Annotated in this window: 56 protein-coding genes (1 of these 56 cut by a window edge); 26 read left to right on the forward strand and 30 right to left on the reverse strand. The window is 64.8% G+C overall.

Annotated features, from left to right (window positions below; all coding sequences use genetic code 11):
- On the forward strand, positions 1-367 hold a 367-nt coding region (locus tag AC13EK_RS17160), incomplete at its 5' end, for an IS5 family transposase (RefSeq protein WP_483022286.1).
- Positions 368-418: 51 nt separating this feature from the next.
- Here AC13EK_RS17160 and AC13EK_RS17165 read toward each other — a convergent pair.
- From AC13EK_RS17165 to AC13EK_RS17180, 4 genes are all read right to left on the reverse strand, one after another.
- Positions 419-799, reverse strand: coding sequence for a hypothetical protein (locus AC13EK_RS17165; RefSeq protein ID WP_069337797.1), 381 nt, complete (start codon positions 797-799; stop codon positions 419-421).
- A gap of 60 nt (positions 800-859) precedes the next feature.
- A complete protein-coding gene (locus AC13EK_RS17170; RefSeq protein WP_069337796.1) occupies positions 860-1,996 on the reverse strand; it encodes a glutathionylspermidine synthase family protein in 1,137 nt (378 codons plus the stop codon).
- Complete coding sequence (locus AC13EK_RS17175) at positions 1,996-2,340, reverse strand: hypothetical protein (RefSeq protein ID WP_069337795.1); 345 nt, start codon at positions 2,338-2,340, stop codon at positions 1,996-1,998. The genes AC13EK_RS17170 and AC13EK_RS17175 overlap by 1 nt, the downstream gene beginning before the upstream one ends.
- Positions 2,341-2,412: 72 nt before the next feature.
- Positions 2,413-4,086 carry a M28 family peptidase gene (locus AC13EK_RS17180; protein ID WP_069337794.1) on the reverse strand — a complete coding sequence of 558 codons (1,674 nt, stop codon included), beginning with the start codon at positions 4,084-4,086 and terminating at the stop codon, positions 2,413-2,415.
- Positions 4,087-4,218: 132 nt separating this feature from the next.
- Between AC13EK_RS17180 and AC13EK_RS17185 the strand changes: the two genes are divergently transcribed.
- Together AC13EK_RS17185 and AC13EK_RS17190 are read left to right on the forward strand one after the other, a co-directional pair.
- On the forward strand, positions 4,219-5,022 hold the full coding sequence (locus tag AC13EK_RS17185; protein ID WP_327197993.1) for a hypothetical protein: 804 nt from the start codon (positions 4,219-4,221) through the stop codon (positions 5,020-5,022).
- Complete coding sequence (locus AC13EK_RS17190; protein ID WP_483022287.1) at positions 4,926-6,140, forward strand: alpha/beta hydrolase family protein; 1,215 nt, start codon at positions 4,926-4,928, stop codon at positions 6,138-6,140. The genes AC13EK_RS17185 and AC13EK_RS17190 overlap by 97 nt, the downstream gene beginning before the upstream one ends.
- Positions 6,141-6,257: 117 nt before the next feature.
- On the opposite strand, the gene rpsD is transcribed toward AC13EK_RS17190, so the two are convergent.
- Positions 6,258-6,872, reverse strand: coding sequence for a 30S ribosomal protein S4 (gene rpsD, locus AC13EK_RS17195; protein WP_004211980.1), 615 nt, complete (start codon positions 6,870-6,872; stop codon positions 6,258-6,260).
- 244 nt (positions 6,873-7,116) lie between these two features.
- Here rpsD and AC13EK_RS17200 point away from each other — a divergent pair, with 244 nt between their 5' ends.
- Positions 7,117-7,413, forward strand: coding sequence for a chorismate mutase (locus AC13EK_RS17200; RefSeq protein WP_017501829.1), 297 nt, complete (start codon positions 7,117-7,119; stop codon positions 7,411-7,413).
- Here the strand turns inward: AC13EK_RS17200 and AC13EK_RS17205 are convergent.
- From AC13EK_RS17205 to rpiB, 4 genes are all read right to left on the reverse strand, one after another.
- Entirely contained in the window at positions 7,410-8,498 is a 1,089-nt protein-coding gene (locus AC13EK_RS17205) for a TrmJ/YjtD family RNA methyltransferase (RefSeq protein WP_081331741.1), read from the reverse strand. The genes AC13EK_RS17200 and AC13EK_RS17205 overlap by 4 nt on opposite strands.
- Before the next feature lie 63 nt (positions 8,499-8,561).
- Positions 8,562-9,023 carry a transcriptional regulator NrdR gene (nrdR, locus tag AC13EK_RS17210; protein ID WP_010337343.1) on the reverse strand — a complete coding sequence of 154 codons (462 nt, stop codon included), beginning with the start codon at positions 9,021-9,023 and terminating at the stop codon, positions 8,562-8,564.
- Between the two features lie 6 nt (positions 9,024-9,029).
- On the reverse strand, positions 9,030-10,361 hold the full coding sequence (gene glyA, locus AC13EK_RS17215; RefSeq protein WP_069337793.1) for a serine hydroxymethyltransferase: 1,332 nt from the start codon (positions 10,359-10,361) through the stop codon (positions 9,030-9,032).
- An 11-nt stretch (positions 10,362-10,372) separates the two neighbouring features.
- Entirely contained in the window at positions 10,373-10,810 is a 438-nt protein-coding gene (rpiB, locus tag AC13EK_RS17220) for a ribose 5-phosphate isomerase B (protein WP_069337792.1), read from the reverse strand.
- Between the two features lie 102 nt (positions 10,811-10,912).
- Between rpiB and AC13EK_RS17225 the strand changes: the two genes are divergently transcribed.
- Positions 10,913-11,098, forward strand: a complete 186-nt coding sequence (locus AC13EK_RS17225) for a hypothetical protein (RefSeq protein WP_069337799.1) — start codon at positions 10,913-10,915, stop codon at positions 11,096-11,098.
- Between the two features lie 64 nt (positions 11,099-11,162).
- Here AC13EK_RS17225 and AC13EK_RS17230 read toward each other — a convergent pair whose 3' ends face one another.
- Positions 11,163-11,630 carry an Hsp20 family protein gene (locus tag AC13EK_RS17230; protein ID WP_010337347.1) on the reverse strand — a complete coding sequence of 156 codons (468 nt, stop codon included), beginning with the start codon at positions 11,628-11,630 and terminating at the stop codon, positions 11,163-11,165.
- 618 nt (positions 11,631-12,248) lie between these two features.
- Here AC13EK_RS17230 and AC13EK_RS17235 point away from each other — a divergent pair.
- Together AC13EK_RS17235 and AC13EK_RS17240 are read left to right on the forward strand one after the other, a co-directional pair.
- Positions 12,249-13,499, forward strand: a complete 1,251-nt coding sequence (locus AC13EK_RS17235) for a lipoprotein-releasing ABC transporter permease subunit (RefSeq protein WP_069337791.1) — start codon at positions 12,249-12,251, stop codon at positions 13,497-13,499.
- Positions 13,492-14,178: an ABC transporter ATP-binding protein gene (locus AC13EK_RS17240; protein ID WP_004211993.1), complete on the forward strand. Its 687-nt coding sequence runs from the start codon at positions 13,492-13,494 to the stop codon at positions 14,176-14,178. Before AC13EK_RS17235 ends, AC13EK_RS17240 begins: the two co-directional genes overlap by 8 nt.
- Here the strand turns inward: AC13EK_RS17240 and AC13EK_RS17245 are convergent.
- Positions 14,167-15,972: a diguanylate cyclase gene (locus AC13EK_RS17245; protein WP_069337789.1), complete on the reverse strand. Its 1,806-nt coding sequence runs from the start codon at positions 15,970-15,972 to the stop codon at positions 14,167-14,169. The genes AC13EK_RS17240 and AC13EK_RS17245 overlap by 12 nt on opposite strands.
- A 64-nt stretch (positions 15,973-16,036) precedes the next feature.
- Positions 16,037-17,209 carry a Yip1 family protein gene (locus AC13EK_RS17250; protein WP_069337788.1) on the reverse strand — a complete coding sequence of 391 codons (1,173 nt, stop codon included), beginning with the start codon at positions 17,207-17,209 and terminating at the stop codon, positions 16,037-16,039.
- Positions 17,210-17,368: 159 nt separating this feature from the next.
- On the opposite strand from AC13EK_RS17250, the gene dnaE reads away from it, so the two are divergent.
- The 5 genes from dnaE (at position 17,369) to AC13EK_RS17275 (ending at position 23,282) form a co-directional block, all read left to right on the forward strand.
- A complete protein-coding gene (gene dnaE / locus AC13EK_RS17255) occupies positions 17,369-20,911 on the forward strand; it encodes a DNA polymerase III subunit alpha (protein WP_069337787.1) in 3,543 nt (1,180 codons plus the stop codon).
- Positions 20,912-20,944: 33 nt separating this feature from the next.
- Complete coding sequence (locus tag AC13EK_RS17260; protein ID WP_069337786.1) at positions 20,945-21,355, forward strand: ketosteroid isomerase-related protein; 411 nt, start codon at positions 20,945-20,947, stop codon at positions 21,353-21,355.
- A gap of 41 nt (positions 21,356-21,396) precedes the next feature.
- Positions 21,397-22,371 carry a carbon-nitrogen hydrolase family protein gene (locus AC13EK_RS17265; protein ID WP_483022288.1) on the forward strand — a complete coding sequence of 325 codons (975 nt, stop codon included), beginning with the start codon at positions 21,397-21,399 and terminating at the stop codon, positions 22,369-22,371.
- Positions 22,368-22,958 (forward strand): GNAT family N-acetyltransferase, encoded by a 591-nt coding sequence (locus AC13EK_RS17270; protein ID WP_069337784.1) that lies wholly within the window; start codon positions 22,368-22,370, stop codon positions 22,956-22,958. Before AC13EK_RS17265 ends, AC13EK_RS17270 begins: the two co-directional genes overlap by 4 nt.
- A gap of 78 nt (positions 22,959-23,036) precedes the next feature.
- Positions 23,037-23,282, forward strand: coding sequence for a hypothetical protein (locus AC13EK_RS17275; RefSeq protein WP_010337356.1), 246 nt, complete (start codon positions 23,037-23,039; stop codon positions 23,280-23,282).
- A gap of 1 nt (position 23,283) precedes the next feature.
- On the opposite strand, the gene AC13EK_RS17280 is transcribed toward AC13EK_RS17275, so the two are convergent.
- From AC13EK_RS17280 to AC13EK_RS17295, 4 genes are all read right to left on the reverse strand, one after another.
- Positions 23,284-23,460: a hypothetical protein gene (locus AC13EK_RS17280; protein ID WP_164522443.1), complete on the reverse strand. Its 177-nt coding sequence runs from the start codon at positions 23,458-23,460 to the stop codon at positions 23,284-23,286.
- Position 23,461: 1 nt separating this feature from the next.
- Positions 23,462-24,784 carry a chloride channel protein gene (locus tag AC13EK_RS17285; protein ID WP_483022289.1) on the reverse strand — a complete coding sequence of 441 codons (1,323 nt, stop codon included), beginning with the start codon at positions 24,782-24,784 and terminating at the stop codon, positions 23,462-23,464.
- Between the two features lie 180 nt (positions 24,785-24,964).
- Positions 24,965-26,734, reverse strand: a complete 1,770-nt coding sequence (locus tag AC13EK_RS17290; protein ID WP_139150037.1) for a tetratricopeptide repeat protein — start codon at positions 26,732-26,734, stop codon at positions 24,965-24,967.
- Positions 26,735-26,813: 79 nt separating this feature from the next.
- Entirely contained in the window at positions 26,814-27,830 is a 1,017-nt protein-coding gene (locus AC13EK_RS17295; protein WP_069337782.1) for an adenosine deaminase, read from the reverse strand.
- Positions 27,831-28,131: 301 nt separating this feature from the next.
- Here AC13EK_RS17295 and paoA point away from each other — a divergent pair, with 301 nt between their 5' ends.
- The 7 genes from paoA to AC13EK_RS17330 all read left to right on the forward strand — a co-directional run bounded on the left by paoA (position 28,132) and on the right by AC13EK_RS17330 (position 36,940).
- The gene (gene paoA, locus AC13EK_RS17300) at positions 28,132-28,767 is read left to right on the forward strand and encodes an aldehyde dehydrogenase iron-sulfur subunit PaoA (protein ID WP_483022290.1); all 636 of its coding nucleotides are present in this window, start codon (positions 28,132-28,134) and stop codon (positions 28,765-28,767) included.
- The gene (locus AC13EK_RS17305) at positions 28,764-29,714 is read left to right on the forward strand and encodes an FAD binding domain-containing protein (protein WP_069337780.1); all 951 of its coding nucleotides are present in this window, start codon (positions 28,764-28,766) and stop codon (positions 29,712-29,714) included. The genes paoA and AC13EK_RS17305 overlap by 4 nt, the downstream gene beginning before the upstream one ends.
- A gap of 4 nt (positions 29,715-29,718) precedes the next feature.
- Positions 29,719-31,920, forward strand: coding sequence for an aldehyde oxidoreductase molybdenum-binding subunit PaoC (paoC, locus tag AC13EK_RS17310; RefSeq protein ID WP_069337779.1), 2,202 nt, complete (start codon positions 29,719-29,721; stop codon positions 31,918-31,920).
- Between the two features lie 20 nt (positions 31,921-31,940).
- The gene (locus AC13EK_RS17315; RefSeq protein ID WP_069337778.1) at positions 31,941-32,540 is read left to right on the forward strand and encodes a cysteine hydrolase family protein; all 600 of its coding nucleotides are present in this window, start codon (positions 31,941-31,943) and stop codon (positions 32,538-32,540) included.
- A gap of 184 nt (positions 32,541-32,724) precedes the next feature.
- Positions 32,725-34,407: an ATP-binding cassette domain-containing protein gene (locus AC13EK_RS17320; protein ID WP_004207613.1), complete on the forward strand. Its 1,683-nt coding sequence runs from the start codon at positions 32,725-32,727 to the stop codon at positions 34,405-34,407.
- On the forward strand, positions 34,404-35,474 hold the full coding sequence (locus tag AC13EK_RS17325; RefSeq protein WP_037521586.1) for an efflux RND transporter periplasmic adaptor subunit: 1,071 nt from the start codon (positions 34,404-34,406) through the stop codon (positions 35,472-35,474). The genes AC13EK_RS17320 and AC13EK_RS17325 overlap by 4 nt, the downstream gene beginning before the upstream one ends.
- A 2-nt stretch (positions 35,475-35,476) precedes the next feature.
- Positions 35,477-36,940: a TolC family protein gene (locus tag AC13EK_RS17330; RefSeq protein ID WP_483022296.1), complete on the forward strand. Its 1,464-nt coding sequence runs from the start codon at positions 35,477-35,479 to the stop codon at positions 36,938-36,940.
- Positions 36,941-36,965: 25 nt separating this feature from the next.
- Here the strand turns inward: AC13EK_RS17330 and AC13EK_RS17335 are convergent, their stop codons facing one another.
- The 3 genes from AC13EK_RS17335 to AC13EK_RS17345 form a co-directional block, all read right to left on the reverse strand.
- Complete coding sequence (locus AC13EK_RS17335) at positions 36,966-38,153, reverse strand: GNAT family N-acetyltransferase (RefSeq protein ID WP_069337776.1); 1,188 nt, start codon at positions 38,151-38,153, stop codon at positions 36,966-36,968.
- Complete coding sequence (locus tag AC13EK_RS17340; protein WP_069337775.1) at positions 38,150-38,986, reverse strand: cupin domain-containing protein; 837 nt, start codon at positions 38,984-38,986, stop codon at positions 38,150-38,152. The genes AC13EK_RS17335 and AC13EK_RS17340 overlap by 4 nt, the downstream gene beginning before the upstream one ends.
- A 418-nt stretch (positions 38,987-39,404) precedes the next feature.
- On the reverse strand, positions 39,405-39,860 hold the full coding sequence (locus AC13EK_RS17345; RefSeq protein WP_004207608.1) for a universal stress protein: 456 nt from the start codon (positions 39,858-39,860) through the stop codon (positions 39,405-39,407).
- Between the two features lie 189 nt (positions 39,861-40,049).
- On the opposite strand from AC13EK_RS17345, the gene AC13EK_RS17350 reads away from it, so the two are divergent.
- The 4 genes from AC13EK_RS17350 to AC13EK_RS17365 are packed head-to-tail and all read left to right on the forward strand — an operon-like array spanning position 40,050 to position 43,830.
- Positions 40,050-41,354, forward strand: a complete 1,305-nt coding sequence (locus AC13EK_RS17350; RefSeq protein ID WP_010336021.1) for a pyruvate dehydrogenase complex dihydrolipoamide acetyltransferase — start codon at positions 40,050-40,052, stop codon at positions 41,352-41,354.
- Positions 41,354-41,755, forward strand: a complete 402-nt coding sequence (locus AC13EK_RS17355; protein ID WP_017503271.1) for an acyl-CoA thioesterase — start codon at positions 41,354-41,356, stop codon at positions 41,753-41,755. The genes AC13EK_RS17350 and AC13EK_RS17355 overlap by 1 nt, the downstream gene beginning before the upstream one ends.
- Before the next feature lie 40 nt (positions 41,756-41,795).
- On the forward strand, positions 41,796-43,211 hold the full coding sequence (lpdA, locus tag AC13EK_RS17360; protein WP_069337774.1) for a dihydrolipoyl dehydrogenase: 1,416 nt from the start codon (positions 41,796-41,798) through the stop codon (positions 43,209-43,211).
- The gene (locus AC13EK_RS17365) at positions 43,189-43,830 is read left to right on the forward strand and encodes a phosphatase PAP2 family protein (protein ID WP_069337773.1); all 642 of its coding nucleotides are present in this window, start codon (positions 43,189-43,191) and stop codon (positions 43,828-43,830) included. The genes lpdA and AC13EK_RS17365 overlap by 23 nt, the downstream gene beginning before the upstream one ends.
- Here the strand turns inward: AC13EK_RS17365 and AC13EK_RS17370 are convergent.
- Positions 43,804-45,180, reverse strand: coding sequence for a DUF2142 domain-containing protein (locus tag AC13EK_RS17370; protein ID WP_483022291.1), 1,377 nt, complete (start codon positions 45,178-45,180; stop codon positions 43,804-43,806). The genes AC13EK_RS17365 and AC13EK_RS17370 overlap by 27 nt on opposite strands.
- Between AC13EK_RS17370 and AC13EK_RS17375 the strand changes: the two genes are divergently transcribed.
- Positions 45,127-45,315: a hypothetical protein gene (locus tag AC13EK_RS17375; RefSeq protein ID WP_483022297.1), complete on the forward strand. Its 189-nt coding sequence runs from the start codon at positions 45,127-45,129 to the stop codon at positions 45,313-45,315. The genes AC13EK_RS17370 and AC13EK_RS17375 overlap by 54 nt on opposite strands.
- Positions 45,316-45,644: 329 nt before the next feature.
- On the opposite strand, the gene AC13EK_RS17380 is transcribed toward AC13EK_RS17375, so the two are convergent.
- The 10 genes from AC13EK_RS17380 to AC13EK_RS17425 all read right to left on the reverse strand — a co-directional run bounded on the left by AC13EK_RS17380 (position 45,645) and on the right by AC13EK_RS17425 (position 53,294).
- Positions 45,645-46,592 (reverse strand): hemolysin family protein, encoded by a 948-nt coding sequence (locus AC13EK_RS17380; protein WP_017503267.1) that lies wholly within the window; start codon positions 46,590-46,592, stop codon positions 45,645-45,647.
- A gap of 69 nt (positions 46,593-46,661) precedes the next feature.
- The gene (gene ybeY, locus AC13EK_RS17385) at positions 46,662-47,171 is read right to left on the reverse strand and encodes an rRNA maturation RNase YbeY (protein WP_010336026.1); all 510 of its coding nucleotides are present in this window, start codon (positions 47,169-47,171) and stop codon (positions 46,662-46,664) included.
- Positions 47,172-47,195: 24 nt separating this feature from the next.
- Positions 47,196-48,197, reverse strand: coding sequence for a PhoH family protein (locus AC13EK_RS17390; protein WP_010336027.1), 1,002 nt, complete (start codon positions 48,195-48,197; stop codon positions 47,196-47,198).
- 101 nt (positions 48,198-48,298) lie between these two features.
- A complete protein-coding gene (miaB, locus tag AC13EK_RS17395) occupies positions 48,299-49,663 on the reverse strand; it encodes a tRNA (N6-isopentenyl adenosine(37)-C2)-methylthiotransferase MiaB (RefSeq protein ID WP_069337771.1) in 1,365 nt (454 codons plus the stop codon).
- Between the two features lie 9 nt (positions 49,664-49,672).
- Positions 49,673-50,431 (reverse strand): lysophospholipid acyltransferase family protein, encoded by a 759-nt coding sequence (locus AC13EK_RS17400; RefSeq protein ID WP_069337770.1) that lies wholly within the window; start codon positions 50,429-50,431, stop codon positions 49,673-49,675.
- Between the two features lie 4 nt (positions 50,432-50,435).
- Positions 50,436-50,858 carry a Fur family transcriptional regulator gene (locus tag AC13EK_RS17405; RefSeq protein WP_004207596.1) on the reverse strand — a complete coding sequence of 141 codons (423 nt, stop codon included), beginning with the start codon at positions 50,856-50,858 and terminating at the stop codon, positions 50,436-50,438.
- A 126-nt stretch (positions 50,859-50,984) separates the two neighbouring features.
- Positions 50,985-51,410, reverse strand: coding sequence for a Ros/MucR family transcriptional regulator (locus tag AC13EK_RS17410; RefSeq protein WP_069337769.1), 426 nt, complete (start codon positions 51,408-51,410; stop codon positions 50,985-50,987).
- A 111-nt stretch (positions 51,411-51,521) separates the two neighbouring features.
- Positions 51,522-52,004, reverse strand: coding sequence for a GNAT family N-acetyltransferase (locus tag AC13EK_RS17415; RefSeq protein ID WP_004207594.1), 483 nt, complete (start codon positions 52,002-52,004; stop codon positions 51,522-51,524).
- Entirely contained in the window at positions 52,001-52,627 is a 627-nt protein-coding gene (gene tsaB / locus AC13EK_RS17420) for a tRNA (adenosine(37)-N6)-threonylcarbamoyltransferase complex dimerization subunit type 1 TsaB (protein WP_483022292.1), read from the reverse strand. Before tsaB ends, AC13EK_RS17415 begins: the two co-directional genes overlap by 4 nt.
- Before the next feature lie 88 nt (positions 52,628-52,715).
- Positions 52,716-53,294 carry a NifU family protein gene (locus tag AC13EK_RS17425; RefSeq protein WP_004207592.1) on the reverse strand — a complete coding sequence of 193 codons (579 nt, stop codon included), beginning with the start codon at positions 53,292-53,294 and terminating at the stop codon, positions 52,716-52,718.
- Positions 53,295-53,399: 105 nt separating this feature from the next.
- Here AC13EK_RS17425 and AC13EK_RS17430 point away from each other — a divergent pair, with 105 nt between their 5' ends.
- Both AC13EK_RS17430 and AC13EK_RS17435 read left to right on the forward strand, forming a co-directional pair.
- Complete coding sequence (locus tag AC13EK_RS17430) at positions 53,400-53,870, forward strand: pyridoxamine 5'-phosphate oxidase family protein (protein WP_277788184.1); 471 nt, start codon at positions 53,400-53,402, stop codon at positions 53,868-53,870.
- A gap of 279 nt (positions 53,871-54,149) precedes the next feature.
- Positions 54,150-55,402 carry the 5' portion of a DEAD/DEAH box helicase gene (locus AC13EK_RS17435; protein ID WP_004207589.1) on the forward strand. The gene runs 178 nt beyond the window's last position, so only the first 1,253 of its 1,431 coding nucleotides appear in the window; the start codon lies at positions 54,150-54,152; its stop codon lies beyond the right edge, outside the window.

Below are 55,402 nucleotides of genomic sequence, written 5' to 3' on the forward strand. Positions count from 1 at the left end.
CGGCAAGGGCCGGCCGCTGGTCATGCTGCTGAGCGAGGGCCAGATGAGCGACTACAAGGGCGCTGCCCTGATGCTCGACGCCTTGCCTCCCGCCAAAGCCTTGCTCGGCGATCGAGGCTATGACGCCGACTGGTTCCGCAAGGCGCTTGCGGAGCGCAACATCACCGCCTGTATTCCCTCAAAGAAGAACCGGAAGGTGCCAATCCCGCACGACGCTGCGCTCTATCGTCAGCGCCACAAGATCGAAAACATGTTCTGCAAGCTCAAGGACTGGCGGCGCATCCACACCCGATACGACCGTTGCGCCCACACCTTCATGTCCGCCATCTGTATCGCCGCCGCCGTCATCTTCTGGCTCAATCAATGAGTCCTGAGCCTAACTACTTCAAGCCGTCGCCAACCCATACATCAAAATCCTCTAAGGCCGTTTTCCGCCCGGCTGGCTGCGCTGGGCTTCGGTCAGGCTCTGGAGAGCGCGGCCTTGCATGTCGATTTCGCGCTGCTCTGAGTAGCTCAGGCCATCGCGGGCGCTGCGATCGGCCTGGGCGTCGGCGCGGTCGGCCTCTCGGCGGAGCGTGCGCGCCTGCTTCTTGCTGAGCGTGCCGCTCTTGCGGCCGTCGCGTATATCCTCGCGCGCCCGGTCCAGTTCATAGTCGCCGGATGGCCGAGGCTCGACCCGGACATTGACCGGGCCGGGCGGTGCGGTCGGCTCTGTCTTGGGCGCGATTTGCGCGGGCAGCGCGGCCGGCAGGGCGAGGGCGGTCAGAAACAGGCTGGGCAGGGCAAGGGTTATGCGCATGGCGTTGCTCCTACAGGACGGGGCACGGTCAGCCCCAAGCGCTGAACCCGCGCTGAACCTTCAGCCGATGATGTGCGGCACGAAGCGCGCGGCATTGCCGGTGATCGGTCCATCCTCGCGAATGCCCATGCCGGCCGGGTCGCCATCCACCACCCAGCTGCCCAGCACCGGCCGCCGGTCGCCCGCACCGGGCAGGGTATAGAGCCGTTGGTAGATGAAGCCTTCCTCGCCATAGTCGCCGCCGCTCTGGGCGACCGTTTCGCCATCGCGGACGATGCGGACATTGGCGCCCTCGCGGGACAGCAGCGGTTTCATCACATGATCGCCCGTCATGGCGACGCGGCTGGCCTCCAGCAAATTGGGGTGACCGGGGAACAGATCCCACAGGATTGGCAAGATGGCTTTGTTGCTCCAGATCATCTTCCATATCGGCTCGATCCACAGGGTGGAGGACAGGCTTTCCACCACTTCCCGGCCAAAAGGTTCGTGGACGATCCATTCCCAGGGATAGAGGTGGAAGAGGGCGTCGATCGGCCGATTGTCGAGATCGACGAAGCGGCGGCGCTGATGGTCCCATCCCAGTTGCTGGGTCTGGATCAACTGGGTGTCGATCCCCGCTTCGCGCGCCGTGTCGGCCATATAGGCGACGGTCACCGCATCCTCGCCCATATTGCCGTCGACATAGGTGAGGTGCAGCATCGACGTGCCACGCGGCGGGGCGATGGCGCGCCAGCGGTCGACCAGCCGCTCGTGCAGGCTGTTAAACTGGTCGGCGGCGGGAAAGACAGCCTCCTTCCAGTCCCACTGGATCACCGATGCTTCCAGCAGGCTGGTGGGCGTGTCGCAGTTGAACTCGAACAATTTGGGCGGGCCGGCGCCGTCATAGCCGAGATCAAAGCGGCCATAATTGAGCGCGGCCGGTTCGCCGTCCCATGCCTCGCGGATCGCCTGATGACAGAAATCGGGAATGCCGAAGCTGCCGAGTAGATCCTGATCCAGCACATGCTGGCCAGCGGCGAGGAACAGGCGATAGAGTTCGGCGGTCGCCTGCTCGATCTCCGCGATCTCGTCCGGGCTGAAGCGATAGCAGGCGCTTTCATCCCAATAGGGCTGGGCATCGGCGCCATGCCAGACCAGGCCCAGATGCTCGACGCGGGCCTGCCAGTGCGGGCGCGGCGTGCAGGCGATCCGTTCCATCAGCTGTGGCTGCTGCGCCCCGACAGGCCAAGGCCGCCGCGCGTCACATTGGCCGAGGATGCCGGGCTGTAGCTATGGCCATAGGAGGGGGCGATCGACCCGCCACCGACCCGTTCGCCCACGCGCGCGACTGCGCTGCCCCGGCCCAGATAATACCAGCCATGGCCGCCGCCGCTGCCGCCCCAGCTGCAATTGCGGTCCTCGACCCGTCGTCCCTGCGCATCGCGGCACACACGCACGTCGCGGTCGGCCGTGTCAGGACTGCGCGAGCAGCCGGTGGCGAGCAGGGCCGCCGCCATGGCCGATGTGATCGGCAACACGCGCCGGTCGAATTTCTGGGTCATGATCCCCCTTATAGCCCCGAAGATGAAAGGCCGGCGACAGCGTCCCCATGCTGTCGCCGGCCTTGACGATGCTTATTTGCCCGTGCGGTCCTTGTCGCGGATGGCGCGGAATTCGTCGCCATCGACCCAGTTGGGCCAGTCGGTCGTATTCGCGAGCGCGCGGCCGACATCATAATAGAGCTTCAGGTCGGCGGCGACGCCGGTCCAGTCCCAATTGGGATCATATTCGTCCTTGGGACCGTGATAGCGATGCTCGGTATAATCCTCGGCCGCGGCCATGCCGGCGGCGGTGCCGCCCTTCACCAGATCCTCGCCGCCCTCGAAATAGAGCATCGGCAGGCCGTGCTTGGCGAAGCTGAAATGGTCGGAACGGTAATAATAGCCCTTTTCCGGGGTCGGTTCGAGCGTCGCGACGCGGCCCTGCGCACCCAGCGCGCGGTCGAGATAGGCGTCGAGCTGCGACTTGCCCTTGCCGATGACGACGACATTCTTGGCGAGGCCCGCGACGCTGAGCGCATCCATGTTGACGCCGCCGACGGTCTTGCTGAACGGGAAGACCGGGTTGTCGCCATAATAGGCCGAACCCAGCAGGCCCGATTCCTCGCCGGTGACGGCCAGGAACACCTGGCTGCGGTCGGACGGGCCGGCCTTCACATTGGCCTGGGCCAGGGCGACCAGCGCTGCGGTGCCGGTGGCATTGTCGACCGCGCCGTTGCAGATATCGTCGCCGTCGGCCGCCGCCTGGCAATGGCCGAGATGATCCCAATGGGCGCTGTAGAGCACATACTCGTCGGGCCGGGCCTTGCCCGGCAGCAGGGCGACGACATTCTTCGACGCATGCTTGCGCAGGTCATTGTCGAACGAGACATTGGCCTTGATCGCGCCCAGCGGCACGGCCTTGAAGCCCTTCTGCTTGGCGGCGGCCATCTGCTGGTCGAGGTTGAGGCCGGCGTCGGCGAACAGGGCGGCGGCCTTGTCCTTCTGGATCCAGCCGATCGCGGCCGACTGGTCGGCATTGCCGCCCGGATTGTCCGCGACATGCTGCGACCCGGTCCAGCTCGACTGGACGACGTTCCAGCCATAGGCGGCCGGCTCGGTGTCATGGATGATGATCGCGGCGGCGGCACCCTGGCGCGCGGCTTCCTCGAACTTATAGGTCCAGCGGCCATAATAGGTCATGGCGCGGCCATTGAACGGACCGGTCAGGCCCGGCGTCTGATAATCCGGGTCATTGACCAGGATCAGCACCGTCTTGCCCTTCACGTCCAGGCCGGCATAGTCGTTCCAGCCCTTTTCCGGGGCGTTGATGCCATAGCCGACGAACACGACCGGGCTGTCCTTTACCTCGATCCGGGGCTGGGTGGTGCGATAGGTGCCGATCACCATTTCCGGACCATAGGCGGCGGTGATCGGGGCCTTGCCGCCGGTGAAGCTCAAAGCGGAGACGTTCTTGGCGGTGATCTCCACCAGCGGCACGTCCTGGAACCAGCTGCCCTTGTTACCGGGCTTGAGGCCCAGCTTCTCGAACTCGGCGGTCAGCAGCGCCAGCGTCTTTTCCTCACCCACGGTGCCGGGTGCACGGCCCTCATAGGCGTCGGACGAAAGCTCCTTCACCAGCCGCTTCATCGTGTCGATCGAGGGGGCGGCGTCGCTCTTGGCGGCCGGGGTGGCCAGCGCGACGGCGGGCGTCAGGGCGGGAGCGGAAAGGGCGAGAACGGCGGCAATCGCCGCGACGGAGCTGCGCATGAAAGGAACCCTTGTCTTTATGGAATGCGCCTGATGCCACCGCCGCGAGCGGAGGGCAAGAAATGCCGATTGTCACATTTGTCGCACGTGATTAGCAATCGGACCGGGGAATTGGGGGGAGTGTTTTCCGGAATGAATTATGTTGCAAATACGGTGCGCCTAGGCGCGCTGATGGGTTTCTGTTCGCTGTCGGCCATCGCCCATGCTGAGCCGGATGCGTTGGCCAAGGCCTTTGGTGCGCGCGAGACGGTGATTTCCGCCAGCCTGTCGCCCGATGGGCAGAAGATCGCGCTGGTCGCGGCGGGCGGTGGCCGAACGACCAAGGCCTATGTTCTGGATGCGCAGGAGGGGGCTGAACCAAAGGTGGTCGCTGGTGCCAGCGGGAAGCCGGAATATCTGTATCGTTGCAACTGGGTTTCGAATGATAGGCTGGCCTGCAATCTTGGTGGAGAAAAGCGGAACGGTGATGATGTCTATGGTTTCAGCAACATATTTGCGGTCGATGCTGCTGGCGGTGATATCGTTCCGCTGAGTAGGCTGCGTACGAATTTATATGGTGGTGACATTATTGATCTGCTGCCCGGTGAAAATGGTTTGGTCTTAATGACGCGATCCGATTCTGGCGGCCTGGGTATCGATCGCGTTGATACGCGCACGGGAAAGAGCAAACTGATCGAACAGTCTGAACCCATGGCCATGGACTATATCTCCGATGGGCACGGCATCGTGCGTGTCATCGGTTTTCAGGAGAATAAGGGTCAGGCTATGCGAAAGGCACTTTTCGCTATCTTTATCGTCCTCTTGGGAAAACCGGTTGGAGCAATCTCAGCATCTATGACATGCGAGACGAGCGCGGTTTTTCACCTGCGGCGATCGATCCCGATAAGAATATCGTTTATGGCTATGAACGGGTCGATGGACGACTGGCGGTCGTAAGCGTAGCGCTGGATGCTGGGCAGGAAAAGAAGCTAGTCTTTGCTCATCCGCGAGTGGACGTCAGCAATCTGGTAACGGTCGGTCGTGATCGACGTGTGGTAAGCGTTCGATATGTCGAGGAACAGAGCGAGGTCGTCTATTTCGACGATGAGATAAAAGCGCTGAGCACTGCACTTGGCAAAGCGTTGGGCGGCAAGGCCGTTCATATCGGCGACATGAGCCAGAACGAGCAACGTATCCTGATCTGGGCGGGGAGCGACATCGATCCTGGACAATATTATCTGTTCGATCGCGCCGCGAAAAAATTGTCGCCGGTGATGCCTGATCGACCGGAATTGGCGGGGCGTGCCCTCGCAGAAATGCAGTCCGTTTCTTACAAAGCGTCAGATGGTACGGTCATACCGGCCTATCTGACGTTACCGCCCGGCAGGGCAAATGCCAAAGGCCTGCCTGCGATCGTGATGCCGCACGGTGGGCCTGAGTCCCGTGACGAATGGGGTTTCGACTGGATAGTGCAATATTATGCGGCGCGCGGCTTTGCTGTTCTGCAGCCACAATTTCGTGGATCCTATGGTTTTGGTGAGAAATGGCTCATGCAAAACGGCTACCGATCTTGGCGCACGGCGATCGGGGATGTAGCAGATGCAGGACGCTGGTTGGTGGCGGAAGGAATTGCTGATCCCGCCCGACTGACTATCGCTGGCTGGTCCTATGGTGGCTATGCTGCCCTGCAGGTGCAGGCCGTCGATCCCAAGTTGTTCAAGGCGGTGGTTGCCATTGCGCCGGTCACCAACTTTTCCGATCGATTGCGGCGCGCGCAATTCAACAGCGGATATCTGCTGGAACAGCAGCGCATGGGGACCGGGCAGGAGGCGCAGGATGCGTCGCCGTCCAACCATGCTGCTGAGTTCCTGGCGCCCGTTTTGATGTTCCACGGCACTGAAGACAATAATGTGGATATCAGCCAGGCGCGGATCATGCAGTCCAAGCTGGAAGGCGCGGGCAAGCGCAGCCGGTTGGTCGTCTATGATGGGTTGGCCCACAGCCTGAACGACAGCGATGCGCGCGCTGACATGCTTCAGCAGAGTGCAGACTTCCTGTTGCAGGTGGGAAAATAGGAAAAGGAAAGGGGGAGGCTGCGGCGTCCCTTTTTTTGACCTTCCGTCATCAGGCCAAAAGAAAAGGGCGGTCCCTTGCGGGGCCGCCCTTCTCCAAATTCTGTCCGGAAGGACCGATTAGCGCGAATAGAATTCGACGACCAGATTCGGTTCCATCTTCACCGGGTAGGGCACTTCGTCCAGCGTCGGAACGCGGACATAGGTGACCTTGGTGGCGCCGTCGGGGGCGACATAGTCGGGGATGTCACGCTCGGGCAGGCTCTGCGCTTCGAGAACCAGCGCCATTTCCTGAGCCTTCTTGCCCAGGGTGATTTCGTCGCCCGGCTTCACCAGACGCGAGGCGATGTTGCACTTCACGCCGTTCACATAGATGTGGCCGTGCGAAACGATCTGGCGGGCCGAGAAGATGGTCGGCGCGAACTTGGCGCGATACACGACGGCGTCCAGGCGGCGCTCCAGCAGACCGATCAGGTTCTGGCCGGTGTCGCCCTTCATGCGGCTGGCTTCGAAATAGTTCTTCTTGAACTGCTTCTCGGTGATGTCGCCGTAATAGCCCTTCAGCTTCTGCTTGGCGCGCAGCTGGATGCCGTAGTCCGACATCTTGCCCTTGCGGCGCTGGCCGTGCTGACCGGGGCCATATTCGCGCTTGTTGACCGGGCTCTTCGGGCGACCCCAGATGTTCTCGCCCATGCGACGGTCGAGCTTGTACTTGGCGCTAGAGCGCTTCGACATACCTAATTCCTTACAACTGCATACTACGTTATCCGCCCTCCGGATCCGATGAACCGAGGTCCGCGCATTGCGGAGGACGAAGGCTTCCCGGTCATCGCCTGTTTCCATATTTCAGGGACAGGGCCGCCGCTTCACCGGGATGCGGGGCCAATCGCGAAGGCGCGCCTATGGAGAAGGTCGGATATTATGTCAAGCGCAGAGTCTGGCCTCGACAGCCGGCGGAGCGCGGCCTAATCCGGCGGCCATGAAGCCCGAAGACTATACCAGCATGACCGAGGTGCGCGCCGGTGTCGACGCCCTCGACCGCCAGCTCGTCGCCCTGCTTGACCAGCGTTTTGCCCATATGCGCGCCGCCGCCCGGATCAAGCCGGACCGTGGCGCCGTCCGCGACGAGGCGCGCAAGCGCCAGGTGATCGACAATGCCCGCGCGGAGGCCGAGCGGCTGGGGGCGCCCGGCGACGTGATCGCGGAGCTGTGGGAGCAGCTGGTCGAAGCCTCGATCGCCTATGAAATGGCCGAGTATGACCGCACGCGGGGTTAACGCTCGCGCGGTCGGTTGAGGTGTGACAGCACGCCGCGGAGCGTGCGCACCTCCAGATGGTTCCAGCCCGGCTTGGTAAGCAGGTTGCGCAGCGTCAGCTTGGTCGCGGGCGCGCGGTCGGGCGGGAAGAAATAGCCGACCTTCTCCAGCAGCGTGTTGAGCTGCAGGATCATGCCTTCCAGTTCCTCCTGCGGCGCGGGTTCGCCCAATTCGGTCACGGTCGGCTGTGCCAGATTGGCCTGCTTGGACCATTCATAGGCGCACAGGATCACCGCCTGGGCGAGGTTCAGCGAGCCGAATTCCGGATTGATCGGCACGGTCAGGATCTTGCGGGCGAGTGCCACATCCTCCGTCTCCAGCCCCGAGCGTTCCGGCCCGAACACATAGGCGCAGCGGCCCTGCGCGGCATGGATTTCCTGCGCCGCTTCCTCGGGCGTGACCACCGGCTTGGTGACGCCGCGCTTGCGCACGGTGGTGGCATAGACATGGGCGCAGTCGGCGACCGCATCGGCCAGCGTCTCATAGACCTGCGCCTTGTCCAGGATGAAGTCCGCGCCGGCCGCCGCCGGGCCGGCATCGGGATTGGGCCAGCCATCGCGCGGGGAGACGAGCCGCATCTCGATCAGCCCGAAATTCAGCATCGCGCGCGCCGCCTTGCCGATATTCTCGCCCAGTTGCGGGCGGACCAGGACGATCACGGGGGGGAGGGGGGAGGTGTCAGTCATATTTCCGTTCGTCCTGAGTAGGGGCTGAGCCGCCTCCGCTTCCGTTCGGTTCGAGCCAGGGTCGAGCGAAGTCGAGGCCCGTGGTCGAGAACGCGCAGCATCCGAGACCGCTTTCCAATCTCCCCTTATCAGGGCTTCCTTCTTCTTGCGGGACCAGTCCTTGATCTGATGTTCACGCTCCAGGGCGTCAATCCGATCGGGGAATGTCTCGCTGAAAACCAATTCGACCGGACGTCGGTCGTGCGTGTAGCCGGCAATCGTGCCGCTTCGATGCTGGGCTATCCGGCGCTCCAGGTCATCGGTGTGACCGGTATAATAGCTCCCATCGGAGCAGCGCAGGATATAGACCCAGAAACTCATTGCGCGCGCGGTTCTCGACAGGCTCGAACCGAACGGACCTTGGCCCTGCGGGCGAGAGTGATTTTACTCACTCCCGACCTCCTTCACGGTACTCGCGAAATCCTCGAAGTCGCGGGCGTCGGTGAAGTCCTTGTAGACGCTGGCGAAGCGGATATAGGCGACGCTGTCGAGGCGTTTGAGCCCCTCCATCACCATCTCGCCGATCGATCGCGCCGGGATCTCGCTTTCGCCGCTGGTTTCCAGCTGGCGCTGGATGCCCGAAATCAGCTTCTCGATCCGGCTTGGGTCGATCGGCCGCTTGCGGCAGGCGATGCCGATGGAGCGGGCCAGCTTGTCGCGCTCGAACGCTTCCTTGCGGCCTTCGCTCTTCACCACCCAGATGTCGCGCAGCTGGATGCGCTCGAAGGTGGTGAAGCGCGCGCCGCAGGCTTCGCACTGCCGGCGACGGCGAATGGCATTGCCATCCTCCGTCGGCCGGCTGTCCTTCACCTGGCTGTCCTCATGGGCGCAGAAAGGGCAGCGCAAGCGGGCTTACCCCTGATAGATGGGGAAGCGGGCGCAGAGCGCGGCGACACGCTCGCGGACGCTGGCTTCGACGGCGGCATCGCCATGTTCGCCCCCAGAAGCCTGGCTGTCGCGCAGCCCTTCCAGAACGTCGGCGATCATGTCACCGATATCCTCGAACTCGGCGACGCCGAAGCCGCGGGTGGTGCCGGCCGGCGAACCGACGCGGATGCCGCTGGTCTTGGTCGGCGGCAGCGGATCGCCCGGCACGCCATTCTTGTTGCAGGTGATGAAGCTGCGCTCCAGCGCCTCGTCCGCATCCTTGCCCGAAATGCCGTAGGGGCGCAGGTCGATAAGGGCGAGGTGGGTGTCGGTGCCGCCCGAGACCACGGCCAGGCCGCGCTGCTCCAGCTTGCCGGCCAGCGCCTTGGCGTTGGTGACGATCGCCTGGGCATAGGTCTTGAATTCGGGCTGCAGCGCTTCGCCGAAGGCGACAGCCTTGGCGGCGATCACGTGCATCAGCGGGCCGCCCTGGAGGCCGGGGAAGATCGCCGAATTGATCTTCTTCGCGATCGCCTCGTCATCGGTCATGATCATGCCGCCACGCGGGCCACGCAGCGTCTTGTGCGTAGTGGTGGTCACGACATGGGCATGGCCGAAGGGCGAGGGATGGGCGCCACCGGCGACCAGGCCGGCGAAATGGGCCATGTCGACCATGAACAGCGCGCCGACCTTGTCGGCGATCGCGCGGAAGCGGGCGAAGTCGATCTGGCGCGGATAGGCGCTGCCGCCGGCGATGATCAGCTTGGGCTGGCATTCGATCGCCTGGGCCTCGACCGCGTCATAGTCGATCAGATGGGTGTCTTCGCGCACGCCATATTGCACGGCGTTGAACCACTTGCCCGACATGCTGGGCTTGGAACCGTGGGTCAGGTGACCACCGGCGTCGAGCGACAGGCCCATGATGGTTTCGCCCGGCTTGACCAGCGCCAGCATGACGCCGCCATTGGCCTGTGCGCCCGAATGGGGCTGGACGTTGGCGAACTGGCAGCCGAACAGTTGCTTCGCGCGGTCGATGGCGAGCTGTTCCACCACGTCCGACGGGGCGCAGCCCTGATAATAGCGCTTGCCCGGATAGCCTTCGGCGTACTTATTCGTGAAGACGCTACCCTGCGCTTCGAGCACGGCCTGCGACACGATATTTTCCGACGCGATCAGCTCGATCTGGGTCTGCTCGCGCTTCAGTTCCTGGGCGACGCCGGCGAATACGGCCGGATCGGCAGCGGCGAGGCCTGCGGTGAAATAGCCTTCCGAACGAATGTCCGACAGGGTGGGCTGGGTGAGGGTTTCGGTGCTCATCTCAAGTCCTTTCAGAGCGCGGGCTGGGACAGTTTCTCGACGCGGCCGGCATGGCGGCCACCGCCGAACTCGGTGGTGAGGAAGGCGGTGACGCAGGCCTTGGCCATGTCGACGCCGGTCAGGCGCGCACCCATGGCCAGCACATTGGCGTCATTATGCTCGCGCGACAGTGCGGCCGACAGCGGTTCGCCGACCAGGGCGCAGCGGCAGGCCGGGTTGCGATTGACGGCGATCGAGATGCCGATGCCCGAACCGCAGAGCGCGATGCCGCGTTCCGCTGCGCCCGATGCGACGGCGGTCGCGAGCTTGTAACCAAAATCGGGATAATCGACGCGGTCGGCGGTGGCCGGGCCGAGGTCGGCGACCTCATGGCCCTCGTCGCGCAACCATAGCGCAAGTTCGGCCTTCAGGTCGACGGCGGCATGATCGGAAGCGATGGCGATTTTCATGGGTGCGTTCCCCTGCGGCTTGGGGTGATTCGTTTCTGCGCGCCTCATAGGGGCATGGGCCGCCAATTGCCACAGTCCAGCTAGGCGCCTATGGACTGGCCCATGGCGGGCATGATCCTTTCGATATTGATGCTGGCGGGTATCCTGCTGACCGGCGGGGGAATTTACGCGATCGTGAAGCGCGGCGACCGCAAGCGCGGGGCGCTGATGATCGTCGCGGGGCTGGTGATGTTCGGCAATGTCGCGATCAGCGCGATACCGATGCCGCCACCGCCACAGGTTCGCTGAACGGCGGGCAGCAAGAAGGGCGCAACCTTGCGGTCGCGCCCTGTGCTTGTTTCGGATGGCCGGATCAGGCGGCGTCGCGATCCTTGTTGATGTCTACCAGATGGCCGCCATTCACGGCGATCTTCTTGGGCTTCATCGCTTCGGGCACTTCGCGCACCAGTTCGATCACCAGCAGGCCATCGGCCAGGTCCGCCTTTTCGACGCGGACGAAATCCGCCAGTTCGAAGCGGCGTTCGAAGCTGCGATTGGCGATGCCGACATGCAGGAACTTGGAACGGTCGGCGTTGGTCTCGTCCTTGCGGCCGATCACCTGGAGCAGATTCTGCTGGGCGGTGATGTCGATTTCCTCGGGACGGAAGCCGGCGACGGCCAGGGTGACGCGATAGCGGTCCTCGGCCAGGCGTTCGATGTTGAAGGGCGGGTAATTGTCGCCCTGCGCCAGACGGGCATTATTCTCGATCAGGTCGAACAGACGATCGAAGCCGACGGTCGAGCGGCGATAGGGGGTAAGGTCGAAACCACGCATGCTCATAATCTCCAACAGAGCAAAATGATCCTGCCGGACCCGGTCTTCGGCGTCCGGCCTATGCTTGCGCCCGGCCCCATGTGGCGGCCGGACGGGATTGATATGGTTGGCTCTTTGCGTTGTTCAAGAGGGGGCTGGGGGGAAGCATCGCGCCGCCTGTCCTACAGCGCCCGCAGGCGATAGACTGGCGAGAAGAGAGCATGGAAAATGGACGGAAGCGTAACAAAATTTCCGTCTTGAATCCGAAAATGCCAAGGTGTGCGGGAAATGTGCGAAGTTAAGCGGGAAGAGGGCTCAAGAGTCGCTGAACAAAAAAGTGCCCGGACCGCTTTCGCGATCCGGGCACTTAATGGACGATTGCTCGTCTCCCCCTTGGCCTGCCTCTACCGACTTCTCAGCCCCCTAAGCTTGAAGTGGGAAGCAGTATCCCTGAACCACGGCCTTTTGCCTGTGCCTCGGGAGCCTTGCTATGACTGGCGCAGCCTGCTGTCACGGGCAAAATCCGGGCTCTGTGATTTTCTGTATCGGCCTGTGTCCCGCGTGCAACAATTCCGCAATCCTTGCCGTTAAGGCTCAGCCTGCTAGACCGGCCGCATCACTACCAGAAGGGCCATTCGCGCCACCATGATTCTATCCCGCTACGAACGCATGATCGCCAAGCGCTATTTGCTGCCGGGCAAGGGGGAAGGCTTCATCTTCCTCGTCGCCGGCATCAGCCTGGCCGCGGTCATGCTCGGAGTCGCCGCGCTCATCATCGTCATGAGCGTCATGAACGGGTTCCGCGCGGAGCTGTTCGACAAGATTGTTGGCCTCAACGGCCATGCCGTGGTGCAGGGCTATGGCGGGCGCCTGCCCGACTGGCGCGATGTGCTGAAGGAAGCGAAGGCGACGCCGGGCGTCACCAGCGCGACCCCGCTGATCGAGCAGCCCCTGCTCGGCAGCTATCAGGGCCGGGTGGAAGGCGTGCTGGTGCGCGGCATGACCGTGCCCGACATTCGCAGCAACACGACGCTCAAGGGCAAGATCGTCGCCGGCGATCTCAATGCGCTGACCGCCAATAGCGAGAAGGTCGGCATCGGCGTGCGATTGGCCGAAAATCTGGGCATCCAGGTCGGCGATTATATCAGCATCATGAACCCGGCGGGCCGGTCGACGCCGTTCGGTACCGTTCCCCGCCAGATTTCCTATCAAGTGGCGGCGATCTTCGAGGTCGGCGTCTATGATTATGACAAGGCCTTCGTGGTCATGCCGATCGAGGACGCGCAGACGCTGCTGCTGCTGGGCGATGTCGTCAGCATGATCGAGGTCGAAACGGTCAATGCCGACAAGGTTGGCCAGATATTGGAACCGCTGGCGGCCAAGGTCGCGGGCCGCGCCGTGGTGCAGGACTGGCGCCAGATGAACGCCAGCCTGTTCGAGGCGCTGGCGGTCGAGCGGGTGGCGATGTTCGTTGTACTGTCGATCATCGTGCTGGTCGCGGTGTTCAATATCCTCTCCTCGCTGATCATGCTGGTGCGCGCCAAGACCCGCGACATCGCGATCCTGCGGACCATGGGGGCGAGCCGAAGCGGGCTGGTGAAGATCTTCATGACCGTCGGCGTGACCATCGGCACGCTGGGCATGGTCGCCGGCATGGCGCTGGGCTTCACCTTCCTCTTCTTCCGCCAGAGCGTGGTGAATGTGATCCAGTTCGTTACCGGGCAGAATCTGTGGGATCCCTCGATCCGCTTCCTGACCGAATTGCCCTCCAAGCCCGATCCGGTCGAGATTGTGATCATCTGTCTGATGGCGCTGGTCTTCAGCTTCCTCGCCACCCTCTATCCGGCCTTCAAGGCTGCCAATACCGATCCTGTCCAGGTGCTGCGCTATGAATGATGTCCTCAAGGTCAGCGGCCTGTCCCGCAGCTTCACCCAGGGCGGGGTCACGATCGACGTGCTGCGCGGCGTCGACCTGACGGTCGGGCCGGGCGAGATCGTTGCGCTGCTCGGCCCCTCGGGCTCGGGCAAGTCGACGCTGTTGCAGGCGGTCGGCCTGCTCGAAGGCGGGTTCGACGGATCGATCCGCATCGCTGGCGAGGAAGCGGCGAAGCTGGACAATGACGGGCGCACCCGCCTGCGCCGCGATGCGCTGGGCTTCGTCTATCAGTTCCACCACCTGTTGCCCGATTTCAACGCGACCGAGAATGTCGTGCTGCCGCAGGTGATCAAGGACGCGACCATGGACGCCGCGCGGACCCGCGCGGAATCGCTGCTGACGGCGCTGGGGCTGGGGCATCGGCTCGACCATCGGCCGAGCCAGTTGTCGGGCGGCGAGCAGCAGCGCGTCGCGGTCGCCCGCGCGCTGGCCAATCGCCCGGCGCTGGTGCTGGCGGACGAGCCGACCGGCAATCTGGACGAGCGCACCGCCGACGTGGTGCTGGCCGAATTCCTGCGCCTGGTGCGCGGCGAAGGATCGGCGGCTTTGGTCGCCACCCATAATGAGCGGCTGGCGGAAAAGATGGACCGGGTGGTCCGCCTGCACGAAGGGCGGCTGGAAGAGGCGTCAGCCCGGTAACAGCCCCTCGCGCGCGGTCGCGACCATGATCTGGTCGCGGCCCTCGCCCTTGGCACGCAGCAGCGCGGCGTCGGCGGTGGTGACCAGTCGGACGGCGGCGCCATGGTCGGGCCAGGCGGCCAGGCCAAAGGAGGCGGTGATCGGCCCCAGTTCCTGACCGCGATGCTCGACCCGCAGGTCGCGGATGCGCTGCTGGATCTGGGCGGACCGGGCGAGCGCCTGCTCCAGCGTGAAGCCGGGCATCAGGAGGACAAATTCCTCGCCGCCCAGGCGGAAGGCAAAGCCTTGTTCGCGCAGCGAGTCGCCCAGCACCGCGCCGACCGCGCGCAGAACCGCGTCGCCGGCATCATGGCCATAGCTGTCGTTGAATCGCTTGAAATGGTCGATGTCGACCATCAGGCAGGCGAGCGGGGCATGGTTGCGTTCCGCCTCGTCCACCAGCGCTTCGAACATGGCGTCGAAATGGCGGCGGTTGGGCAGGCCGGTCAGCGCATCGGCCATCGCCATTTCGCGCAGCGCGTCGCGCAGGCGCAGATTGGCGAGCGCCAGGCCGATATTCTCCGCCAGCATTTCCAGATATTTTTCGGCCCGGTCGAGATGTTCGGCGTCCATGTCGCGGGTCTGCTCGAAATAGAGCAGGCCGATGCTTTCCCCCTGCGCCGCCAGCGGGATGCAGATGGTCGGGACGGCGGTTTCGCCCTCCAGATGCTCGCAGGCGATGTCGACCATGCCGCCCCGCGGCTTGTGGACCTGCCCGCGCCGCAGTGCCCAGCAGGCCGAGGCCGGGAAATCATTGCGCGACTGTTTGGGATCGAGCCAGTCGCACGCCTGCAACATCATGTTGCGGCGAATGTCGTGGATATAGAGGCGGCCGGGGAAATCGGGCGTGATTTCCGGGGTGAAGCGGCGCACCACCTCGACCAGATCGGCGGTGCTGTCGCAGCCCTGCAGGCGCTGGGTCATCCGCGACAGCAGGTCGCGCATGGTGCGATCGACATCGCGCTCCTGCTCCAGTCGCTGCCGCTCAAGGCCATTTTCACGGAAAATACGGATTGCCTGCGCCATGTCGCCAATCTCGTCCACCTGCGGGAAATCAGGCGGGATCGCAGCGAAATCCTGCGCGGCAAGGCGGGTGACGACATCGCTCAGCCGCACGACGGGATGCAGGATGCGCTGCTTCAGCACGAAATAGAGGACGCACAGGAACAGCAGGGCGGTGACGCCCAGCATGATTTCCGACATGGTCCGCCACTGGCGCGCGGTATCGGTCGCGCCCTGCACTGCCGTGTCGGTGCGATGGTCCAGCATATATTGGAAGCGGCTGACCTGCGCCGCCACCCGGTCCAGTTCGCGGCCATATTCGTCGCCGAAGAGGATGGTGCGGGCGGTCTTGTCATCGCCCGCCTGCGCCGCCTTGATCGCGACATCCTGCTCGTCGGAGAGGGCGTCGGCCCACTGGATCGCTTGGCGCAACGCGTTCAGTTCATTCTCGTTGGCGCCGGCATCCTTCAGATGCTGGATGCGATCCTCGACGGAACGCAGCGCTTCCTTCTCGCGCCGATAGACGACCAGATGGCTGGGATCGCCCGAAATCACATAGCCCCGCGCCTGTTCTGTCAGGCGATAGACATCCTCCTCCAGGGTGGAGGTGAGTTGGTCGAAGCTGGCGCGCTGGGCGACGGCGGCACGCTCGCGCTGTTCCGCGCCGGACGCGAACAGCATCGTCGTGCCCGACGCCAAGGTGAGCAGGACGGTGGCCCCATAGGCCCAGTTGGTGATCGTGGATAAACGCATGGTGGCGCCTAACCTAGGCCCTATAGCTTGGCAATTCGTTACGCGGGCGACCTCATGACATTGCCTATTTTGCGGCGAGCGCGCTCAGTCGGTCGAGATCGAGCGCGTTCACCGCGGCCTTGATCTCCCCGATATCGGCGGCCGTGCCCTCCGCCTCGACCATGAAGCGGTCGGCCAGCGTGGTCGCATATTTGCCGTGACGGCTGTCCTTGTCCCATTCCTCGGTGACGATGCGGCCGTCGATCGTTTGGGTGCGCTCATAGCCGCTGGCGGTCTGGCGGTTCGACTGGACGTTGAGTGCCGCGCCGATCCCGGCAAAGGCGCCGGCCACTGCGATGTCGTTCACCTCCAGTTCGATCTCGTCGTCGCCGGCGCGGTAGCGGGCGGAGGCATGGGCGCCGGCGGACATGCCGCTGCTCTCAATCTCGGTGCGGGTGAAGCGGCCGATCTTCTCGGGCAGCAGTGCCTGCAGCAGATCGGGCGCGATTGCTGCGGAACGGCCGTTCCTGGTCGCTTCTTCCATCCGCTTGGCGGCCTGTTCCATCTGCTTGGTGGCGGCGTCCATCTTGTCGACGTCGATCTTGCCGATGCCCGGCACGGTGATCTCACCGCCGATCTCGTCCGGCCCGGCATGGCTGCCGGACAGGCCGCTGAACGGCATGGCGAGCAGGCTGGCGAGGATGAAGAGCAGCGCGCCCGCGACCATGGTGACGATGGTGTAGGGCAGCGCCTTCTGCTCTGGCACCTTCATCAGGCGCGGCAGGCCGAGATAGAGGAGATAAAGGCTGTGAAGTCCGAGCAGGCCGAGCATGGTGAGGCCGGGCAGCAGCGAGAAGATGCCGGCGAGCCAGCCGGCGGTCGCCGAATAGGCGGAAATCTTGAACGCCTTCAGCTTGTCGCGCTGGCCGCCGAAGCTGGGGGCGAGGAAATTGATGATGATCGCCAGCACGGCCAGCCCGATCAGCGACAGGACATAATGGGCGATCGCCATGCCGATCGCGCCGATCAGCGGCGGGCGCCAGGTGATGCCGAACAGGCCATGGCCAAAGACCTGTCCGCCGATCAGGGTCGCGAGCGGCGGGATCGCCGCCAGGATCATGGCATAGCCGGTATAGATGCTGCCGATGCTGGCCGGTTCGGCCTCGATCAGCGGCCATTCGTCCCTGGGGCGCAGGATGATCGCCTTGGCCCGATCGGCGATGCCGGGCGGGGTGGAAACCGGGTTGCTGTCCGACATGACCGTGCTCCCTGTTCTCTGGCCTATCCTCTGGCCCGTTCTTTGGGCGCGATAGGATCAGCAAGCGCAGCCCTTGGCAAGCGACAAGTGGTGATCTTGTCCACAGCTTTTCGCCGGGCGGGACTGGCGCGCGGGCGCGGGCGTCGTTAGATTGCCGCGATGTCTCATTCCGCCTTCGTACCGCTGCGCATCTTTTCGTCCTTCACCATGCTCGAAGGGGCGATCGACCCCAAGAAGATCGCCAAGCAGGCCAAGGCCCTGGGTTTTCCGGCGGCGGCGATCACCGACCGCAACGGCCTTTATGGGTCGATGGCCTTTTCCGATGGCTGCAAGGGCGAGGGCGTGCAGCCGATCGTCGGCGCTATGCTGGGCGTGGTGCGGCCGGGGCGGCCATCCAACGCGCCGGCGGTGCATGACTGGATCGCCCTTTATGCGCAGGATGCGGGCGGCTATGACAATATCTGTGCGCTCGTGTCGATGGCGCATCTCGACCGGCCGCTGGAGGAAGTGCCGCATGTCACGTTCGACATGCTGGAGGGGCGGACCGATGGCGTGATCGCGCTGACCGCCGGCGGGGAGGGGGCGATCGCGCGCCTGTTCGCCGAGGATCAGCCCGACGCTGCGCTCGCTTACGCCGATCGGTTGCAGGCGCTGTTCCCCGATCGCCTCTATGTCGAGATCTGCCGACGGCTGGACCCGGTCGAGGGCAAGGCGGAGCCGCATCTGCTCGACCTGGCCTATGACCGCAATCTGCCGCTGGTCGCGACCAACCCGACCTGCTTTGCCGAGCCGGAATTCCACGCGGCGCATGACGTGATGCTGTGCATCGCCGACGGCGCCTATGTCGAGACGCCCGATCGCCGCACCAGTTCGCCCGACGCCTGGATGAAGCCGGCAGCGGAGATGAAGCGGCTGTTCGAGGATCTGCCCGAGGCGCTGGCCAACACGCTGGTCGTGGCCCAGCGCTGCGCGGTGATGGCGCCCAAGCGCAAGCCGATCCTGCCCAGCCTTGCCGGCGATATCGAGGGCGAGGGCATCATGCTGCGCGACCAGTCGATCGCGGGACTGGAGGCCCGGCTGGAAAAGGCCGGGATCATCGCGGACGAGGCGCGCCAGCCCTATTTCGAACGGTTGAAGTTCGAAATGGACATCATCATCCAGATGGGCTTCCCCGGCTACTTCCTGATCGTGGCCGACTTCATCAAATGGGCCAAGGATCATGATATTCCGGTGGGGCCGGGCCGTGGTTCGGGTGCCGGATCGCTGGTCGCCTGGGCGCTGACCATCACCGATCTCGATCCGCTGCAACTGGGCCTGCTGTTCGAGCGCTTCCTGAACCCGGAACGCGTCTCCATGCCCGACTTCGATATCGACTTCTGCGAAACGCGGCGCGGCGAGGTGATCCGCTATGTGCAGCAGAAATATGGCAGCGACCATGTCGCACAGATCATCACCTTCGGTAAATTGAAGGCCCGCGCCGTGCTGAAGGATACCGGCCGCGTGATGCAGATGAGCTATGGCCAGGTCGACCGCCTTGCCAAGCTGGTGCCCAACCATCCGACCGATCCCTGGACGCTGGAGCGATCGCTGAACGGCGTCGCCGAGTTCAAGGCGGAATATGACAATGACAATCAGGTCAAGCGCCTGATCGACTATGCGATGAAGCTGGAGGGCTTCCCGCGCCACAGCTCCACCCACGCGGCCGGCGTGGTGATCGGTGACCGCCCGCTGAGCCAGTTGGTGCCGCTCTATCGCGATCCGCGATCCGACATGCCGGTGACCCAGTTCGACATGAAGTTCGTCGAAGGCGCGGGGCTGGTGAAGTTCGACTTTCTCGGCCTCAAGACGCTGTCGGTGCTGCAGAAGGCGGTGCAGCTGCTCAAGGGACGCGGCGTCACGGTTGATCTCGACACGCTCGCCTGGGACGATGCCAAGGTCTATGAATTGCTCCAGCGCGGCGACACGGTCGGCGTGTTCCAGCTGGAATCCGAAGGCATGCGCAAGACCCTGGCGGCCGTGCGTCCGACCAATTTCGGCGACATCATCGCGCTGGTGTCGCTCTATCGTCCCGGCCCGATGGACAATATCCCGATGTTCGGGCGCCGCAAGAACGGCCAGGAAGAGATTGAATATCCGCACATCCTGCTGAAGCCGATCCTCGAAGAAACCTATGGCATCTTCGTCTATCAGGAACAGGTGATGCAGGCCGCGCAGATCCTGGCCGGCTACTCGCTTGGCGACGCCGACCTTCTGCGCCGCGCCATGGGCAAGAAGATCAAGGCGGAGATGGACGCCCAGCGCCTGCGCTTCGTCGAGGGCTGCGCCAAGAGTGACATCAAGCCGGCCAAGGCCAACGAACTATTCGACTTGATCGACAAGTTCGCCGGCTATGGCTTCAACAAGTCGCACGCCGCTGCCTACGCGCTGCTCGCCTATCAGACGGCTTGGCTGAAAGCCCATTATCCGGCGGAATTCTATGCCGGGTCGATGGCGTTCGATATCCATCTGACCGAAAAGCTGACCGTTTTCGTCGACGATATGCGGCGCATGGGCATGACCTGCCTGCCGCCGGACCTCAACCAGAGCGAGGCCGACTTCACCGTCGAGGCGGTGCCGTTCGAGGGCGATGATCCGCGTTTGGGCTTTGCCGTGCGCTATGCGCTGGGCGGCCTCAAGGGCGTGGGCGAGAAGGCGATGGAGCAGCTGGTTGCCGAGCGCGAAGCCAATGGTCCGTTCAAGCATCTGGACGATCTGGCCGACCGGATCGAGCCGCGCCTGCTCAACCGGCGCCAGCTCGAAAGCCTGGCCGCGGCCGGTGCGTTCGACACCATCCATGCCGATCGGGCCGGGGTGCATGCGGCGGCCGAAACCCTGCTGAGCGTCGCGGCAAGCGCGGCGCAGGCGCGCGAAAGCGGGCAGGGCGGCCTGTTTGGCGATGTCGAGACGGCGCATGCCGACGTCCGCATCCCGCCGCATCAGGCCTGGACCGTGTCGGACCGGATGGCGCAGGAAAAGGAGGCGTTCGGCTTCTATTTCTCGGCCCATCCGGTCGACCGTTTCCGCCATCTGGCCGATGCGCGCGGCGCGAAAAGCTATGGCGAAATCTGTTCGCAGCCAATGGGCATGCCCAATGCCGAAGGGCGGGTGATGGGCATCATGGCGGCGATGGTCGAGGATGTGCGCTGGCGCGAGACGCGGCGGGGTGCGCGCTATGCCAACGCCACCTTCTCCGACCAGAGCGGTCAGTTCCAGGCGAGCTGTTTCGACGAGGATGCCTGCAAGCAGATCGAGGAACTGGCGCGCGAGGGCGATTGCGCGCTGCTGCATGTCGAGCTGGATCGCCTGCCGGGCGAGGAAACGCCGCGCGTCACCGTGCGCCGGATGGAGCCGTTCCGCGAGATTGCCAACGTGTCGCGCATGGAACTGGTGCTGGACATCGAGATGGTCGAGGCCGTGGCCAAGCTGGCCGCGATCCTGTCGGGCAGCAGGGGCGGGCGGTGTGAGGTGTTCGTACGCGCGCCGATCGGCGATGGCAAGGCGGCCCGCGTCTTCCTGGGCGATGACTTCACGCTGGGCGCCGATCAGGTCGACGCGATCAGTGGTATTGCCGGGCTGACCGTCCATAATCTGGCGCGGATGGAGGCGAAGTCGGACGGCTATCGCACCCGCCATCGCCGATCGGCCATGCGGCTGGTCGGCTGACCCCGCCCATTTTCCCAGTCCGAGGAGAAATCTGTGTCCGAAGCGACCCTGGCCCTGGTCCATGCCTATTATGACGCCTTCAACCGGCAGGATGCCGAGGGGATGCTGGCGCTGCTCGCCGACGATGTGCGGCACGAGCCGAGCCAGGGCGCGGCCCGCATCGGCAAGGCGGCGTTCGCCGATTTCCTGTCTCATATGAACCTTTGCTATGCCGAGACGGTGATCGACCCGATCGTGCTGGCCAATGCGGAGGGGACGCGGGCGGCGGCCGAGTTCATGCTGGACGGCCGCTACCTGGTGACCGACGAGGGGCTGCCGCCGGCCGCCGGCCAGACCTATCATCTGCGCGTCGGCGCCTTCTTTGATATCGGCGAGGGCCAGATCACGCGCATTTCCAACCATTATAATCTGGCTGACTGGATCGCGCAGGTCGAAGGGCGCTAAAGCCGCCGCTTGCCCCGTTGCCGTTCCATCCTGAGGTATCCTTGACCCACATCCGCGTTGCCGCCGCCCAATATCCGATCGAGCAGGTGCAGAGCTTTGCCGCCTGGCAGGAAAAGCTGACCCGCTGGGTGGAGGAAGCCGCCGCGCTGGGCGCGACCCTGGCGATCTTTCCCGAATATGCGGCGATGGAACTGGCCGGGATCGATCCGGAGCGGGCGGCGGATCTGACCGCCTCGCTCGACCTGGTTATGCAGTTTGGCGAAGCCTATGACCGCGTCCATGCGGAACTTGCGGCGCGGCTCGACGTCATGATCCTGGCGGGTAGCCGGCCGGTGCGGGAAAGCGACGGGCGGATCGTCAATCGCGCGCGGCTCTTCTGCCCGGACAGCACCACCGGCCATCAGGACAAGATCATGATGACCCGGTTCGAGCGCGAGCGCTGGGGCATCAGCGGCGGCGACAGCATCAACCTCATCCACACGCCGATCGGGCCGGTCGGCATATCGATCTGCTATGATGTCGAATTTCCGATGATCGCGCGGGCGCAGGCGGAGGCCGGCGCCAAGCTGATCCTGACGCCATCGGCCACCGACACGATGCAAGGCTATTGGCGGGTGCGGATCGGCGCGCAGGCGCGGGCGATGGAAAATCAATGCTTTGTCGTCCAGTCGCCCAGCGTCGGCATGGCACCCTGGCTGCCCTGCATGGACGAGAATTTCGGCGCCGCCGGCGCCTTTGGTCCGCCCGATGGCGCGATACCCGACGATGGAGTGATCGCGCTGGGGCAGGCGAACGGCCCGGCCTGGGTGGTGGCGGACATCGACCTTGCCATGGTCGACCAGTTGCGTGCGGATGGCACGGTGCTGCCCTTCCGCCACTGGCCCGAACAGCATGTGCCCTTCCACATCATCCAGAATGGCGCGGGATCGGACGTGATCGCGCAGATGGCCAGCGATGCCGCGCGCGATGATGCGCCGGCCGCGCCGCAAATCGAAGATCAGGAGATTGCAGAATGACCGAGCCGTCGATCATCGTCGACCGCGTGACCAGCGATGCGCAGGGACTTGAGGCGCTGGCGACGCTGCGCATCCGCATCTTCCGTGAGTGGCCCTATCTCTATGAGGGCGATGCCGCGCATGAGGAGGAATATCTCCGCGATTTCCTGGCGAGCGAGCATGCGACTTTGGTGCGGGCGCGGATCGGCGAGGAGCCGGTCGGGATCGCCACAGCCTCGCCGCTGGCCGGGCAGCCCGACAGCCTGGTCGCGCCGCTGGTAGCGGCTGGCGTCGATGTCGCGCGCAGCTTCTATTTCGGCGAGTCCGTACTGTTGCCGGCCTATCATGGCCGCGGCATCGGCCACCTGTTCTTCGACGCGCGCGAGGCGGCGGCGCGCCACGCTGGCGCCGATTTTGCGATCTTCTGCGGCGTGGTGCGCGGCGAGGACGATCCGCGCCGCCCGGCCGACGCCCGCGACCTGGCCCCTTTCTGGCGCAAGCGCGGCTATGCGCCGATCGAGGGCGCGCTGTGCGAGATGAGCTGGAAGGAAATCGGCGGCAGCGAAAAGGTCAGCCACCCAATGCAATTCTGGATGCGGGCGCTGTAAGGGGCGGGGCGGTTCCGCGCGCATGGCGGCGAAAGCTTTCCCTTGATTTCGCGCGCGGTGGGTGGTGATGGGATATCCATGATTATCTCGACCATCCCCTGGGACCAGCCTGCCACCATGATCGACCTGGATGGCAAGGCGCCGCTGATCGCGACGGTGCGCGATTGCGTCATCCATTATGGCCTGTTCAAACCCTTCGCCAAGGAACAGGCGCGGGTGCTGCTGACCCAGCCGGTGCATCGCGAGGGGCAGAAGACCCGGACCTGGCTGCTCAATCCCGATGAAATCCAGCAACTGGCGGACAAGCTGCGCGCCGAGGGCTGAGTTAGCGGCGGCGGCCGGCCTGGAGCAGGGCGTAGAAGGTCACCGCCGAAAAGCCGATCGCGCCAGTGAGGCCGATGGCGGCGCCGATCCAGGCGCCGTCCATGCCGGCCAGCAGCTGGCCGGCGAGAAAGCCGATAATCGGCAATATCATCAGGAGCAGGCAGCCGAGCGCCGCCATGTCAGCGGCTTGCTTCGGCGGCCTTGGCCCGCTCCAGGAAGTTGCGGGACAGGCCGTGATAGAGGCGCTCGCGACAGAATATCTGCGCCGATGCGTCGGCGACCAGTGCGGCGCCCAGCAGCGGCAACATGAAGCCGCGGCTGCCGGTGGTTTCCGAAATGATGATGACGGCGGTCAATGGCGCGCGCACCACGCCGGTGAAATAGGCGACCATGCCCAGCAGCACGACGGCGCTCGCCGGTTCGCCGGGGAAAATCCAGCGCAACAGATTGCCGAAGCCGGCGCCGGTGGCGAGCGAGGGGGCGAAGATGCCGCCGGGAATGCCCGAGACGCTGGTGGCGAGGGTGCTGAGGAATTTGGCGGGGGCGAACCAGAGCGGCTGGTCGCCGCCCGCGATCATGGTGCGGGCCGGGGCATAGCTGGTGCCCCAGGTAAGGCCGGTGGCCACGCCGATCGCCGCCACCAGCAGGCCGCAGCCGCCGGCGAACAGCACCGGATGGGCCCGCATCCAGTCGGTCATGCGATTGCGCGCAGTGGCGGCATCGAGCGCCAGCCGCGCGAACAGGCCGCCGGACATACCGCCCAGCAGCCCGGCCAGCAGCGCGATCGGCACGGCCGATTGCAGCGGCAGATGGGCGGCGACCGCGCCGAAATAGACATAGTCGCCAGCGACGCCGAGGCTGACCATGCCCGAGATGATGACTGCGGTGATGACCAGCAGGGTCATGCGCTGCTCATAGGCGGAGGCCAGTTCCTCGATCGCGAAGGCAATGCCGGCGAGCGGCGTGTTGAAGGCGGCAGCGACGCCGGCCGCGCCGCCCGCGACCATGACGGACGCGCGCAGCGGCACGTTCAGCAGGGCGTGGACGCGGGCAAGGATGGCGGCGGAAATCTGGACGGTGGGGCCTTCGCGGCCGACTGAGGCGCCGACCAGCAGGCCGGCGATGGTCAGCACGACCTTCAGCAGGGCCATGCGCAGGTCAACCAGGCAGCGGCCCACCTTTTCGGGCAATTGGGTGGCGGCGATCACCTGCGGGATGCCCGATCCGCCGGCAAAGGGCGCGACGCTGCGGGTGATCCAGGCGAGGGCGGCAAAACCGAGCGGGGTCAGCAGCAGCGGCAGCCAGCGATTGGCGGTGGCCAGGCGATGGAAAGCCTCGGTCGCTTCATCCGCGGCCCAGGCGAAGGCGAGCGCGGCGAGGCCGACCAGCACGGCGCCGCCGATCAGGGCGAGGCGGCGGCGGAACAGCAAGGATGTCGGCCCGCAATGGCGCAGCAGCGCGCGGGCGCGGCGGCGGCTCCAGCGCTGGCCGGGGCGGCTCATGATGGACGTTGCGCGCCGGGGCGCGATTGACGCAGGACGCGGAAAGGGGGCGGCGCGGATGCCATGGCGCGAAATATCGATCCCGGTGGGCTGGACGCGCCCTCCCTACCAGCAAAATGGGTGATGGCCAGTATTTTCCAGCTATTTGTCCATTTTCCCGATCGACAAGCGGATCGCCCCTCAGAGCCGCTCCATCCGCAGCCAGTCGGGATCGCCGGACCAGGCGCTGGTGAGGGCCTTGCGGGCGGCGGCGGCCTCTGCCTTGTGCCCCTGGGCGGCTTCTGCGCGGGCAAGGCTGTAGAGCGCCCAGCCATTATTGGGAGCCTGGATCAGTGCCTGGCGGAAGGCGGCGCTGGCTTCGTCGTGGCGGCCGGCGAGGAAGAGGGCGGCGCCGAGCGACTGATGCACCGGATAATACCAGTAGGCCGGTTCCTGATAGGGGATCCTGCCCTCCAGCTTGATCGCGGCGCGATAATGATCGGCGGCCTGCGCATAGCGGCGCTGGGCGGTGGCGAGACGGCCGCGCGCGACCGCGGTGGCGAGCGCGATCAGGTCCGGGGCTGGGACGCCCTGCGCAATCATCGGGGCCAGTGCATCGGAGCGGGCGAGCGCGCTCATTGCCGCGACCTCCGCATCGAAGCCGCGCTGGTCGCGCTGCTGGGCACGGGCGACGGCGCGGGCATAATGGCGCATGGCGATGGCATAGGGCAGGCGCGGATCGGGCGCGGGCAGGGCGAGGATGTCGGCAGGCGCGGCGAACTGCGCCATGGCCAGATAGGGGGCGGCGTCGATCGCCTGGATCCAGGCGATGGCGGCGGAGGTTGCGGGATCGAGAATGACGCGCAGGCGGCGCGCCTCCCGCATCGCGCCATCCATGTCGCCTGCCATTTGCGCGGAGGCGACGATGAAATGGACATTGTGCGGATAATAGCCGTAGCGCACCAGGCTGTGGTCGTCGGTGGCGCGGATGAAGGCTTCGTCGGCGCGGGCGGCGGCGATGTTGACGCGGATCGAGTCGCGATAGCGGCCGACGACCTGATAGATGTGGCTCGGCATATGGACGAGATGGGCGGCGCTGGGCATGCCATCGGCGGAGAGGCGGTCGGCGGCAGCTTCGGCGCGTTTTGCATCGCTCGCTTCGAGCAGGTGGATCATCAGATGCGCCGCCTGGACATGGGCGGGATTGCGCGCCTGTACCGTTTCGACCAGGCGGATGGCGGCGCCCGCGCGCCCGATCGGGGTCTTGCGGTCGGCCTCCCAATAATTCCACGGGCTGGTGTCCATCGCCGCTTCGGCGGCCAGCAGGGCGACATCGTCATCGGCCGGGAAGCGCGCCGCGAGCGCCAGCATCGCATCGGCATAGGCGCCGTCGAGCGCAGCGCGGTCGGCATCGGGATCACGGGCATAGCGCAGCGCCGCTGCCTCGATCAGGCCGCGCTCCATCGGTGAGGCCCGATCGCGCAGCGCCATCGTCCGGTCCATCGCGGCAAGAGCCGCGCCCCGGTCGCCGGCGTCCATCGGTGCGTTGATATTGGGGCCGAGCGCCACCGCCTCGCCCCACCAGCAAAGCGCGCAGGCCGGATCGAGCCGCTGTGCCGCACGGAAGGAGCGGACCGCGCCGGCATGGTTGAAGCCATACATGAGCAGCAGGCCCTGGCTGAAATAGCGGCGCGCCTGCGGATTGGCGGTGGTCAGCGGAAAGCGCGAATGGGTGAGATCGTCGAACAGCGGGATCGGCGGTGCGTCGGCGATCGGCTGGGCGGCGGCGGCCGCGATCAGCAATTCGCGGGCGAGAGCGGAGCCGATCCTTGGGCCGCTGCACAGGCTGCGGGCGAGGCGGACGGGATCGAGCGCGGCAAGCGTCGCGGGCGAGAAGGCGGGTTCGATCGATATGGAGGTCAGCGACAGGCCGATGCCCAGCGCGGTCGCTGCCCTTATCCAGTCAGCCATGCGTCCGGCCCTTCCCCAAAAGCCCGCCATCATGTGAGACAGACTATATCATCGGGGAAGGGGGCGGTAAATCAGGGCCTCAATGCGCCTGTTCGAGATAGGCGTCGATGGTCGCCAGATGCGCGTCCTTGGCCTGCTGCGGCAGGAAGGAGCCGGTGATGCTGTTGCGCGCGAGCAGGGCGATCTGCTCGCGGGTCAGGCCGCGGGCGGCGGCGACGGCGCGATAATTGTCGTTGAGATAGCCGCCGAAATAGGCCGGATCGTCGGAATTGACCGTGGCGCGCAGGCCCATGTCCAGCATCCGGTCGAGCGGATGGCTGGCGATGTCGTCGATCACGCATAATTTGAGGTTGGAGAGCGGGCAGACGGTCAGCACCATCTGCTCGTCCACCAGTCGGCCGACCAGGGCATCTTCCTCCAGCGCGCGATTGCCATGGTCGATCCGGTCGACCTTGAGCAGGTCGAGCGCTTCCCAGACATAGGCGGGCGGGCCTTCCTCACCCGCATGGGCGCACAGCTTGAGGTCGGCTTCGGCGGCGGCCGCGAAGACGCGGGCGAATTTCTCGGGCGGGTGGCCGATTTCGGAGGAGTCCAGCCCCACCGCCTTAATCTGCGGCAGCCAGGGGGTGGCGGCGCGCAGCGTCTCGAACGCCTCTTCCTCGCTCAGATGGCGCAGGAAGCTGAGGATCAGGTCGCTGGTGATGCCATGGCGTGCCTGCGCCTCGCGCATGGCCGACAGCAACCCCTCGATCACATCGGCGAAGGGCACGCCGCGCGATGTGTGCGCCTGCGGATCGAACATGATTTCGGCATGGACGATATTGTCCTGCGCCGCGCGATCGAAATAGGCGGCGGCGAGATCGTGAAAATCCTGCGGCGTGCGCAGCACATTGGTGCCGGCATAATAGATGTCGAGGAAATCCTGGAGATTGCCGAAATCATAGGCCTGGCGGATCTCGTCGATCGAGCCGTAAGGCAGCGTCACGTCGTTGCGCCGGGCCAGCGCGAACATCAGTTCGGGCTCCAGCGTCCCTTCGATATGGAGGTGCAACTCTGCCTTGGGCAGTCCGGCGATAAATTGGTCGATGTCGGTCATGGGGCCTCTATACAGGATCGACCACCATGGCACAGGAGCAGGCCGCGCGAAACGGTCGTTGCAGCGCCATGCTGGTTTGCGTGGAAGGTCGTGTGTGGAAGGCCCCGCGGTATTTATTTGGCGATCAGCGTCGGCCGCCATAGCATTCATGATCCCTGATCATGACATCATGCCAATCATCGCATGAACCTGAACGGCCTCTCCTGTGTTATCCTCCATCTGGGTAGATGGTAGGCCGGAAGACGGCCGCCAGTTTTTTCTTCGATAGAGCGCGCAGCCAGCGTCTGCAGGGGAGATTTTCATGGCCGATTTTCCGGATATGGGCGTGTCGCGACGTGGCATATTGGCGGGCGGTGCCGCCTCCGCGACGGTTGCCGTCATTCCAGCACCAGTACAGGCACAGCCGTCTCCCGCTGCGCCGCCGCCGATGATGGCGGTGGAATTCATCGTGAATGGCAAGCGGCAGCAGTTGAAGCTCGACACCCGCACGACATTGCTCGACGCGCTGCGCGAACATCTCAAGCTGACCGGCACCAAGAAGGGCTGCGATCATGGCCAGTGCGGCGCCTGCACCGTGATGGTCAACGGCACCCGCATCAACAGCTGCCTCAGCCTGGCGCTGCAGCATCAGGGCGACGAGATCACCACGGTCGAAGGGCTGGGCATGCCTGACAACCTCCATCCGATGCAAGCCGCTTTCATCGCCCATGACGGCTATCAGTGCGGCTATTGCACGCCGGGACAGATCTGCTCTGCCGTCGCCGTGCTCAAGGAAATCGAGCAGGGCGTGCCGAGCCACGTCCAGGCGGACATCACCCGCGCCCCGGACTATTCCAATATCGAGATGCGCGAGCGGATGAGCGGCAATCTCTGCCGTTGCGGCGCTTATTCCAACATCGCGCTGGCCATGGCGCAGGTCGCGGGAGCAAAGGCATGAAGAGCTTCACCTATGAACGGGCGAAGACGCCCGAGCAGGCCGCCGCGGCCGTGGCCGGCCGGCCAGGCGCCAAATATCTGGCTGGCGGCACCAATCTGCTCGACCTGATGAAGCTGGAGATCGAGACGCCGATCCATCTGGTCGATGTCCAGGATCTGAAGCTCGACCGGATCGAGAAGACGGCGGAGGGCGGGCTGCGGATCGGCGCGCTCGTCACCAACACGGCGCTGGCGTCGGACATGGCGGTCCGCCGCGACTATGGCGTCCTTGCCCGTGCGATCGTCGCCGGCGCCAGCGGCCAGTTGCGCAACAAGGCGACGACGGCGGGGAACCTGCTGCAGCGAACTCGCTGCCCCTATTTCTACGACACCAACATGCCCTGCAACAAACGTCGGCCCGGCACCGGCTGCGCGGCGATCGGCGGCTTTTCCCGGCAGCTTGCCGTCATCGGTTCGTCGGACCAGTGCATCGCCACCTATCCCGGCGACATGGGCGTGGCGCTGCGCCTGCTCGATGCGAAGGTCGAGACGGTGAAGGCCGATGGCGCGAAGCGCGCGATCGATTTTGCCGACTTCCATCGTCTGCCCGGCAACGAGCCGCAGCGCGACAATGTACTGGAAGCTGGCGAACTGATCACCGCCGTCACCCTGCCCAAGCCGATCGGCGGCACCCAGCTCTATTACAAGGTGCGCGACCGGGCCTCCTATGCCTTCGCGCTGGTTTCGGTCGCCACCGTCATCCAGAAGGACGGTAGCGGACGCGTGGCATTTGGCGGCGTCGCCCATCGGCCATGGCGAGTGGAAGCGGCCGAAGCCGCCTTTCCAGGCGGCGCCCGCGCCGTGACGGAGAAGGTCTTTGCCGATGCCCGTCCGACCGAGGACAACAGGTTCAAGCTGAAACTGGCCGAGCGGACGCTGGCGTCGCTCATGGCCCAGGCGAGGAGTTGATCCCATGAAATTCGATGCCCCCGCCAAAGCCAATCTGTTCGATCAGGCCAAGATCGTTGGCAAGTCGACGCCCCGGATCGACGGCCCGCTCAAGACCACCGGCCAGGCGCCCTATGCCGCCGAACGCCATGATGTCATCGCCAACCAGGCCTATGGCTTCGTCGTCGGATCGGCCATCGCCAAGGGACGGATCGCCGCGATGGACACCAGCCTGGCCCGCGCCGCGCCGGGCGTGATCGCGATCGTCACCGCCCCTGATACCAAGCCGGTCGGCAAGGGCATGATGAACTATGCCCCGCTTTTCGGTGGCAGCGACATCCATCATTATCATCAGGCGATCGCCTGTGTGGTGGCCGAAAGCTTCGAACAGGCGCGCGCCGCCGCGGCGCTCATCCGCACCGATTATGCGCGCGACAAGGGCGTGTTCGATTTTCCTGCTGTCGCCCCGGCCGCGCCGCTGGCCAAGGGGCAGGGGGGCAAGCCCGACACCAGCAGTCAGGGCGATTTCGCCGCCGCCTTCGCCGCGGCGCCGGTGAAGCTCGACGCGCGGTACAGCACCGCGAACGAAAGCCATTCGATGATGGAACCGTTCGCAACCATCGCCGCCTGGGACGGCGACAGGCTGACGCTCTGGACGTCCAACCAGATGATCGCCTGGGCCAAGCAGAGCATGGGCAAGATCCTGGGCATCGACCCTGCCAATGTGCGGGTGGATTCGCCCTATATTGGCGGCGGTTTCGGCGGCAAGCTGTTCGTGCGGGCGGATGCCGTGCTGGCGGCGCTGGGAGCCAAGGCGGCCGGACGGCCGGTCAAGATTGCCGTGCAGCGCCCGCTGATGGCCAATAACGCGACCCACCGCCAGGCGACGATCCAGCGCATCCGTATTGGCGCGGAGCGGGACGGACGGATCACCGCGATCGGGCATGAAAACTGGTCGAGCAACATCAACGGCACGGATGGCGAGGATGGCACGGCCCAGACGCCCAAAGTCTATGCCGGCGCCAATCGCATGACCGCCAATCATGTCGCCATGCTCGACCTGCCGGAAGGCAATGCGATGCGCGCGCCCGGCGAAGCGCCGGGGCATCTGGCGCTGGAAGTGGCGATCGACGAACTGGCCGAAAAGCTCGGCATGGACCCGATCGAACTGCGCATCCGCAATGAGCCCGAAGGGACGGTGCCTGCTAACGCGACCCAGCGCATTTCCGATCGCAATCTGGTCCGCTGCCTGCGCGAAGGGGCGGAGCGGTTCGGTTGGGCGCAGCGCAGCGCCAAACCGGGGCAGCGCCGCGAGGGCGCCTGGCTGATCGGCATGGGCGTCGCCGCGGGCTATCGCGGCGGGCCGACGGCGACATCCGGTGCGCGCGCACGGCTCGGCACGGATGGCCGTATCACCATCGAAACCGACATGACCGACATCGGTACCGGCAGTTACACGATCATCGCCCAGACCGCGGCGGAAACCATGGGCGTGCCGCTCGAACGGGTCCAGGTGGTGCTGGGCGATTCCGATTTTCCCGCCTCATCGGGTTCGGGCGGCCAATGGGGCGCGGCCAGTTCGACCGCCGGCGTCTATGCCGCCTGCGTGGCGCTGCGCCGGGCGATCGGCCAGAAACTGGGGTTCGACGCCGATAGCGCGACCTTCGCCGACGGCCGGATCGACGCGGGCGGTCGTCGCATGGCGCTGACCGATGCCGGCGCCCTGACGGCGGAGGATGAAATCAGCTTCGGCGATTTCAAGAAGGGCTATGATGTCGGCACCTATGCCGGCCATTTCGCCGAAGTTGCGGTCAACGCCTATACCGGCGAAACCCGCATCCGCCGCATGTTGGCGGTGTGCGATGCCGGCCGCATCCTCAATCCGCTGTCGGCGCGCAGCCAGGTGATCGGTGCCATGGTCATGTCGGCCGGCTCCGCCCTGATGGAGGAACTGGCGGTCGACACCCGCTTCGGCTTCTTCGTCAATCACGACCTTGCCGGCTATGAAGTGCCGGTCCACGCCGACATCCCGCATCAGGAATGCATCTTCCTCGACACGCTCGATCCGGTGGTCTCGCCGTTGAAGGCGAAGGGGGTGGGGGAATTGGGCATATGCGGTCCCGGATCGGCGATCGCCAACGCCATCTACAATGCCACCGGCATCCGCGTGCGCGACTATCCGCTGACGCTCGACAAATATCTCGACCAGATGCCCGACATCGCCTGACCCTTAACCGGAGCAAGACCATGAAGCCGGACAAGACCGCTATCGTCCTGATCGAATATCAGAATGATTTCGTCAGCGAGGGCGGTGCCCAGCATGAGGCGGTGCGGGATGTGATGCGCGCCACCAGCATGCTGGCGAACAGCGTCGCGCTGCTGGATGGCGCGCGCCAGGCGGGGCTCACCATCCTTCATGTGCCGATCAGCTTTGGGGAGGGCTATCCCGAACTGTCGCCCCGGCCCTATGGCATCCTTGCCGGCGTGATCGCCGCCAGGGCCTTTCGCCGTGGCAGCTGGGGCGCGCAGATTGCCGATGCGATGGCGCCAACCGATGGCGAGATCGTGGTGGAGGGCAAGCGCGGCTTGGACTGTTTCGCCAGCACCAATATCGACTTCATCCTGCGCCAGCATGGCATCACGCACCTGGCCATTGCCGGCTTTCTCACCAATTGCTGCGTCGAATCCACCATGCGCTCCGCCTATGAACGGGGCTATCATGTCGCGACGCTGATCGACTGCTGCGCCACCATCGGCGAGGAGGAACAGCGCGTGGCCATCACCAAGGATTTCCCGATGTTCTCGCTGCCAATGACCGGGCGGGATTTCCTCGCGCAATTTGGCTGAAGGACCGATCTGTCCCCTCTAGAGCGGGGGACTTCTGGCCGGGAGGGCAGCATTTGCCCCGATGCCTGCACCATTCTGCAAACGCTTCATAAGTTTATGTTGCTGTGCAGCATAAGCCATTGTGGGCCGTAATCGCCGCGGTTAGGGGCGCTTTCGATGAGGCTGGCAGGGAACAGGTGTCGAGTTGGCGAGTGAGCGTTTCGGCTTGCGGCAGGCGGCCGCGTGGCTGTCGGAGGTCGTCGGGCCTGACCGCAGCTATGTGAATGTCGGGATCGTCTATACGGTGGCGATCAGCCTGTTGTCGCTGGCTACCCCCATCTCCGTGCAACTGCTGATCAACTCGGTGGCGCGTACCGCGCTGGTCGCGCCCTTGTGGATCCTGTCCGGCGTGCTGCTGGCGCTGCTGCTGGTCGTGGCGGGGCTGAGCGCGCTGCGCGTCTATCTGTTGGCGATCTTCGAACGCCGCATCTTTGCGCGGGTGGTCGCGGAAATCACCGTGCGCGCGGTGCATGCGCAGAACCCCTTCTTCGTCGATGAAAGCCGGGGCAGCCTGTTCAATCGCTATTTCGACATGGTGATCGTCCAGAAATCGGTGCCCAGCCTGGTGATCGGCGCCTTCACCATCGTGCTGCAGGGGGCGGTGGGACTGGTGGTGACCAGCTTCTACCATCCCTTCTTCCTGGCCTTTAACCTGGTGCTGGTAACGGTGTGTCTGATGATCTGGCTGGCCTGGCGGCATGGCGCGATCACCGGTGCGGTGGGCGTCAGCCATGCCAAGCATAATGCCGCGCACTGGCTGGAAAGCGTCGGCGGTTCGAACGGTTTCTACAAATCGGCCCGGCACCTGAATTTCGCGATGGACCGGTCCGAGACGGTCATTGCCGACTATATCGCCGCGCATCGCCGTTATTTCCGCTACAGTTTCGCGCAGACGCTGGGTTATTTTCTGGTCTATGCCTTCGCGGCGGCTGCCTTGCTCGCGCTCGGCGGTAATCTGATCCTGGCCGGCCAGCTTTCGATCGGGCAGCTGGTCGCGGCGGAACTGATCCTGTCCGGCGTCTTCTACGGCATCTACCAGCTCGGTTCCTATCTCGACACCTTCTATGATCTGGTCGCGAGCAGCGAGGAATTGTCGCAAATCCTGGCCATCCCGCAGGAGCGGCTGGGCCAGCGCGGGGAAGCTCCACGCGACGGATCGGTGCGCTTCCGCGATGTCGAGATCGACAAGGCCCAGATCAATTTCGAGATTGCGAGCGGCGAACAGGCGGTGATCCTGGCCGAACCGGGCATGGAGAGCGCCCTGGCGCTGCTGCTCAAGCGCCACGCCGCGCCCGACAGCGGCATCGTCCTGATCGGCGGCAGCGAACTGGGCAGTTTCGACATGTATCTGCTGCGATCGGCGGTGATGGTGCTCAATCGTCCGACCATCATCGATGTCACCCTGCGCGAATATCTGTCGTTCGCCGAAGGCCGCGACATGGATGGGGCGCGGATCATGAACGCGCTGGAACGGGTGGGCCTGGGCGCGCGGCTCGCCAGGCTGCCGCACGGGCTCGATACCCAGCTCGCCAGTTCCGGCTCGCCGCTGTCGATCGTCGAAGTGATGCAGCTCAAGCTTGCCAATGCCCTGCTCAGCCGTCCGCGCGTGCTGCTATTGTCGCAACTCTACGACATGATGCCGATTGCCAGCCTCAAGGCGACATTGGCCGAACTGCGGGCCGCGGGCACGACCGTGCTGCTGAGCAGCGGTCGCCCCGAAGCGCTCGACCTTGACGCCTGGTATTGGGTCGGCGCGCGCGCGCAGCAACGGTTCACCGACAAGGATGAATTTGCCCGCTTCGTCGCAGCGCGGGAGGCGCAGCCATGACGCTCGATCGCGCCCAGGCCGAACATTTTCCATCGCTCGCCCAGTTGCGGCCGCCCCGACTGGTGACGACCGTCGCCTGGCTCATCCTGCTGGGCGTCCTGCTCGTGCTGGCGATCCTGTTCGTGCCCTGGCAGCAGACGGCGCAGGGCGGTGGCCAGGTCACGACGCTGAGTGCGCAGGACCGCGCCCGTGACGTATCCTCGCTGGTGAGCGGCCGCGTCGCCGAATTTTACGTCAGGGACGGCGATCATGTCCGGGCTGGCGATCCGATCGTCCGCGTGGTCGATGTCGATCCGGATTTCCTCGCCCGGCTGGCCGGGGAGAAGGCGCAGGTCGAGGCACAGATCGCGGCGGTCCAGCAGGCGCGGGCGACCGCGATGATCGACGTCAATCGCACCAGCCAGCTCTATGCCGAAGGGCTGGCTGCCCGCCGCGACTATGAGCAGACCCAGATCAAAGTTGCCGACGTGGACGCGAAGCTCGCCGAAGCGCGCGCGAAGCTCAAGCAGATCGAGATCAAGCTTGCGCAAAGTTCGGCGCAGATCGTCTCGGCGCCGCGCGAAGGCCGGGTGCAGGATCTGAACGCCGCAGCGGGTGGCGCGCTGATCTCGTCGGGCACGGTGCTGGCGACGATCGCGCCCGAGAATATCACCCGCGCGGTCGAGCTGTATGTCGATGGGCGCGACGTGCCCCTGGTCGAGCCGGGGCGCTCCGTGCGGCTCGAATTTGAGGGCTTCCCGGCCTTCCAGTTCAGCGGCTGGCCGGCTTTTGCTGTTGGCATCTATGACGGCCAGGTGCGGTCGGTCGATCCCACGCCGCGCACCGACGGGTTGTTCCGCATCTTGGTGGAACAGGCGCCGGGCAAGACCGCCTGGCCGGAGCGACGCTTCGTCCGTCAGGGCAGCAAGGTGCTGGGCTGGGTGCAGGGTGACACGGTGCCGGTCTGGTATGAATTGTGGCGCCAGCTCAACGATTTCCCGCTCAACTTTGGCCAGGATCAGGTGGCCGGCAAGGGCGAGGCGAAAGCGCCCAAGGACGACAAGAGTTCGATCGAGAAGAAGAAGTGACGATGTGGCGCGCCATGGCGCTTCCCATCCTGGTCGCGGCCATGGGCGCGGGCACCCTGCCGTGCGCGGCTGGTGAGGCCCTCTCGGTCGATGCGACGCCCGCGCCGACCGCAGGGCAGCCCTCGACGCCGCTGACGCTGGACGAGGTGCTGCAATCCTCGGCCCGCTCGGCGCCCGATATCATTGCTGCCCTGGCGCGCGCGCGTCAGGCCGAAGGGCGCGCGATCAGCGCACAGGGCGCCTTCGACACGGTGTTTTCCGTGGATGCCCGCAGCCGGGTCGAGGGCTATTATGACGGCACGCTGATCGACAGCAAGGTCGAACGCCCGCTGACCGGCAATGGCGGCTATGTCTATGGCCAATATCGCAATTCGCGCGGGGATTTCCCGGTCTATGAGGACAAGGCCTATACCAATCGCGCGGGCGAGTTGAAGATCGGGGCACTCTATGCCCTGATGCGCGATCGCCTGATCGACGCGCGACGGTCGGCCTCGCAAATCGCCGGCAACGATATCGACATCGCGCGCTTTGAGACGCGTGCGACCGCCATTGGTGTGCAGGCGCGCGCCATAGCCGCCTATCAGAAATGGGTAGCGAGCGGCCTCAAGCTCAAGGCCTATCAGGCGCTCTATGATCTGGCGGAAAGCCGTAGCCAGGGCATTGCGCGTCAGGTGCAACTGGGCGCCAAGTCCGCGATATTGCTGACCGAAAACGAAGCCAACATGGTCAAGCGCGAAGCGCTGGTAGTGCAGGCGCGCCAGGAGTTCATGGCGGCGGCCAACAGCTTCTCGCTCTATTATCGCGATGCGGACGGATTGCCGATCCTCGTCGATGCCGCGCGCCTGCCCGCGTCTGCCGCCGCGTTCGACGGCCTGCGGATCAACCCGCTGTTCGCAATAGAGGATCGCCCCGACTTCGGCATCCTGCTGGAGGAAATCGACAACGCCTCGGTCAAGCTGGCGCTGGCCGAGAACGACACCCGCCCCAAACTGGATTTCGAGGGGCAGGTCGCCAAGGATGTCGGTGCCCAGGGGCTGGGAGGCTATAGCCGCACGCCGCTGGAAGTGATCGTCGGCGTCACCTTCAAGGTGCCGCTGCAGAACCGCAAGGCGAGGGGCAAGGTCGCCGAGAGCCAGGCGAAGATCGACGAACTCACCGTCAAGCAGCGCTATCTGGCGGAGAAAATCCGCACCGAAGTGGCCGGCATCGGCATCGAGGTCGATGCCGCGCGCGTGCTGGTGGATACGACCCGGCGGCAGCGCGACCTGGCCGAACGACTGGCCCAGGCGGAGCGGCGCCGCTTCGATCTGGGATCGAGCGACTTCTTCCTGGTCAATAGTCGTGAGGAAGCGGCCACCGATGCCGCGGTCAAGCTGATCGAGGCGCAGGCACGCATCGCCGCGGCCCAGGCCGAAATGGCGGCAGCAACCGCCGATGACCGGGCGCTGGGACTGGATCGCAGCTAGGCGGCATATCGCTGCGACCTGGGCGTCAGGTCGCCGGTCGGTCGGGAAAACGGGCCTTGATCGCCGCATAGGCGGCTCTCGCCTTCATCAGGGCGTCGAACTGGACATGGTGCCAGGGCGAGCCGATCGCGACGGCACCATCGACAATCTTCCGGTTGCTGCCCCATAGTCGATGGCAGTGCCCGGCGCCGCGTGGGACGCAGCTGTCGAAGGACATGCCGGGGCGGACCTCGATGTGATCCCTGATGTCGCGCATCAGAAGCTGGCCCGGCGCATAAGCGCGATAATCCTCGTCGAACGCCATCTTGAAGCCATGGCCCCAGATGGCGGCTTCAAACCAGCTCGACATGGCGATCGCGCGGCCCCCGACCGACAGGGTGGCGAGGCGGGCGCTGCCGTTCGCATGACCGCGCTCAATCACTTCGCAAAACAGGGCCTGGGTCGCGCTGTCGCTTGCCAATGCGCTGCCGCTACGGCCTTTCCAGCCCGATGCCTCAAGGTCCAGAAACGCGTCGATCCAGGCTGTGCATGGCGCGTCCGGCGCCAGAATGTCGATCGTGACCGGGCCATGTTCCTGTTCCAGCCGCTTCGACAGGCTGCGCAGTCGGCTCCGCATTTTCGCGTCGCCGCGGCCTTCCCCTTCCTTGCCGGCGCGATAGGCTGGACGATCATGGCAATGGATGGTGTGGAATGCTCGCCTTTCCCGTTCGCAGCGGTCGAACAGGGCGATACTGATGGGATCGTCGGCATCCAGTCCGGAGACATGCAGCATGATCTCCCCGCCTGTGCGCTGGTCCAGGAAGGCGAACAGGCTCTTCCAGAACAGATCAGCGGACTGCGCGATGACCAGCGGCGTGCCCAGGAACTGGTTGGTCGCCGACCAGTTGCGCCAGATGCGAACGGGCCACCGGCCGAAGCGTGGTGCAGCGATCAGCGGCATGACGCCCAGCCATGGTCCATTGATGGGGGCGACGACGGCCAGAAACACGTCAGCGCCATCAGGCGCGTGGCTCAGGGCGGCGTCCATGAACCAGTCCTGCGCGAAGACATTGGCGGCCCCGGCCAGTGCCGACAGGGCCGCCCACTGCGCGCGATCATCGGCCGTCAGATCGGCATGGCGCAGGATGCGGACGGCGGGTTGGTCGGCATCCGACAGCGGCCAGGCATGGCTTGAGTCCGGTTGGAAGCTGCCGGAGGCGGGAAGGTGGCTCATAACAGACCGGCCTTGCGCGCCACGCGGCAACCGATCGAGCGCCATTTGGCGGCCTTGGGCCATATCGGCACGTCGCCGGTGGGCAGGCCCCATCGCCGCAGCAGCGGATTGATCTGCATGGCATCGCCCAGCGCCTGGCTCCACTGGCTCTGCCAGGTGATCGACAGCGAAATGGATGGCTTCGCGCCCGCCCTGACCCAATGGGGCGAGGCATAGGGGATGAACAGGCCGTCGCCCGGCTGCATGGGGTGGATGTCGGCATCCGCCTCATAGGCGTCGTTCCAGGGCAGCATATTGTCGCCACCACCATAATAGGCTTCGTGCCGGTCGATCGGCAGCCATGGCGCCATCGGGCGATAGGTCGCGAACTGTTTGTCGCCCGCGATCTGGAACAGGATATTATATTCGCAATCGAAGTGAAACGGGGTGAGCGTTCCCGGCGCGGAAATGAAGATGAACCCCCGCACCGTCAGCCCCGGACCGGTCGCTGGAGAAATTGCGGGGCCGATCTGGTCCATCAGCCTGGCCAGCAACTCGCGATAGGCGGGCAGTTGCTCGACGAAGCGGAGCATGATCCAGTTGCCGCTGGTCTGGATCGAGCGAATGACGGTGGCGACATCGGCGTCGTCGGAGCGGTCCATCGCGAATTCGCCGCCATTGGGGGCGTTGCCGATCCGGCGTTCGACAAATTGCGGTGGCAGGTCGATGCTGGCTTTTGCCAGGGCTTCGAACGAGAGCAGCGGATGGTCCGTCAGGCTATGCTGCAGCATGGTCGGTGACAGCGGATAGGCGCTGGCGAAAGGACCGAGACTGGACGGCGCAACAAAGCTCATGGAGGAAGTTCTTCCGCAATGACGAGATGAATTGCCGCATACTTGTCGTGCAAGGTTGAAGATCGCGTTAAACAAGGTGCGCGTCTTCCCGTATATTTTCAGGGCATAAGAAGTTCAGTTTCTGTTTGGGCTGAGTTGAAATGGTGATGCGGAAATATCGATTTGGATGAAAAATGGTTGCGACAATGATTTCTGGTCTGTTTCCGCATTGGTGCGACGAAGAAGATCGTAATGCGGTGTTTCGGTCGGGGTTGATCTTCGATGCGCGCCATTCTCCCCTTGCGCGATTGTCGGAGGCCGCGCTGGCGGCAACCGTGCGGCATCATGAGATTGTCGGCAGCGGGGAGAGGGCTGCGCTTGATGGGACGCACGCGTCGGCGCGAGGCATTTCGCTGCGGAGAAGCCTTGAGGCTCTGGTTCAACTCAGCCGGTCGATCGCGTCGCTGTCGAGGCCGCCGGGGATGATCATGATCGGGCAGGGCATCTTGCCCGCGTCCGATCCGGTGAAGTGGGATACCAGGGCACCGGGTGGGCCACTGGCGGCGGCGCCCAGGACCAGGGCGGCGACATCGTCCATTTCCTCCAGCGTCTTGCGCACGACCGCGACGGGATCGCCCTGGCGCACGGTGATGCTGGGGCGGATGCCGGATTCGTCGGTCAGCGTGCCGGCGGCGCTGGTCACCAGCGCTTCGGCCCGTTGCAGCGCCTCATCCTCCATCGTCGCCTGGACGCCGCCCCACTGGACGAATTCGGACGGCGGGATGAGGGCCAGGATGCGGATCGTCCCGGCCGTCTTGGCGGCGCGGCGTGCGGCGAAGCGCAGCGCGGTTTCCGCTTCGGGCGATTCGTCCACGACCACCAGATATGTCCGCATTGTTCGATATCCCCGAGAAACAAAAATCGGCCTTGCCGGCCCGTCAAAACTGCCCCGACGAACCAACGAGGTGAAATGTGGGGCATTATGGGCCCTTGCGCAAGGCGTGGCCTTGACCGTTCCGGCCAAAGGGTGAAAACGGGCTCCGAAACGGCGCGTGCCAGATAATCAAGAAGAGGCCCCGAACGCATGAGCAAGACGATCCAGATGCCTGCCCTGTCTCCCACCATGGAGGAGGGCACGCTGGCCAAGTGGCTGGTCAAGGAAGGGGACAAGGTATCGTCCGGCGACCTTCTCGCCGAGATCGAGACCGACAAGGCCACCATGGAATTCGAAGCGGTCGATGAAGGCACCGTCGCCAAGATCCTGGTGTCGGAAGGCGCCGAGGGCGTGAAGGTCGGCACCGTCATCGCGATCATCGCCGAAGAGGGCGAGGATGTCGCCGCAGCGGCCGCCAGCGGTGGCGCTGCCCCCGCGCCCAAGGCTGATGCGGTTCCCGCCAAGGCCGAAGCCGCCGCCCCCGCCGCCAAGGCTGATCCGGTGCCGGCGAAGGCGGCTGCGCCTGCCGCCGCTCCGGCGGAAGGCCGCGTGAAGGCGAGCCCGCTGGCCCGTCGCCTGGCCGAAGCCAAGGGCGTCGATCTGGCTGCTGTCGCCGGTTCGGGCCCGAACGGCCGCATCGTGAAGGCCGATCTGGATGGCGCCGCTGCCGCGCCGGCCAAGGCCGCTGCGCCGGCTGCCGCTCCGGCCGCTTCTGCGCCTGCCGCTGCCCCGGCGCCGGTGGCCGCCGCCGCACAGGATTTCGGCATCCCGCACGAAGTCATCAAGCTCAACGGCATGCGCAAGACGATCGCGCGCCGCCTGACCGAGTCCAAGCAGCAGGTGCCGCACATCTACCTGACCGTGGACATTCAGCTCGACAAGCTGCTGAAGCTGCGCGGCGAGCTGAACGCCGGCCTGTCGGGCCGTGGCGTCAAGCTGTCGGTCAACGACCTGCTGATCAAGGCGCTGGGCGTCGCGCTGATGCAGGTGCCCGAGTGCAACGTGCAGTTCGCCGGTGACCAGATGCTGCAGTTCAAGCGCGCCGACATTTCGGTGGCCGTGTCGATCCCCGGTGGCCTGATCACCCCGATCGTCACCGGCGCCGACATCAAGGGCGTCGCCGCCATCTCGAACGAGATGAAGGACCTGGCCGATCGCGCCAAGGCCGGCAAGCTGCAGCCGAGCGAATATCAGGGCGGCACCGCGTCGCTGTCGAACATGGGCATGTTTGGCATCAAGCAGTTCGAAGCCGTCATCAACCCGCCGCAGGGCATGATCATGGCGATCGGCGCGGGCGAGAAGCGTCCCTTCGTGGTCGATGACAGCCTGCAGATCGCGACCGTCATGTCGGCTACCGGCAGCTTCGATCATCGCGCCATCGACGGTGCCGATGGCGCCCGTCTGATGAAGGCGTTCCGCGAACTCATCGAAAATCCGCTGGGCATGCTGGCCTGATGGCGAAGATCGACGAGCAGCCGCCGGAGCATAGCCCGGCGGTGCGCGTCATCGCCATGCCGGCCGATACCAATCCCCATGGGGATATTTTCGGCGGCTGGCTGATGAGCCTGATGGATTCGGCTGCGGGTTCGGTTGCGGCGCGCTATAGCCATGGTCGCGCGGTGACGATCGCGGTGGAGGGCATGACCTTCCACCGTCCGGTCATCGTCGGCGATGAGGTGTCGGTGTTCGCGATGCTGAAGTCGGTCGGTCGCACATCGATGAAGATCGATGTCGAGGCGTGGCGCCGTGCCCGCCACGACGACCGATCCTATCGCGTGACCCAGGCGACCTTCACCTTCGTGGCGATCGGTGAAGATCGCCAGCCCCGTTCCGTGCCGCCGCTGCCTGCTCAATAAGGGCGCGGCCTGACCAAGATATCGAATAGCGAGAGAGACCATGGCTGATACCTATGACCTGATCGTCCTCGGCTCCGGCCCGGGCGGCTATGTTGCCGCCATCCGGGCGGCGCAACTGGGCCTCAAGACCGCGATCGTGGAGCGCGAAAATCTGGGCGGCATCTGCCTCAACTGGGGCTGTATTCCGACCAAGGCGCTGCTGCGTTCGGCCGAAATCTTCCATTATATGCAGCATGCCCAGGATTATGGCCTGGTTGCCGAGAAGATCAGCGCCGACATCGAGGCGGTGGTGAAGCGTTCGCGCGGCGTCGCCAAGCAGCTCAATCAGGGCGTCACGCACCTGATGAAGAAGAACAAGATCACCGTCCACATGGGCGATGGCAAGCTGACCGGCAAGGGCAAGCTGACCGTCACCAAGGACGGCAAGAGCGAAGAACTGACCGCCAAGCATATCATCGTCGCGACCGGCGCCCGCGCTCGCGACCTGCCGCAGCTCAAGGCTGACGGCAAGCGCGTGTGGACCTATCGCCACGCCATGACCCCGCCGGAAATGCCGACCAAGCTGCTGGTCATTGGTTCGGGCGCGATCGGTATCGAGTTCGCCAGCTTCTACAATGACATGGGCGCTGACGTGACCGTGGTCGAGATGATGGACCGGATCGTGCCGGTCGAGGATGCCGATGTCTCGGCCTTCCTCGAAAAGGCGGTCAAGAAGCAGGGCATGACCATCCTGACCGGCGCCAAGATCGAGAAGATCGCCGCGACCGACAAGGCCGTGACCGCGACCATCAAGGACAAGGCCGGCAAGGACATCACCGCCGAATATAGCCATGTCATCGTGGCGATCGGCATCGTCCCCAATGTCGAGAATATCGGTCTGGAAGAGGTTGGCGTCGAGCCCGACCAGCGCTTCCACATCAAGACCGATGCCTATGGCCGCACCAATGTCGACGGCATCTGGGCGATCGGTGACGTCACCGCGCCGCCATGGCTGGCGCACAAGGCGAGCCATGAGGCCGTCACCACGGTCGAGGCGATCGCGCAGGCGCTGGGCAACAAGGATGTCCACCCGCATGCGATGGACGTGCGCAACATTCCGGGTTGCACCTATTGCCACCCGCAGATCGCGTCGGTCGGCCTGACCGAAGCCAAGGCCAAGGAAGCGGGCTACGACGTCAAGGTCGGCATGTTCCCCTTCATCGGCAATGGCAAGGCGATCGCGCTGGGCGAGGCCGAGGGCTTCACCAAGACCGTGTTCGACGCCAAGACCGGCGAACTGCTGGGCGCCCACATGATCGGCGCGGAAGTGACCGAGATGATCCAGGGCTATACTATCGGCAAGACGCTGGAGACGACCGAGGCCGAACTGATGCAGACGGTGTTCCCGCACCCAACCATCTCGGAATCGATGCATGAAAGCGTGCTCGCCGCTTATGGGCGTGCGCTCCATATCTGATCGGCAGCAGATGCTGAAAAAAGGCGCGGGGATATTCATCCTCGCGCTTTTTTGCGTGCTGGGAATCGCGCTGGCGCAGCGCCATGGTCTGCTCGACGATCTGAACATCGGCCTGATGGGCTGGGCTGGCCAAGGGCGCGAGACGGCGCTGGGCGGGCATGTGACGATGGTCATGCGGCTCGCTTCGGCGATCGGCGGTACGGCGATCCGCATCATCCTGTCGCTGGTCGTGCTGGGCGCATTGTTCTTCACCGGGCGGAGGGCGGCGGCCCTGTGGTTCGCCGGGGTGGAGATTGGCGGCACGCTGCTCAACCTGATCCTCAAGCAGATATTCGCGGCGCCCCGGCCCGACCTGCTGCCGCATCTCGACATCGTGCATAGCTATAGCTTCCCCAGCGGCCATGCGGCGGGGAACATGATGTTTTTCGGTGCGCTGGCGATGCTGGCCGGGCGGCGCTGGGCCTATGGCGCGGGCGGGGTTATGATCGCGCTGATCGGCGCCAGCCGGGTGTGGCTGGGCGTGCATTGGCCAAGTGACGTGATGGCTGGATGGGTCGAAGGGCTGGGCTGGCTTGTGCTGTGCGCGGTCTGGCTACCAGCGCGGCGAGGGCAGCAGTAAGGCCCGGCCGATGCTGCTGTGCGGCGGCATGCCGTCGGCGGTGACGAAGCCATGGACCCAGAAACTGTCCCAGGCGCTGAGCATCGCGATGATAAGCAGCGTCAGGCCGGCGCCGACGCAGAGCAGGCGGGCTCTGCGCCGCGGATTGGCCGGCATCAGCGCCAGCAGCACAAGCGGCAGCAGCGGCAGGAAATAGCGGCCCTGCGTTCCCTGGATATAATCGGCGCCGAGCGGCGTGCCGGTGAGATACATGGCGGTTTCAATCAGCAGCGCGGTGCCGAGCGCGATCGCCAGCCACCAGAGCCGCTGGCCGAGGCCGAAGCGCACGCCCGATCCGCTCAGCACGGCGCTGCCAAGCATCAGCAGGGCAAGGGGGTAAGCGAGCAGCGGCAGCAGGATCGCGTTCCAGCCGAAGCGGCCGACGATTTGCAGCGCATAGACTGGTGCCCGTTCGACGATGCTGGACGCGAGGATGCGGGCATAGCCGGCCGGATCGGCTAGGATCACGGCCAGTTGCTGCGCCAGCGGCGCGGTCAGCACGCTCTCCCCGGTCTTGCGCGAGGTGATGTGATAGAGCGCCTGGCTGCCGCCATTGGCCTTCATCCAGACAGCGAAGATGACAGCCCCCAGCAGCATCGCGCTCAGGATCAGCGCGTTGCGAAGCAGGCTGGCGCGGCTGGGCCAGCGCAGGCCGGCGGCCATCAGCGGCAGATAGACGCCCTTGGCCAGCGCCAGCAGCGGCGCGGTGACCAGCGTGGCGGCGGCGCTGGCGCGCTGCGGCCCCATGAAGCCGACGCGCAGTGCCAGAGCGAGGCCGAGAAAGCCAACGCCGTTGATGACCGCATCGGGCGAGAGCGAGCCGATCTGGTAGCAGAAGGTCGGCAGCAGCGCGGTGCCGAGCAGCGCCATCCGGCCAAATGGGATGAGGCGCAGCGCGGCGGCGAGCAGCAGCAATGCGGTCAGCGCATTGACGATGCGGCCGGCATAGAAGGCGCCGATGCGCGGCAGGCCGAGCGCGTCACCGATTGCGAGGCCGACGGCGCCGGGGGCATAGAGCGTCGGCGCATAGCTGGCGACATTGGGAAATTCGGCGAAGCGCGAGCCGGGGCGGGCGTCGTCGGCGGCCCAGGCCCGGTCGATCATCACCTTGTCATAGCGGTGGCGTCGGCCGTCCGGTTCGGTCGGGAAATCGTTGGCATGAAGATCGACCGCCGCGCGCGACAGTTCCGCGCCGATCCGGTCGCCCTGGATTTGCGTCACGACATGGCCCTGCGACAGGGCCAGCGCCTTCATATAATGCTGGTTCTCATCCGGGGCCTGAAAGGGAGGCGTCAGGATCGCGAAGAACAACGTCGCGAGGCAGATCGCAAGAAATACTATCCGTTCGAGACGCGACCATGGCGCGGCGACCGGCATGTCGGCATAAGGATGGTGCCTGAAAGAAGATCGCTCGCTGTCCATGCCCGCCGTTCGGTTGAATATTGATACGCCCTAGATATGCCCCGTTAACATTTTGCGATGGGAAAGACGAAGGCTGAATGGCAGCGAACTGGATTGTCTCGCTACACTCGCAAGGGCGAAAGGCAGGGAAAGCAACAACCATTTCGAATTTCCCTTCTCCCGTCAGCGGGAGAAGGATATGAAGCCTTGCCGGCAAAGCCGGCTAGGCGAAGTTGGATGAGGGCTGCTTACTTCAGAAACTCCTCATCCTCCCACACCTTCGGCGCGGGGCCCTTCCTCTCCCGTTAACGGGAGAGGAATTGTGTAACATCTGCTCGCTACTGAATATCACTACTATAGCGAAGGCTTTACCCTCAGGCCTCTTCTGCTTCCAGTTCCTGCTCGACCGGCGGGTGGAGCCGCAGTCGGGTGACGCGGCGGCCGTCGCTTGCCAGGATTTCCAGCTTCCAGCCGCTCTGTTCGTGCGGAATGATCTCGCCCGGTTCGGGGACGCGGCCGGCGAGCACGAAGGCGAGACCGCCCAGCGTATCGACATCTTCCTCGATCTCGCCCAGGCGCGGGTCGATTTCCTCGGCAACATCGTCCAGTTCGGCGCGGGCGTCGGCATCCCACATGCCGCCTTCCAGCGGCACCAGCATCGCTTCGGGCGCGTCGTCGTGCTCGTCCTCGACCTCGCCGACGATTTCCTCGACCAGATCCTCGAACGTCAGCAGGCCTTCGGTGCCCGAATATTCGTCCAGCACGATGGCGAGATGGGTGCGCTTGGCGCGCATTTCGGCGAGCAGGTCGAGCGCGCCCATGCTTTCGGGCACATAAAGTGGCTGGCGGATCAGCGGCGCCAGCGTATCGGGCACCGGCGCCTTGCCGGCGAGGATGGCGAAAGCATCGCGGATATGGACCATGCCGACGATCGTATCGAGCGTCTCGCGATAGACCGGGATGCGGCTGTGGCCGGCCTCGGCGAACAGTTCTGCCAGTTCAGCAAAGCTCGCCTTTTCCTCGATCGCGACGATGTCGGCGCGGGGCAGGGCGACGTCGTCGACCGTATGTTCGGAAAAATGCAGCAGGTTGCGGACCATCTGCCGCTCGATCGCGGACAGATCGCCCTTGGCAGGCGGGGCCGCGCCCTCTTCCTGCTCTTCCTCATCATATTCGTCGAGCGCCTCTTCCAGTTCCTTGCGGAGGCTGGGGGCTTCATTCTCGCCGAACAGGAGCGACTTCAGGCCGCTCCATAAACCGCCCTCGTTACTACTGTCCGCTTCCTTGGAACCGGCGCTATCCTTCGGGCTGCCTTCAGCCATCTTACTTCCTATTCCCCTGTTTCAGAACATTGTCGAAGCCGGTGACAGACCGGATCCGAATAAGCATGATCAACCATTGTCCCGATCCCCATAGGGATCGGCCAGGCCAAGGCTGAGGAGCGCGCGGATTTCCAGCGCTTCCATCGCCTCGGCTTCATTGTCGTCCATATGGTCATATCCAAGCAAATGAAAAGTCCCGTGGACGATCAGATGCGTGGCATGGTCGGCGACCGATATGCCCTTTTCCGCGGCTTCGGCGGCGCAGACCCCCTCGGCCAACACGATATCGCCCAGCAGAACCTCGCCATCGTCGGTATTGGCCGTCACTTCCAGCAGGTCTTCCTGCACCATCGGGAAGGACAGGACGTTGGTCGGCTTGTCCTTCTCGCGATAGGCGCGGTTGAGCTGATGCACCTCATCATCGTCGGTCAGCTTGACCGCGACCTCATAGAGGGTGGAGTCGGTCGCGAAGGCGGCATAGGGACTGTGCGCAATGGCGGCCGAAACCGCCTGTTGCGCGAGAAATTCCCAGTCCGTGCCGGGCCAGCCTTCTTCATGAAGGACAGCGACTTCGATCATAATGTTGAGATCCGTTGTGAAGATTTAGGCATCCGGCCCCTCATAGGCCTGGACGATGCGGCCGACCACCGGATGGCGCACGACATCGCCAATGCCGAAGGGGACCATGGCGATACCCTCGACCCCGTCCAGCCGTGCGACCGCGTCGGCCAGGCCCGAAATGCCCGGCTGCGGCAGGTCGACCTGCTTGGGATCGCCGCAGATGACCATGCGGCTGCCTTCGCCAAAGCGGGTCAGGAACATCTTCATCTGGGCGATGGTGGTGTTCTGCGCCTCGTCCAGCACGATGAAGGCATTGGCCAGCGTCCGGCCGCGCATGAAGGCGAGCGGCGCGATCTCGATCTCGCCGCTGGCGATCCGCCGTTCGACCTGTTCGGCTGGCAGCGTGTCGTGCAGCGCGTCGTAGATCGGCCGGAGGTAGGGATCGACCTTTTCCTTCATGTCGCCCGGCAGGAAGCCGAGCTTCTCGCCTGCCTCGACGGCGGGACGGGAGAGGATCAGGCGGTCGACGCTGCCGGTGATGAGCTGGCTGACCGCCTGGGCGACCGCCAGATAGGTCTTGCCGGTGCCTGCCGGGCCAAGCGCGAAGATGATGTCGTTCCGGGTCAGCGCCTCCATATAGGCGACCTGGGTGGCGGAACGGGGGACGATCGTCTTCTTGCGGGTGCGGATCATCACCTTGGGTGGTTCGGCGACGTCATGGCGGATGATGCCATCCAGCGTCGGTTCGGCCGACATGGCGATCACGGCTTCCACTGCGCCATTGTCGATTTCCTGCCCGGCGACGATGCGGTTGTAGAGGCCGGTCATCACGTCGCGGGCGCGGGCGGCGGCTTCGGCCTCGCCCTCGATCTGCAGCTTGTTGCCACGCGCGGCGATATAGACGCCCAGGCGGTTCTCGATCGCGACCAGATTCTGGTCATATTGGCCGAACAGCGCACCCAGAAGATGCGGCTTCTCGAACGTCACTTCCAGGCGCGCGCGCTCGGCAATGTCGGTGCGGGGATGGTGCGGTTTCTTGCCCATTCAAAAGCCTCCCTGGCTCGTCATGCATCTCGTAAGGACCGGCAGGCGCCGTGGGTCGGGGAGATGGCTTCCCGGCTGTGCGGGAATGACGAGGCTTTGGTTCAAGCGGCTTTCCTCCTGCTGATTTCGCCGGCCAGGCTGTTCGGGCCGGCGCTGATGATATCGACATCGACCATGTCGCCAATGCCATATTCGGGCGCGGTGACATGGACGGATTGCAGCCAGGGCGTCTTGCCGATCAGCTGGCCGGGATAGCGGCCCTTGCGTTCGAGCAGGATGCTGGTGGTGCGGCCCACCGTGGCGCTGTTGAAATCGACCTGATGGCGGTTGATCGCGGCCTGCAGCCGGGCCAGCCGTTCGTCCATCACCGCCGCCGGGATCTGGTGATCCATGTCCGCCGCCGGGGTACCGGGGCGGGGGCTGTATTTGAAGGAATAGCATTGCGCATAACGCACTTGCTCGACGATCTTGAGAGTATCTTCGAACTCGGCGTCGCTCTCGCCGGGGAAGCCGACGATGAAATCGCCGGACAGGGCGATGTCCGGCCGCGCCGCGCGCACGCGCTCGATGATGCGCAGATAGCTGTCGACCGTGTGGCTGCGGTTCATGGCCTTGAGGATACGGTCATTGCCCGACTGCACCGGCAGGTGGAGGAAGGGCATCAGCTTGGGCTCGTCGCCATGGGCGGCGATCAGGCCGTCACTCATGTCGTTGGGGTGGCTGGTGGTGTAGCGGATGCGCTCCAGTCCGCCGAGCTTCGCCAGTTCGCGGGCCAGGCCATCCATGCCCTGCATCCGGCCCTTGTCATCCTCGCCGGTCCAGGCATTGACGTTCTGACCCAGCAGGGTGATCTCGCGCACGCCGCCATCGACCAGCGCCTTGGCCTCGTCCAGGATCGCGGTCCAGCTGCGGCTGATTTCCGCGCCGCGGGTATAGGGCACGACGCAATAGGTGCAGAATTTGTCGCAGCCTTCCATGATCGTCAGGAAGGCGGTCGGTCGGGCCTGCTTGGTGCGGCCGGGCAGCGCGGCGAACTTGGAATTGGCCGGCATGTCGGTGTCGACAGCCTCCTCGCCGCGCTGCGCCTTGCCGATGAGGTCGGGCAGGCGGTGATAGGCCTGCGGGCCGACGACGATGTCGACATTGCGGGCGCGGCGCTGGATCTCGCCACCTTCGGCTTGGGCGACGCAGCCGGCGACGGCGATCATCGGGCGCGTGCCATCCTCGCGAGTCAGGCGACCAATGTCGGAATAGACCTTGTCCACCGCCTTTTCGCGGATGTGGCAGGTGTTGAGGATGACGAGGTCTGCCTCTGCGCCATCGGCAGCAGCGGTCATGCCGCGCTCGCCCAGCATTTCGGCCATGCGTTCGCCATCATAGACGTTCATCTGGCAGCCGAAGGATTTGACCTGGAAGGTGGCCGGGCCCTTGCCGGCGGTATGTTCGGGGGCGTCGTTACGATTCATGCCGTCCAGCTATACAGGCGCTTGGCCCGAAGAGGAAGGTGGCAGGTGCGCGGCAATGCTCGCGGCGATCCGCTGGTGCGCGGTGGCCGCCAATATCTTGCGATCGGCGCAACTGGCCGGGTCGAACGGCTCCAGGAACCGGATGGTGACGGGCAGGCGGCCCTTGCGTTCCAGCAGCCGTTTGGCGTTGGCGCCGGCGGGTTCGTCACCGTGCCAGGCGATCTCCGCCGTGGCGGCGCCATAATCGATATGGACCGGCTGGATCATCACCGCGCGCGGCGGCGGCATCAGTACGGCGAGCAGCGACGGCTTGAAGGGCAGCAGGCCACTGCCATCGCTGGTTGTGCCTTCAGGGAAGAGGGCAATGGGCTGATGACCGGCAAGCGCGGCGCGCAGCGCATTGAGCTGGCCCGACAGGCTGCCCCGCTTCTCGCGCGAGACGAATAATGTATTGTTCTGGGCGGCGAGCCAGCCGATCACCGGCCAGCTGGCAATGCCGTCATGGGCGACGAAGGCGGCGCCGGTGGCGTCAGCCAGGGCGAGAATGTCGATCCAGCTGACATGATTGGCGATCAGGAACATGTCGCTGTCGACCGGGTGACCTTCCAACCGGACGCGGGCGCCGACCGAGCGGGTCGCCATCCCCAGGAAGCGGCGCGGCCAGGGGGATGGACGGCGAAGCAGGCGCCACAAGAGGTGCGGGGGCAGGCAAAGCAGCAGGCTGCCCAGCAGAGCGGCGATGCGGCCTGCCCGGCGCAGTGGCGCCAAGGCGTCAGTCCTTGCGGTCGAGGGCGACGCCGTACAGTTCCATGCGGTGGTCGACCAGGCGGAAGCCGAGCTTTTCGGCGATCTGCTTCTGCAGCAGTTCCAGTTCGGGATCGACGAATTCGATGACGTTGCCGGTTTCGACGTCGATCAGATGGTCATGATGCGATTCCGGGGCTGCTTCGTAGCGGGCGCGACCGTCGCCAAAATCGTGGCGCTCCAGAATGCCGGCTTCCTCGAACAGGCGCACGGTGCGGTACACGGTGGCGATCGAGATGCCCGGATCGATGGTGGACGCGCGCTTGTGCAGTTCCTCGACATCGGGGTGATCGGTCGCGTCGCTCAGCACCTGGGCGATGACCCGGCGCTGTTCGGTGATGCGCAGGCCCTTTTCGTGGCAAAGGGCTTCGACGTCGATCTTGCGGTTCATGCGGGGGGCTGGCTCGCTTCAAAAATGGAAAAGTCGGACATTGCCTAGCCGCTTTTGTTCCAACGGAAAAGGGGCGCATCGTCGATGCGCCCCTTTCGCAATAGGTAAATGCCGAAGTTGTGGGGCTTATTTGCTGCCACGGGTCCGGCGGCGCTTGGTGCCCAGACCAATCTTCTTGGCCAGCGAGCGGCGCTGTTCGGCATAATTGGGGGCGACCATCGGGTAATCGGCCGGCAGGCCCCACTTGGCGCGATAATCTTCGGGGGTCATCTGATAATGGGTCATCAGGTGACGCTTGAGCATCTTCAGCTTCTTACCGTCTTCCAGACAAATGATGTAATCCGGCTTGATCGATGCGCGCACCGAAACAGCCGGTTCCGGCTTGACTTCGGGGGCAGGCGCCGGGGTCGAAAGACCGGTCAGCGCGGCATGAACATTCTGGATCAGGGTTGCGACGTCGGAAACAGCAACACTGTTGTTCGAGACGTGCGCAGCGACAATGTCGGAGGTCAGAGTGACGAGCAGTTCGCTCTGTGCCGATTCGTTTTCCATTTTTCTTGTTTCCTGCAAAGGCTTCTATTGTGCGACCCGCCTGAGGAAATGGATTCAGAGCGGTATATCTTGGCTAGACCCTGTGGCCTGCCTTCGCAAGAGAAGATTGCCTTAAACAAGCATGTCGATGCGAAAACTCAAAGCGTCATGAAGCTTTCCATCATTGCCTCGATAGTAACCGGGGCGACGATGTACATATTCGAAACCAATAGTCTCATAAAGTTTGACCGCCATGTTCGATGCGCGGACTTCCAGGTTCATCGACGTGATGCCACGGCGACGCGCCAGCGTCAGGCTGTGGCCAAGCAGGGACCGGCCGATGCCACGGCCACGCCATAGCGGATCGACCGCCAGCAGCAGCAGTTCGCATTCGTCCAGCACCGAACGGACCAGGGCGAAGCCGAGCGGGGCCGCATCGACATGGGCGACGGTCAGCCAGGTGCCCGGCATGGTCATGACCCCCGACAATTGGGGCAGGGTCCAGGCCTCGCCGAACAGCGGGTCGAAGGCGCGGGTCATCACTTCCATGGCGTCGGCGAGCGCATTGCGCTCGCCCTCATCATAGGTGTCGAGCGTCAGGCCGGCGGGGATCATGAAGCGGCGCGCTCCGCGATCGTCTTGGCGTCGGCCTCGCGGCCATAGAGCGGGGAGGGGGCAAGCGGCGGCAGATCTGCGATCAGGCTGTAGCGCGCGGCTTCGGGATAGAGGGCTATCGCGGTGCCGTCGCCGCGTGCGGTGACCAGCGCCTCGGCCCCGGTGCCGTAAAATTGCGCCATGTCGAGCTGGGTCGCGAGCGTGGCGATCGGCGTGGAGGCGGGCTGGGTCGTGGCGGTGCGGCCATCGGTCTCGAACAATTGCCAGAAAAGTTCGCCATGGCCGCCGGTGATGGTGACCGCGACCGGGCCGTCCCGATGGTCGAGCGACGCCATCGCGGCGATCAGCGAAAAGGCGCTATAGCCATGGAGCGGCACCGACCAGGCGAGTGCCAAAGCGCGGGCGGCGGCGATGCCGATGCGCACGCCGGTGAAGCTGCCCGGCCCGACATCGACCGCGATCGCGTCGGCGCGCCCGCCATCGGGCAGCGCGGCGATCGCGGGCAGCAGGGCCTCGGCATGGCCGCGGCCGACGATTTCATGAAAATGGCCGATTGGCTGGCCGTCTTCCAGCAGCGCAACGGACAGCGCCTGTGTGGCGGTGTCGATGACCAATATGCGCAAATTCACTCCCCCGAAGCCGCGGTGCCGATATGGATATGGCTGCGGTTAATCGATCCGGGGCGATTTGCCAAATCTGGTCATCGCAGCGTCAGACCGCGCGGACTTCCGTCACTTCCGGCACATAATGTTTGAGCAGCTGCTCGATGCCGTTCTTGAGCGTGGCGGAGGAGGAGGGGCAGCCGGCGCAGGCGCCCTGCATGCGCAGATAAACGGTGCCCTTGTCGAAGCCGCGATAGATGATGTCGCCGCCGTCATTGGCCACGGCCGGGCGCACGCGGGTTTCGATCAGATCCTTGATCTGGTCGACGATCTCGGCATCTTCCGGGTCATCGGTGAAAGCCTCTTCTTCGGCCGGGACGCTGAAGCCTGCGGCGGTGCCGGCGGCGAACAGCGGCATGTTGGCCGAGAAATGGTCGAGCAGGATCGAGAGAATTTCCGGCTTCACGTCGCTCCACTCGGCGCCCGGCGCGATCGTCACCGAAATGAAGTCGGCGCCGAAGAAGACGCCGGTCACGTCACCCAGACCGAACAGCGCATCAGCCAGCGGCGAGGCTTCCGCCTCTTCGGGGCTGGCGAAGTCGCGGGTGCCCGCGGCGCCCATGACGGCCTGGCCGGGGAGGAATTTGACGGTCGCCGGATTGGGCGTGAGTTCGGTCTCGATCAGCATGGCCGCTATGTGGCGACGTGCGCGCCCGAGATCAAGCGGTCAAACGGAACTTCGGCGGCATCGAGCCATTTCCTTTGGTGAAGCCCCAGATAAGGAGATGGAAAGATGAGCGACGACAAGGATATTCGCGAACGTTTCTGGACAGATCTGTCGAGCAGCCCGTTCCTGATGGTGGGGTTGCAGGGCAGCCATGCGCACAGCGTGCCGATGACCGCGCAATTGGACAAGGATGCCGATCATTGCTTCTGGTTCTATACCAGTCGCGACAATCGGCTGGCGCCCGGCGGCCCGGCGATGGCGCAGTTCGCGGCGAAGGATCATTATCTGTTCGCCTGCATCAACGGCACGCTGGTGCCGGAGACCGACGAGGCGGTGATCGACCGTTATTGGTCGAAGCAGATCGAGGCCTGGTATCCGGGCGGACGACAGGATCCCAACCTGCTGATGCTACGCTTTGACCTTGGCACGGCGGAGATCTGGCGCGCCGATCTGTCGATCGGCGGGGTGTTCAAGATGATGTTCGGCGGCGATGTCCGGGCGGAGTTGCGCGACAAGCATGCCGAGGTCAGCCTCTAAAGGACTGGCATGATGTTGGGCGGCCGCGGGCGAAATCCCGTGGCCGCTTGCTTTTCGGCGGCATTTGCCCCATATGTGCGGCAGCGCAGCATGGCCCTTGGGGCCCGATAGCGATTGGCAGCGTGATCGTTCCCGGCTCTGACAGGCCCTGGGAACCGGCCAATGATAGTCTGCGCCAAGCTTGAGGCTTCCCTATTCACGCGGGTCGTTTCCTAACCCGCCTTGCGCCCTTGCTGCGTCCGCAGACAGGTTGGCGCCCGGCCGACTTGTGAGTTTCTCATGCATTTCAATGAACTTGGTCTTTCCGAGCCGATCATCAAGGCGCTGACCGCCAAGAAATATGCCGAGCCGACGCCGATCCAGCAAAAGGCCATTCCGGTCCTGCTGGAAGGCCGCGACCTGTGCGGCATCGCCCAGACCGGCACTGGCAAGACCGCAGCCTTCGCGCTGCCCAGCCTCGACTATTTCGCGCGCAACCCCAAGCCGACGCCGATCAAGGGCTGTCGCATGCTGGTGCTGTCGCCGACCCGCGAACTGGCCGCCCAGATCGCCCAGAGCTTCCGCGACTATGGCCGCTTCCTTCGCCTGTCGGTGGAAACCGTGTTCGGCGGCGTGCCGGTCAACAAGCAGATCCGTGCCCTGTCGGCCGGCGTCGACATCGTCGTCGCCACCCCCGGCCGCCTGCTCGACCTGATCGACCAGCGCGCCTTCACCATCAAGGACACGGAAATCTTCGTCCTCGACGAGGCCGACCAGATGATGGACATGGGCTTCATCCATCCCCTGAAGCGCATTGCCAAGCTGCTGCCGCGCGATCGCCAGAACCTGTTCTTCTCGGCCACCATGCCCAAGGAGATCGAGGCGCTGGCCGGCCAGTTCCTCAATGATCCGGTCAAGGTCAGCGTCGCGCCGCAGTCGACCACGGCCGAGCGTGTTCGCCAGCAACTGACCTTCGTCAACCAGGCGGAGAAGCAGGCGCTGTTGCATATCGTGCTGAAGACCGAGGAGATCGACCGCGCGCTGATCTTCACCCGGACCAAGCATGGCGCCGACCGCGTCGTGCGCTTCTTGGAGGGCGCGGGCATCCAGGCCTTCGCGATCCATGGCAACAAGAGCCAGGCACAGCGCACCACCGCGCTGCAGGCGTTCCGCCACGGCCATTGCAAGCTGCTGGTCGCGACCGACATTGCCGCGCGCGGCATCGACGTGTCGGGCGTGTCCCATGTCATCAACTTTGAAATCCCGAACGTGCCGGAACAATATGTTCACCGCATCGGGCGGACGGCGCGTGCCGGCGCAGACGGTATCGCCATCAGCTTCGTGGCGGATGACGAACGGCCTTATCTGAAGGCGATCGAGCGGGCGACCAAGGTGAAGCCCGAGATCGTGCCCCTGCCGGAGAATTTCCTGGAGGCCGTGCGCAACCTTCCCAAGCCCGCGCCGCAGCGCAAGGGTCCGAGCCAGAGCCCGGCCCAGCAGGCCAAGCGTGCCGAAGGCCAGCGTCGTTATCAGGAAGGGCAGAAGGCCCAGCG

The organism is Sphingobium sp. L-44 (assembly GCF_056859495.1).

Excerpts from the sequence above, each read along its gene's own strand:
- AC13EK_RS17415 (WP_004207594.1), bottom strand. The coding sequence starts at position 52,004 with ATGATCCCCGCCGGCCTGACGCTCGACACCTATGATGAGGGCGAGCGC.
- paoC (WP_069337779.1), top strand. The coding sequence starts at position 29,719 with ATGAAATTCGATGCCCCCGCCAAAGCCAATCTGTTCGATCAGGCCAAG.
- AC13EK_RS17295 (WP_069337782.1), bottom strand. The coding sequence starts at position 27,830 with ATGACCGACATCGACCAATTTATCGCCGGACTGCCCAAGGCAGAGTTG.
- AC13EK_RS17230 (WP_010337347.1), bottom strand. The coding sequence starts at position 11,630 with ATGAGCATGCGTGGTTTCGACCTTACCCCCTATCGCCGCTCGACCGTC.
- rpsD (WP_004211980.1), bottom strand. The coding sequence starts at position 6,872 with ATGTCGAAGCGCTCTAGCGCCAAGTACAAGCTCGACCGTCGCATGGGC.
- miaB (WP_069337771.1), bottom strand. The coding sequence starts at position 49,663 with ATGAATCGTAACGACGCCCCCGAACATACCGCCGGCAAGGGCCCGGCC.
- AC13EK_RS17205 (WP_081331741.1), bottom strand. The coding sequence starts at position 8,498 with ATGAGTTTCTGGGTCTATATCCTGCGCTGCTCCGATGGGAGCTATTAT.
- AC13EK_RS17175 (WP_069337795.1), bottom strand. The coding sequence starts at position 2,340 with ATGACCCAGAAATTCGACCGGCGCGTGTTGCCGATCACATCGGCCATG.
- AC13EK_RS17240 (WP_004211993.1), top strand. The coding sequence starts at position 13,492 with ATGAATGATGTCCTCAAGGTCAGCGGCCTGTCCCGCAGCTTCACCCAG.
- ybeY (WP_010336026.1), bottom strand. The coding sequence starts at position 47,171 with ATGATCGAAGTCGCTGTCCTTCATGAAGAAGGCTGGCCCGGCACGGAC.
- AC13EK_RS17340 (WP_069337775.1), bottom strand. The coding sequence starts at position 38,986 with ATGAGCTTTGTTGCGCCGTCCAGTCTCGGTCCTTTCGCCAGCGCCTAT.
- dnaE (WP_069337787.1), top strand. The coding sequence starts at position 17,369 with ATGTCTCATTCCGCCTTCGTACCGCTGCGCATCTTTTCGTCCTTCACC.
- AC13EK_RS17375 (WP_483022297.1), top strand. The coding sequence starts at position 45,127 with ATGCTGGTTCTCATCCGGGGCCTGAAAGGGAGGCGTCAGGATCGCGAA.
- AC13EK_RS17180 (WP_069337794.1), bottom strand. The coding sequence starts at position 4,086 with ATGCGCAGCTCCGTCGCGGCGATTGCCGCCGTTCTCGCCCTTTCCGCT.
- AC13EK_RS17165 (WP_069337797.1), bottom strand. The coding sequence starts at position 799 with ATGCGCATAACCCTTGCCCTGCCCAGCCTGTTTCTGACCGCCCTCGCC.
- AC13EK_RS17185 (WP_327197993.1), top strand. The coding sequence starts at position 4,219 with ATGAATTATGTTGCAAATACGGTGCGCCTAGGCGCGCTGATGGGTTTC.
- AC13EK_RS17430 (WP_277788184.1), top strand. The coding sequence starts at position 53,400 with ATGAGCGACGACAAGGATATTCGCGAACGTTTCTGGACAGATCTGTCG.
- AC13EK_RS17245 (WP_069337789.1), bottom strand. The coding sequence starts at position 15,972 with ATGCGTTTATCCACGATCACCAACTGGGCCTATGGGGCCACCGTCCTG.
- AC13EK_RS17315 (WP_069337778.1), top strand. The coding sequence starts at position 31,941 with ATGAAGCCGGACAAGACCGCTATCGTCCTGATCGAATATCAGAATGAT.
- AC13EK_RS17425 (WP_004207592.1), bottom strand. The coding sequence starts at position 53,294 with ATGCTGATCGAGACCGAACTCACGCCCAATCCGGCGACCGTCAAATTC.
- AC13EK_RS17350 (WP_010336021.1), top strand. The coding sequence starts at position 40,050 with ATGAGCAAGACGATCCAGATGCCTGCCCTGTCTCCCACCATGGAGGAG.
- paoA (WP_483022290.1), top strand. The coding sequence starts at position 28,132 with ATGGCCGATTTTCCGGATATGGGCGTGTCGCGACGTGGCATATTGGCG.
- AC13EK_RS17250 (WP_069337788.1), bottom strand. The coding sequence starts at position 17,209 with ATGTCGGACAGCAACCCGGTTTCCACCCCGCCCGGCATCGCCGATCGG.
- AC13EK_RS17200 (WP_017501829.1), top strand. The coding sequence starts at position 7,117 with ATGAAGCCCGAAGACTATACCAGCATGACCGAGGTGCGCGCCGGTGTC.
- lpdA (WP_069337774.1), top strand. The coding sequence starts at position 41,796 with ATGGCTGATACCTATGACCTGATCGTCCTCGGCTCCGGCCCGGGCGGC.
- AC13EK_RS17280 (WP_164522443.1), bottom strand. The coding sequence starts at position 23,460 with ATGGCGGCGCTCGGCTGCCTGCTCCTGATGATATTGCCGATTATCGGC.
- AC13EK_RS17235 (WP_069337791.1), top strand. The coding sequence starts at position 12,249 with ATGATTCTATCCCGCTACGAACGCATGATCGCCAAGCGCTATTTGCTG.
- AC13EK_RS17410 (WP_069337769.1), bottom strand. The coding sequence starts at position 51,410 with ATGGAAAACGAATCGGCACAGAGCGAACTGCTCGTCACTCTGACCTCC.
- AC13EK_RS17270 (WP_069337784.1), top strand. The coding sequence starts at position 22,368 with ATGACCGAGCCGTCGATCATCGTCGACCGCGTGACCAGCGATGCGCAG.
- AC13EK_RS17170 (WP_069337796.1), bottom strand. The coding sequence starts at position 1,996 with ATGGAACGGATCGCCTGCACGCCGCGCCCGCACTGGCAGGCCCGCGTC.
- AC13EK_RS17365 (WP_069337773.1), top strand. The coding sequence starts at position 43,189 with ATGGGCGTGCGCTCCATATCTGATCGGCAGCAGATGCTGAAAAAAGGC.
- rpiB (WP_069337792.1), bottom strand. The coding sequence starts at position 10,810 with ATGAAAATCGCCATCGCTTCCGATCATGCCGCCGTCGACCTGAAGGCC.
- AC13EK_RS17345 (WP_004207608.1), bottom strand. The coding sequence starts at position 39,860 with ATGCGGACATATCTGGTGGTCGTGGACGAATCGCCCGAAGCGGAAACC.
- AC13EK_RS17305 (WP_069337780.1), top strand. The coding sequence starts at position 28,764 with ATGAAGAGCTTCACCTATGAACGGGCGAAGACGCCCGAGCAGGCCGCC.
- AC13EK_RS17325 (WP_037521586.1), top strand. The coding sequence starts at position 34,404 with ATGACGCTCGATCGCGCCCAGGCCGAACATTTTCCATCGCTCGCCCAG.
- AC13EK_RS17390 (WP_010336027.1), bottom strand. The coding sequence starts at position 48,197 with ATGGGCAAGAAACCGCACCATCCCCGCACCGACATTGCCGAGCGCGCG.
- AC13EK_RS17285 (WP_483022289.1), bottom strand. The coding sequence starts at position 24,784 with ATGAGCCGCCCCGGCCAGCGCTGGAGCCGCCGCCGCGCCCGCGCGCTG.
- AC13EK_RS17355 (WP_017503271.1), top strand. The coding sequence starts at position 41,354 with ATGGCGAAGATCGACGAGCAGCCGCCGGAGCATAGCCCGGCGGTGCGC.
- AC13EK_RS17225 (WP_069337799.1), top strand. The coding sequence starts at position 10,913 with ATGGCGGGCATGATCCTTTCGATATTGATGCTGGCGGGTATCCTGCTG.
- AC13EK_RS17190 (WP_483022287.1), top strand. The coding sequence starts at position 4,926 with ATGCGAGACGAGCGCGGTTTTTCACCTGCGGCGATCGATCCCGATAAG.
- AC13EK_RS17335 (WP_069337776.1), bottom strand. The coding sequence starts at position 38,153 with ATGAGCCACCTTCCCGCCTCCGGCAGCTTCCAACCGGACTCAAGCCAT.
- AC13EK_RS17330 (WP_483022296.1), top strand. The coding sequence starts at position 35,477 with ATGTGGCGCGCCATGGCGCTTCCCATCCTGGTCGCGGCCATGGGCGCG.
- glyA (WP_069337793.1), bottom strand. The coding sequence starts at position 10,361 with ATGAGCACCGAAACCCTCACCCAGCCCACCCTGTCGGACATTCGTTCG.
- AC13EK_RS17405 (WP_004207596.1), bottom strand. The coding sequence starts at position 50,858 with ATGAACCGCAAGATCGACGTCGAAGCCCTTTGCCACGAAAAGGGCCTG.
- AC13EK_RS17290 (WP_139150037.1), bottom strand. The coding sequence starts at position 26,734 with ATGGCTGACTGGATAAGGGCAGCGACCGCGCTGGGCATCGGCCTGTCG.
- AC13EK_RS17380 (WP_017503267.1), bottom strand. The coding sequence starts at position 46,592 with ATGGCTGAAGGCAGCCCGAAGGATAGCGCCGGTTCCAAGGAAGCGGAC.
- AC13EK_RS17275 (WP_010337356.1), top strand. The coding sequence starts at position 23,037 with ATGATTATCTCGACCATCCCCTGGGACCAGCCTGCCACCATGATCGAC.